Genomic DNA, 56,497 nt, shown 5'->3' on the forward strand with positions numbered 1-56,497 from the left:
CTGGTATAACCCGCGCAGGCGCCACTCCGCGCTCGACTACGAGTCACCCGCTGGTTACGAGAAGAAGCACCGCGCTGCCGCTTGAGGGCGAAAGCGCGGAACGCTCTGCGGAACCGGGGCAACTTCAAGATAGCCCTGCTTCGTCTTCTTCACGTCCAGCACGCGCACGGGCGTCTCGTCGGCCCACACCACGTCCGCGGACGCAATGCATTGCAAGAGGTGCTGGGACAGAGGCAGCAGGACGGAGGCGGCCTGGTGGAAGAGGTCCGTCAGCGTGCTGCGACTCATGGGCACGCCGCTTCGCTCCACGCGCTGCGCCAGCCGGTGCAGAGGCATGGCATCCGCGCACTTCGACGTCACCACGTGGGAGAGGAAGCCGGGGCCGTACTCGCCCCTATCCACCACCAGGGCGGCAGGCGGGGCCGTGACAACGCCCCGGCCACACGCGCACGCGAGGACTTCCTGCACGTGCACCTGCTTCTCGAAACGGGCGGGCACGTACTCGTACACCACCGAGGTTCGGCCGGGGCCCAGGGGCTTCAAGTCCTCGCTGCCGCACGCCGGGCCACTTGCCGCGCGGGCGTGCCCAGGCGGTGCAACCGCACCAACTCCTGCAGCCGGTCCATCTCCACTCTCCGGTTACTCACGCCACTTCCCTTTCCTTGGGAAGCCAGCGTGGCCTGTCGGCGGGACACCCGAGTGGACCGGTTTGGCCGAACCGGTGCGGACCGGTTTGGCCGAACTCACCCCGACCGGGTTCGCCGAACTCCGGAGGACCTGTTACGCCGAGCTACGACAGCCAGGGGCAGAAGTGGTCCTGGGGGAGCTCGCGGGGCACCCAGCCTCAACACGCCTGCGCCGCGCCGCGTCCCGGGCCGGGCGCGTCAGGTGCCCGTACGCCCGGGAGGCGTCCAGGCGGGCTGGCGCCTCACCTGGGCCACGTCGATGCCGTCCAGCAGCATGGCCAACTGGGTGGCGTCCAGCGTCACCGACTGCGCGCCCGCGTCCACCGGCGGCAGCCGGAAGCGTCCCGCCTCCAGCCGCTTGTAGAGGAGCACGAAGCCGCCCCGGCTCCACGTCAGCACCTTGATGCGGTCGCCCCGCCTGGAGACGAAGGCGAAGAGGTGCCCCGAGTAGACGTCCTCGCCCCACGCCGTGCGCACCAAGGCCATGAGGCCATCAATCGACTTGCGCATGTCCACCGGCTCCACCGCCAGCACCACGCGCACCGAAGCCGGAAGCGCGAACACCCTCTCACCGTCCCAGCGCCGCGACGAGCCGGGCCACGTACGCCACGTCGGTACCGACGGCGAATCGCACCCGCGCTCCGCCCGCGGCCACCACCTCCAGCAGGGACTCCGTCGCATCGGGGGACGTCGCCACCTGCACCGGCAAGAGTCTCACCGGCTCGACTCGCGACGGCGCACTCCTCCGATGCCGGTACACCCACGACTGCAGCGTGCTCAGCCGCACGCCCCGCGCCAACGCGAACTCACGCTGCGTCTGCCCGCTCGCTTCGAACGCTTCTGCAATCCGCGTCCACTCCGGCTTCTCCACCTGCTTCGCCATGCCCGGAAGCGTCCGCCCCGCACCGCTATCCCGGCAATCCCTCACGGCACGTCGTTGGCCGGACGGTTACGTTGGTCGCGTTGAGGAGGATCTTCGAAGGGACGGACCATTCCCAGGGGCAGAAGGAAGAGCCAGTCCGTGGTCAGCCACAGGTAGAGCCCCACCGCTCCGGCCATCATCGTGACGGCAATCACCGCGCTGACCGTGGAGCCCACTTCGTCGGAGTAGAGCTTCTCTCCTGGCTTTGTCGTCCCGGGCCACGCGGTTTTCCGCATCACCTCCCAGTGCAGGTACAGGAAGACCATTGCCAGGATGGCCAGCAGGCCTTGGGATTCAGCGGCCTCCCGGTGCGCTCCGCGTGCGCTACCCAGACGTAGAGGCCGTGGCCCACGTGGAGTTGGATGGCGACTCCAATCATCAGGAACATGCTGCGCTGGTACGCGACCCAGTGATTCTCCAGCCACCAGAGCAGCAGCGCGTGCACCATGATGCCCAGCAGGATGGCGGCCCTTACCCAGGACACCGCCAGGTTCGTCCCGAGCAACACGGCCGCGTTGAGCCCCAGCGCCACGTACAGGTCTCCGAAGCTGACGTCCCCTTTCGCCAGGCCCCGGTTGGGGTTGTGAATCAGGTCGTATTCGTAGTCGCGCAGCTCATCCACGATGCGCATGAAGTAGCCCACGCCGAAGATGCTCAGCGCGACGTGCAGCAGTTCCAGGGAGAACGACAGCCCCCTGCCCCCGTCGAGCACTCCGAACATCCCGTCCAGGCTCACGCACCAGAGGGAGATCACCAGCAGGTAGAACACCGGCGGGTAACGCTGCACGGAGAAGCGCAGCGTGGCCCGCGCCCGGTCCATGACGGCCCTGCTCATGCCGCCACCAGCGTGACCGGCCCCGTGGAACCATCCACGCGGACCCTCGCTCCGTCCGGGATGCGCGTGGTCGCGTTCGCCACGCCCACCACCGTGGGGATGCCGAACTTCCGGCCCGCGATGGCCGTGTGCGACGGCATGCTTCCGCGCTCCACCACGATGCCTCCCGATGCCAGCATCAGAACAGCCAGCCGGGGTCCGTCTCCTTCGCGATGAGGATGTCGTCCTTGCCCAGTGTGCCCACCGCGCCCGGGTCCAGCACGATGCGCGCGGTCCCCTCCACGATGCCCGCGCTCGAACCGATTCCCTTGAACAGCGAGGCGTTGTCGCTCGCGGCCTCCACGGCCCGCTTCCGCAGCGGATGCCCCTGGAGGAGCGTGGCCAGCTGCGCCTCCGCCTCGGTGCGCCTTGCCCTGTCCGACGTCCTCAACTCCTCATGCGTCACGGACGAGCGCGCGTAGAACGGGACGACTCGCACCAGGTCCCACAGCGTGCCCCGCGGGTTCGGGCGCTCCACGTTCAGCTCCTGCACGCCCCGGTCTCCGAACTCACTCAGCTGCTCACGGAAGGCGTGGGCGACTCCATGCTGCACGGCCCCCGCGTCGATGCTCCGCAAGAGCGCTCCCCCTTCGTCGAAGCGCTTCGCCAGCGCCGGGTCCGCGAGCGCCACCGCGGAGAGCAGCGCGTGGGTGCCCGCGTCCGGCTTCGCTCCCCACCTCAAGCCCACCAGCAACGCGCTGGAGCTTCCCCGGTCCACTTGAGCAACAGCCTGCGCGCCAGCCCGAAGCACGTGTTGATGTACGCGAGTGGTAGACGCGCCCGTCGCTGAACCCCAGCATGTTCTGGAACGCGGGCGTCGGGTCGTGCAGGGCCCTCGCGTCCGCGCCCTTCATGCGGCGCAGGGCAGCGGCCGGCGCTGAACACCTGAACCCGGTAGGACACCGGCGGTGCGCCACCTGTCGGACAGTCGGACAGGTCGTGGGTTGTAGCCCGGCGGGGGCGTGATGACGGTGCGCACCCAGCAGGACAGTGGGCAGGCGGGCGTGGAGGGGCGGGCATGGGGACGTTCAGCGGTCGTGCGTGGCTTTCGGCGTTGGCGTTGGTGGTGGGCGCGGCCCCGGCGTTCGCGCAGGGCGAGCCCGTCCAACTGGATCCCATGACGGTGCGCCGGCTGTCGGACCTCCCCGGCGAGGCCACCTTCCTTGGTCCCCCCCACCATCTGGGTTCGCGCAACTCCGGGGAGCTCAACGGGCGCCTGTACTTCCTCTCCGACGTCTACGATCCAAGCAGCTCGATCCGGGTCGGCGAGCTCTGGGTGACCGACGGCACGCCCCAGGGCACGCGTTCGCTGCAGGAATGGCTTCCGCCTTCCACGAGCATTGATCCGCTGTCGCTGCGCGCCACACCCCACCGCCTGTTCTTCACGGCGAGGACGCCGGGCACCGGGTTCCAGCTGTGGACGAGCGATGGCACGCGTGAGGGGACACACCTGACGCGCGAGCTCCCCCCTGGCCGGATCAGCGGCGTGGGTTACCAGTCGCCCATCATCCCCTTCGGGGACGGCGTGCTCTTCACCGTGCTGGGCACGGGCGGGGTGCCAGAAGAACTCTGGAAGTCGGATGGCAGCGAAGCGGGCACCGTGCGGGTCAAGGACCTCGCCGCGGACTCCGCCTACGTGACGTCCGGCGGCTTCGCGCGCCTGGGAGACACCGTCTTCTTCTCCGCCTCTGGCCCCGCGGGCGAAGAGCTGTGGCGCACGGATGGCACCGAGGCGGGCACCCTGATGGTGCGTGACCTCAATCCGGGCCCGGGGAGCGCGTTTCCCCGGGACCTCACCGCCGTGGGGGGCCTGCTCTACTTCGCGGCCCAGACCCGCCAGGAGGGGCACTCGCTCTGGAAGTCGGATGGGACGGCGGACGGCACCGTGCGCGTCGCGGACTTTCCGCGCGAGGGCGCGGGGAACCACATCTTCCAGCTCACCGCGCTGGGCGACACGGTGTTCTTCATCTCGTACGCACCGGAGGGCATCTCGCTGTGGCGCTCGGACGGCACCGAGGCGGGCACCCTGCCAGTGATGACGAAGCCCGCGTCGCTCCTCGGGGGAACGAGCCAGGGCCTCCTTCCCGTGGGCAACCGGCTCTACGTGGTGGGCCAGGACTCCGTCGCCGGGGGTTCGCTGTGGGTGACGGACGGCACCCCGGAGGGCACCACGCGCCTTCCGCGTCCCGCCCCGTTCGAGCGTGCGTTCATTGGCGGCGCCACCGCGTGGGAGGGCGGACTCGCGTTCACCGTGACGACGAACGAGGGCGCCAGCGAGCTGTGGCGCACGGACGGCACGGACGCGGGCACGTCCCGGCTGACGCGGCTGCCTTCGGGCCAGCCGTCCGCGACGGCCGCGGGGCTGGTGCCCTTCCAGGGCGCGCTCCTGACGACGGCCGGGGACGCGTGGACGACGCATGCCCTGTGGCGGATGGAACGGGATGACGCGGCGCCGACCTTCGTGTGCCCGGCCACCCGGGACGTGCCCTCCAACCGTCCGGATGGCACGGCGCAGCTCAACATCACGCCCCCGCTGCGGACCGGGCCGGACCGGGCGTGGATCCGCTCCTCCTTGCAGAGCGGCCAGGTGCTTCCGCTTCATCAGCCCGTCCCCGTCACCTACCAGGCCGGGGATGATCAGGGCCGCATCACGTACTGCACCACGGTGACGACGTCGCGGGACCTGACGGCGCCGGCCATCTCCAGTTGCCCGGAGTCGCTCACCGTGGGCGCGGAGTCGCTCCGGGGCATCACCTTCTACTATCCGAAGCTGGGCATCACGGATGAGACGAGCCAGGACGTGCTCGTCACCTACAGCCCGCAGAACGGCAGCACGCTGCCCCTGGGCACCACCCAGATGAACGTGACGGCGCGGGACGCGTCCGGCAACGAGAGCACCTGCTCCTTCCCCGTCACCGTGCGCGACGACCAGGCGCCCGGCCGGGCCTGCAAGGTGAACGAGGTCCGCGTGGAAGCGGAAGGCCCCGAGGGCGCGCACGCGTTCTGGCCGGACCTCACGCCCACCGACAGCCTCTCCAGCCAGGTCACCGTCACCAGCACGCACGCGTCCGGGGACCTGTTCCCGCTGGGCCTCACCCGCGTGGAGGTCGTCAGCACCGATGAGGCGGGCAACAGCACCACGTGCGACATCCAGGTCCGGGTGCGCGACTCGCGCCCGCCCCAGCTCACCTGTCCGGAGGACCAGACGCTCACCACCGCGGTGATGTCCGGCACCCGCGCGGAGTACCCGGCCGCCACCGCCGCGGACAGCGTCTCCGAAGCGGAACTCCTCTACAGCCCCGTCGTGGGCACGCCGCTCGCGCCGGGCCTGCACGCGGTGCAGGTCACCGCCATCGACAAGGCCGGCAACGCGGCGCTCTGCGACTTCCACGTGACCGTGCAGTACGACCCGACGAGCGACATGCGGACGAGCATGGGCTGCTCGGTGGGCAGCGGCCCGGAGTCGGCGATGGGCTGGGTCGCGCTCGTCGCCCTCGCCTGGACGCTCAGCCGCCGTCTGAAGGACGGGAAGCCGCGCGCGTGAGCCATGAGCCGTGGCGGCGCGGGGGACTTCCGCTACAGTCTCCAGCGCCCCATGGACCTCACCCTCTTCGTCGTCGGACTCATGAAGGTCGTCCTTGGCGGACTCGTGGCCGCGCTCGGCATCGGCTTGAGCATGCGCGGCCTGAGCCGCCTGCTGGACAGCCACCCCGTGGAGGAGCTGCGCCAGGGCAACGTCGCCTCCGGGCTGGTGCATGCGACGAGCCTCGTGTCGCTGGGCCTGCTGGTGCAGCACGCGCTGAAGGCCACGGGCGACGCGGTGGACCTGGCGGTGCAGAACCCGCCCGTGTCCGCCATCTCGGTGCTCCAGCTGCTGGGCCTGGCGCTGGTGCATGTGGCGCTGTCGCTGGCGGTGGGCGTGGCGGTGCTCGCCCTGGGCGTGCGCCTGTTCGACAAGATGACGCCGGGCATCGAGGAGCTGGCGGAGGTGCGCAAGGGCAACATCGCCGCCGCGCTCCTCCTGTGCGCCTTCCTGCTGGTCATCGCGCTGCTCACCGCGCCGGGCCTCCAGGCCGCGCTCAACGGACTCATCCCCTTCCCGCAGCTGCCCACCGGCGTGCTGCGCGCGCCCGCCTGAAGCCGCCATGCTCGCGCGCTCGTGGAAGACGCTGCTGTCGCTGGTGCTGATGGGCGCGCTCATGGCCTTCGCCAGTTGGGAGCTCGTGGTGGCCCGGAAGGCGGGCCGGCTTCCGGATCCCCCCCGGCCGCAGACGGAGGTTCCCCCGGCGGACCCACAGGAGGCGATGCGGGACCTGGGATTCGTGCTGGTGCCGGAGGACACGCCGCCGGAGCGGGCGAAGTCCTATGACTGGCGCGTGGACGGGATGGAGCCCGCCCGTCAGCAGCTGGCCTACGGACTGGGCGAAGTGATGGAGCGCGGGCTGGAGCAGGCGCACCGCGACTACAGCGTGCGGCTGCGCTACCGCGCCATGGGCCCGGAGCGCTTCACCTACGTGGCGCCGCCGGGCTGCGGCACGGACATGCGCTGCATCTACGCGGAGCTGATGCGCAGCAACGCGGAGCCGGTGCGCGTGCTGGGCGAGCGCTTCGCCACCTCCATCCGCGAGCGCGACCTGGACGCGGCGCAGGCCACCGAGCTCATCCTCGGCTTCGTGCGCCGCATCCGCTACGAGCTGCCCGGCGACGAGCCCTTTGGCATCGTCCCGCCGGGGCTGGTGCCCGCGCAGGACCGGGGCGACTGCGACTCCAAGGCGGTGCTCGCGCTGATGCTGCTGCGGCAGGTGGGCGTGGACGCGGTGATGCTCTATTCGGACGCGCTCGCGCACGCGGCCATCGGCGTGGGGCTGCCCGGCACCGGCACCCGCATCCCCTTCGCGGGGCGCGGGTACCAGTACGCGGAGCTCACGGCGGAGGGCTGGCCGCTGGGGATGATTCCGCCGCAGTACGACAAGCCGCAGCTGTGGCGCGTGCTGCCGCTGCCGGACGTGCAGGGCTGAGCGCCACTGGCGATTCGCCGCGAATACAGCTATTCCTGCTCTATCCGGGATGCTCGCCGCAGGGCGGGCCGTCCCTTACCCAAGCGGGGGCAGGCACATGGCGGATTCGCGGACGTGGATGACGGCGGGGCTGTTGGCGCTGGCCAGCGGCTGTGGCGCACAGGAGGACGCGGTGATGCCGGCCGCGATGGAGCAGGCGCTGGGCGCGTGCACGCACTCGGTGACGACGAACACGTACAACGGGCCGGACTACTGGGGCACGCTCGTCATCAAGAACACGGGGACGGTGGCCATCGCCAACCCGGTCATCGCGCTCGACGTGCCCTCGGGCGTGACGTGTGACGATGATCAGCCCGGCTGGACGCATACGCAGTCGGGCCGCACGTGCACCTTCACTCGCACGTCGTCGCTGACGGTTGCGGTGAACGCGTCCTACACGTTCAACTACTCCACCAACTCCAACACGTCCTTCACCGCGACCAACGTGAAGGTCCAGTCCGACAGCTGCGGCGGCACGTCCCCCGGAGGCACGGGCCTCACCGCGAACCAGAAGAAGGTGGCGGAAGGGCTGACGAGCATCTGGGAGAACGACACGCCCACGCTGGACTACGCCTATTCGGAGAACATCCAGGACGGGCGCGGCTACACCAGCGGGCGCGCGGGCTTCTGCACCGGCACGGGCGATGCCATCCAGGTGGTGCAGTGCTACCGGGCCCTGCGCACGGAGGCCAATGGCAACCGCATGGCGAAGTACTGGAACGCGCTCACCGTCATCAACAACCGCTTCCTGTCCACCGGCCAATCCCAGGCGTCCACGGCGGAGCTGGACGCGGTGGGCAACTGGACCTCGGACTGGGCGGCCAGCTTCAACACCGCCGCAACGAAGGCGGACTTCAAGCAGTGCCAGGACCAGGTGAACGACGCGCTCTATTACACGCCCACCATCACCGAAGCCGCGAAGTGGGGCCTCACCCAGGCGCTCACCAAGGCCGCGCTCTACGACGCGTCCATCAACCACGGCTTCGACGGCATGAAGGACCTCATCCGCAAGGCCAACACGGCCCTGGGCAACAGCGGACAGGTGGCGCCGGTGATTGGCTACAACGGCATCACGGAGACGGCCTGGCTCCAGAAGTTCCTGGAGAAGCGCCGCGACGTGCTGGCGGGGGACTCCACCTGGGTGGAGGCGGTGGACCGCGTGGCCGCGTACGAGAAGCAGCGCCGCGTGGGCAACTGGGACCTGGGCACCGCCCTGCGCAACGACGTGCGCGCCCGCGACTGCTGGGGGACCACCTACCCGGCGAGCGGCTACACCGTGCGCAACATCAACCCGGACGGCACCTGGAGCACGCCGTCCTCGTACACGTATTCCTGTCAGTAGGCAGGACAGTCCGGCACACGGGCCGTGACGGCGGGCGCCCCGGGATGGCATGACCCAGGGCCATGGCCCGTGACGTCTCGTTCTTCGACAAGCTCGCCTCGCTGCTCGCCCAGGAACGCGAGGCCGAGAAGGCCCGCACGACCGCGCTCGCCCAGGGGCTCTCCCTGCGCGAGCGTGAGGAGCAGGGCCTGTCGGTGCTGGACCTGGAGACCGTCGAGGAGGAGGTGGGCCTGGGCGGCCGCATCCTCCTCACGCTCGCCCGCGCGGACCGGGGGAAGCTGCCCACGCGCCTGTCCAACGGCGACTTCGTGGCGGTGCTGCCCCGCCGCGCGGAGGTGAAGGACCCGGCGAAGGCGCTCGTGTCACGCGCCACCTCCACCCGCATCCAGCTGGCCTTCGACCGCGAGCCGCCCGCCTACCTGTCCGAAGGCCTCCTGCGCCTGGACGTCGTCCCCAACGACGTCACCTACGAGCGCGTGCGCGCGGGCCTCCAGCGCGTGAAGGCGATGGACAAGGGCCAGGAGCGCCACAAGCGCGAGGTGCTGCTGGGCAACGAGCCCCCGCGCTTCGACAACACCAAGGACTTCACCCCCACCCGCCCGCTCAACCCGGAGCAGCAGGACGCCGCGAAGCGCGCGCTCGCCGCGGAGGACTTCTTCCTGGTCCACGGCCCGCCCGGCACCGGCAAGTCCACCGTGCTGGCCGAAGTGGCGGCCCAGGCCGTCGCGCGCGGCGAGCGCCTGCTGTGCACGGCGGCCAGCAACGCCGCGGTGGACCACCTGCTGGAGCTGTGCCTGGAGCAGGGCCTGCGCGCCATCCGCGTGGGCCACCCCGCGCGCGTCGCCGCCCGCTTGCAGGAGCACACGCTGGACATCGTGGTGGAGGAGCACCCGGACCGCGTCGTCAGCCGCGACCTGTTCGACGAGGCCTTCGACCTCTTCGGCTACGCGCGGCGCCAGCGCAACCAGGGCCGCAGCCGCGAGCGCTTCTCCAACGCGCGCTCGTCCACTGCCGAGGCCAAGGACCTGATGGACGAGGCGCGCAAACTGGAGAAGAAGGCCGTGAAGGCCGTGCTCGCCCGCGCGGACGTGGTGTGCGTGACGCTCGCGAGCCTGGGCTCCGGCGTGCTCGCGGGCGAGGAGTTCGACCGCGCCCTCCTGGATGAAGCCACCCAGGCCACCGAGCCCCTGGCCCTGCTGGGCTTCCTGCGCGCGCCCAAGGTGGTGCTCGCCGGAGACCCGCAGCAGCTGCCGCCCACCGTGCTGTCCCAGGAGGCCTCCAAGGCGGGCCTGGGCACGAGCCTCTTCGAGCGCCTGCTCAAGGACCACGGCGACGACGTGAAGCGCATGCTGCGCGAGCAGTACCGGATGAACGCCGCCATCATGGCCTTCCCCTCCCAGGAGATGTACGGCGGCGAGCTGCGCGCCCACCCGTCCGTGGCGGACCGCACGCTGACCGGGGTGCTCAACGCCGGCGCGGAGGTGGACGCACCGCCGGTGCTCTACCTGGACACCGCGGGAAAGGGCTTCGACGAAGAGGTGGAGCCCACCACGCACTCCCTCCTCAACCCGGGCGAGGCCACCTACGTCATCGCCCGCGTGCGCCAGCTCCTGTCACTGGGACTGGCTCCGCGCGAAGTCGCCGTCATCGCCCCATACAGCGCCCAGGCCCGCCACCTGCGCGAGGCCCTGGAGGCCGTGCATCCAGAGGTAGAGGTGGACACCGTGGACGCGTTCCAGGGGCGGGAGAAGGACGCCATCCTGGTGAGCATGACCCGCTCCAACAGCGAGGGGCAGCTGGGCTTCCTCAACGACCTGCGCCGCATGAACGTGGCCCTCACCCGCGCCCGCCGGCACCTGTTCGTCGTGGGCGACTCCGCCACCCTCAGCAGCCACCCCTTCTACGCGCGCTTCATCGAAGGAACCCAGACGGACGGCGGCTACCGCTCCGCCTGGGAGTGGCCAGACCCCGCTGAACAATGATTGTCATCCCAACGACTCAGGGCTGCCCCGGGGGACTACGCAAGGAGTGCGACCCGGGCGCCCGAAATTTGTCGCCTCGCTGAACGAATTTTGTCACCTGCTCGGCCGCCGGGCGTGGGAGACGGCCGGAAATCAGGCATTTGGCTCCGTCCGCGAGGTCGGCACGAAGGATGCTTTCCTTTCTGAACACGGAGGGAATGCATGTCTCAAGCGCCTGTGGTGACCAAGGAGAATGACGTCTGGGTGATTCGGATCGACCGGCCCAACGGCAAGACCCAGGAGTACCGCTGCGCCACGGAGAGCCAGGCCCGGCAGCTGGCCATGGTGCTCGGCAAGCCGGACACCGGCGGCCCACCGCGCCCGGCGGCGGCGTCGTCCAGCACCGTCGCGTAGGGTCGCCAGCACCCGGGGGGACGGAGTAAGGCGTAGAGGCACGAGGAGACACCCGTGCCCGCCGCCGCATTCGAATCCCTCACCGTCGACGCAGAAGGGCTGCCGCTGCACGTGCGGCAGCGTGGCCCCCAGGGCGCCCCCGCCGTGCTGATGCTTCACGGGTGGCTGGACCATTCCCACAGCTTTGATCCGCTCTGCGAGCACCTGCCCGAAGCCTGGCGCACGGTGCTGCTCGACTTTCGCGGCATGGGCGAGAGCGGCCACGCGGGCCCCGGCGCCGCGTACCACTTCAGCGACCACCTGCTGGACGTGGAGGCCACCCTGGACGGGCTGGCCCTGCCGCCGGTGCACCTGGTGGGGCACTCGCTGGGCGGCATCGTCGCGCTCGCGTACGCCGCCGCGCGCCCGGAGCGCGTCAAGAGCCTGACCCTCATCGAAAGCCTGGGGCCGTCCGGTGGCCCGCCCACGGGCGCCGTGCAGCGGCTGCGCGGCTTCCTGGACGACACGCGCCGGCCGCCCAACCGCAAGCGCTACCCCACCGTGGAGGCCGCCGCGGAGCGCCTGCGGCAGGCCAACCCCACCCTCTCCCCGGACGCGGCGCTGCTCTTCGCGCGCCATGGCACCCGGCGCACGCCGGAGGGCGACTTCGCCTTCACCTTCGATCCGCGCCACCGCCGCCGCTTCGGCCAGGGCTACGACGAGGCCCAGTGGCTGGCGCTGGAGTCCGCCGTCACCTGCCCCGTGCAGTTGCTGCGCGGCACCGAAGGCCTGTCCCCCGCCCCGGAGCTGCTGGAGGCGCGGCTGGCCGCCCTGCGCACGCTGGCCGCCCCGCCCCGCTTCTTCGAAGGCGGTCACCACGTGCACCTGGAGCAGCCCGCTGGCGTGGCCGCTGCGATCGCGGCCTTCGTCGCCGGAACCGCTGACGCCCCGGCGCCGGAAGCGTCGGGTTCATGACCTGAAAAGTTGGGGGTGCACCTTGGCAAAGGGTCGGGAAAAACCTTTCACCCTCCAGGGCACCCCTCTTCCCTCCAGCGCTCACTTGGTCGCCGCAGCATCCGCCAAGTCCTTGATTTTCGGTCACTGCTGAGAGGCCTTCACGCGCGGCACGGGTCTTGATTAGGGAGAGCCCGAGATGGATCACGTGTCCCGGGCATCCGTGTGCGTGTGGTGGGGAAGGGTGGGGAGCGGACAATGGTGATGGGGTGGAGGGGTCGGTTCGTCCTGCTGGCGTCTTTGGTGGCAGGGACGATGGCGTGTCACGAGGAGGACCAGACGCGCGGGGTGAAGGCCACGGCGGTGCTGGACGTGGACGCGCTCGACTTCGGCGAGGTGCCGGTGGGCGAGTGGCGTGAGAAGGAGGTCCGCATCCGCAACGTCGGCTACGTGCCCTTCTCCGCGCTGGAGGCGTTGGGGCTGGGCAACAACCCGTCCTACCAGGTGGAGCTGACGGACGGAGGAGGCCGCGTTCCGCCGGGCGAGTCGCACGTCGTCAAGGTGCGCTTCCACCCGCTGGCCGAAGGGCCGGTGGAGGAGACGCTGCGCGTGACGACGGACGCCAACGTGGGCGCCCTGCAGCAGCTGCCCGTGCAGGGCCTGGGCACGCCCACGCGCATCGGCGTCAACCCGCCGGTGCTGGACTACGAGACGCTGGAGGTGGACAGCGACCGCACGCTGGAGGTCACCGTCACCAACCCGGTGGACCTGCCGCTGACGCTGAAGGTGGCGGGCGAGAGCGCGGATCCGTTCACCGCGGACACCATCACCGTGCCGCCCAACAGCACGCAGGTGGTGAAGACGAAGTACCTGCCCCGCGCGCTGGGGCAGATGGGCGCGCGGCTGGAGGTCGTGTCCTGCGAGACGTGCACTCCGTCCGTGGTGGACCTGAAGGGCAACTCCGTGGCGAGCGCCTTCGTGTTCGACCCGGCGCCCGTGCCCTTCGACGAGATTCCGGTGCACGAGCGCACCGAGTCCTTCACCCGCGCGCGCAACATCACCTGGCGCCCGGTGACCATCTCCGCGCTGGCCACCAGTGACCGGGCCTTCTCGCCGCTGTCCAAGCCGGAGGGCGCCACGGTGCAGCCGGGCGAGGTGGTGGAGATGCGCATGGAGTTCGCCGCGCGCTTCTCCGGCCCCAACGTGGGCAACCTCACCGTGGCGTACGCGTCCGACAAGGCGCGTGAGTCGCGCGTGATGCTGGATGCGCGCGGTGGCCGGCCCACGCTGGCGGTGGCCCCGGTGGCGCTGGACTTCGGCGAGCTGCCGGTGGGCGGCAAGGTGGAGCAGGTCATCCGCATCACCAACGCGGGCAGCAATGGCCCCCTCACCTTCACCGGCGTGCGCGCGGACGGCGACGCGGTGCAGTTCAACGTGGCCACGCCCACGCGCGGCACGCAGAACTACCCCTGGAAGGGCGGCACCTGGCCCACGCTGGAGGCCAACGGCCTGCAGATCAACCCGGGCGACGACGCACTGGAGCTGAAGGTCTACTTCGAGCCCAGGAACGAGGGCACCTTCACCGCCACGCTCTACGTGCAGTCCAACGACCTCTTCACGCCCGAGCGAGCCATCACCCTGACGGGGCGCGCCCGCACGTCCGGCCCCTGCGTGTACGAGCTGTTGCCGCAGCCGTCGCTGGAGTTCGCCAACGTGGTGCCGGGCCGCGGCGCGGTGCTGGGCTTCTACTTCCGCAACCCGGGCCGGGCCGAGTGCGCCATCAAGAACGTGCACCTGTCCAATGACGGCGGCGGCGTATTCACCATGCCGGGCGGTCCCATCACGGGCGGCGTGGTGCTCTACGACACGGCCTTCAGCTCCATGATTGCCTTCCGCGCGCCCACCACGGGCGGCGAGTTCAACGGCGAGCTGATGCTCACCGTCAACAACCCGGCCCACCCCACGGTGACGCTGCCCATCCACGCGGTGTCCAACCCGTCGTGCCTGGTGGCCACGCCGTCCTTCGTGGACTTCGGGCCCATCCGCTACGACTGCCCGGCGAAGCCGCGCAAGACGTTCCTGTCCAACCGCTGCAGCGAGCCGCTCACCGTGGCGGACGCCATCATCGGCAACGGCACGTCCAAGCAGTTCTCCCTGCTCACGCCGGTGACGTCGCCCATCACGCTCCAGCCCGGCGAGGGCTTCGAGATGGAGGTGGACTACGCCCGCAACGTGCTGGGCCAGCACTACAGCCCGCTGTACTTCCAGACGGACACGGAGGCGAACCGCTTCCTCGTCCCGATGCTGGCGGAGACCAACCACGAAGGCATCCAGGTGGACCGCTTCACGCAGGGCACCGACAGCCAGCTGGACGTGCTCTTCGTCGTCTCCAACACCACCACCATGGAGACGTACCAGCAGCGCCTGCGCAACGCGATTCCCGGGTGGCTGACACGCGCCAGGGAGCTGAACGTGGACGTGCGCGTGGGTGTCACCAGCACGGGCCTGGTGCAGCGCCCGGGGCTGTGCGGCGGCGGCGCCAACGGCGGTGAGGCCGGCCGGCTCTTCCCGGTGGACGGCAGCCGCGCCCGCGTGGTGTCCGGCAACAGCGCCAACGCGGCGGCCACCATCCAGTCCAACCTCGACGTGGGCCTGTGCCACAACCTGGTGCAGGGCCTGGAGACGATGCGCCAGGGCCTGTCCGCCCCGCTGTCCGACCAGGCCGACGATGTCCGCACCCCGCAGCCCAACGACGGCAACCTGGGCTTCACCCGCGCCGCGGCCCGCATGGCGGTGGTGGTGCTGGCGGACGAGGACGACCACTCCGGCTTCGAACCGGACAGCTACATCCAGTTCCTCCAGACGCTGAAGGGCACGGGCATGTCCCAGCGCAGCAACCTGCACGCGCTCGTCCCCGCCGGGACGTCCTGCTCCACCGCCGGGTCCAGCGCGGATCGCTTCACCTCGGTGGCCCGGGGCACGGGCGGCTCCGTGGGCTCCATCTGCGAGGGTGACTACCGCGGGTTCCTGGACCCCATCATCCAGCAGGCCGGTGAGCCGCAGGCGGACTTCCACCTCACCGCGACGCCGGACGGCACCGCGGAGATGAGCGTGCGCGTGAATGGCCGCACGCTGGGTGCGGACCAGTGGACCTACGACGCGGGCCGCAACGCGGTCATCTTCGCGGCGGGCTCCGTGCCCACCCCGGGCCAGGCCGTGGAGATCCGCTACCGCAGCATCTGCGCCGCGACGCCGTAGCCGGAACAGGTTCGTGACGCAGCGCGGCCGGGCCGGTCCCAGAGGGGGTCGGCCCGGTTCGCGTTTTTGCGGAAGCCCGGGCTTTTGAGATCCGCGCTGACACGGCTATCGTCACGGCCGGAGTGGAAACGTTCGGCCGCTATGAATTGCTGCGCAAGCTGGCCACCGGCGGCATGGGGGCCGTCTATCTGGCCCGGCAGAAGGGGCCGGTCGGGTTCCAGAAGCTGCTGGTGGTGAAGCGGCTGTTGCCCCACCTGTCGGAGGACGACGAGTTCCTCCAGATGTTCCTGGACGAGGCGCGCATCGCGGCGCTGCTCAACCACCCCAACATCGCGCAGATCTACGAGATGGGGGACGTGGACGGGCAGTACTACATCGCGATGGAGTACGTGCACGGCGAGCCGCTGGGCTCGCTGGTGCCGCGCGCGTCGGCGCACCCGGGCGGGTTTCCCCTGGGCCTGCGGTGCCGGATCATCGCGGAGGCGGCGGCGGGCCTGGACGCGGCGCACAACGCGCGCAGTCCGTCCGGCCGGAAGCTGTCGCTCATCCACCGGGACGTGTCGCCGCAGAACGTGCTGGTGGGCTTCAACGGCGGCGTGAAGCTCATCGACTTCGGCGTGGCGAAGGCGCAGGGCAAGCTGTCGCAGACGGTGGTGGGCACCATCAAGGGCAAGCACGCGTACATGTCCCCGGAGCAGGCGCGGGGCGAGCCGCTGGATGCGCGCTCGGACGTGTTCGGCCTGGGGACGGTGTTCTACGAGCTCTTGACGGGCGGCCGCCTGTTCAAGCGCGAGACGGAGATGGCCACGCTGAAGGCCGTCGTGGGACACAAGATCGTCCCGCCGTCGGAGGCCGTGCCCGGGATTCCGAAGTCGTTGGATCCCATCGTCTTCAAGGCGCTGGCGCGCAAGCGCGACGACCGCTTCTCCACCGCGGGCGAGCTGCAGCTGGCGCTGGAGGAGTTCCTCCAGCAGGAGAAGCTGCCCGGCACCAGCGCGCACCTGGCGGCGTTCATGCGGGACGTGTACTCGGACGAGCTGGAGGAGGAGCGCTTCGCGGCCGAGCCGACGATGATCTACTTCGACCCGCGCCTGATGGCCCGGCCGGGAAGTGCCGCGCCCGCGAAGGCACCGGCCCCCGGGGCGACGCCGTCCGCGGGCAAGGCGCAGGCCCCGGCGAAGACGCCGCCGCGCGCGCCGGAGCCGTCGGTGAGCCAGTCGTCGACGAAGGCCGCCGCGCGCCCGGAGGACTCCGGCGTGGGAGCTGCCGCGGAGCGGACCTCGCGCACGAAGGAGAACTCCGGACTGAGCCGCCCGGAGGCCCGGCCCGTGAGGACGCGGGAGAACACGGGCGTGAGCCTGGCGGACACGCGCCCCCTGCACGACGAGGACGCGGGCCGTCCCACCGCGAAACACGAGGCCATGCGCGGCGAGGCTCGCGCCTCCACCGGGAAGTTCGATGCCGTGCGCGGCGAGGACGCGGGTCCGGCTCGCGCCTCCACCGCGAAGCATGAGGCCGTGCGCGGCGAGGACGCGGGTCCGGCTCGCGCATCCACCGCGAAGCATGAAGCCGTGCGCGCGGAGACCGGCCGCTCGTCCACCGCCCAGTTCGGCGCCGTGCGCGCGGAGGGCTCGAAGTCGTCCCGTCCGACCGAGGGCTCCACGGGAAGCCGCTCCGCGGCGAAGGCCGTGAAGGCCACCGGGGACGCGACGGGGAGCCGCTCCGCCGCGAAGGCCGTGCGTGCGTCGGAGGACTCCGTTGGGACCAAGGCGCCCGCGAAGACGGGACGCACCGAAGGCTCCGTGTCCTCCGCCCGGCGCCCCGTGCGCGGCAACGGGCCCGACTCCGACAAGTAGGCTCCAGCCGGAGCCGCGCGCCTACAGGCTCGCCAGGGCCACGCGGTACAGCGCGCGGTAGCCCATGCGCGGCGCCACTTCGAAGCGCTCCGCGTTGAAGATGTCGCGCAGCAGCGCCTGCCCGTCCGGCGTGGACTGCAGCCCCAGGAGCGCCGTCTCCAGCGCGGCCACCAGCGGCACGGGCAGCCCCATGGCCACCGGCACGCCGTCGTTGGGGGCCTCGTCCGTGTACGCCAGGAGCTCGAACTTCGCGCCCATGCCCCGCCCCAGCACGTCCTCCACGCCCGTGGTGAACGTGAGGCCCGTGGAGGACGGCGGACAGAAGACGCTCGTCACGTCCGCCCTGCCCTCCAGCACCGCCTCCAGCGCGCCCTGGTACGAGCCCGTGAACTGCTGCGACACGAACGCGCGCGACGGCTCCAGCCCCTGCGTCTTCAGGAACGCGCTGGGCAGGAGGTAGCCCGCCACCGAATCGCGGTCCACCCACGCCGCCTTGGCGCCCTTCAGCTTCTCCAGCGTCAGCCCGGAGCCCGCCCGCCCCACCAGCGCGGAGCGGTAGCTGGACATGCCCCGGCGCACCCCGCGCGTCAGCACCCGCACGCCCATGGCTTCCATGCGCGCGCAGACGAAGGGTGGCGCCCAGGCCGCGTCCGCTCGCCCGGACAAGAGGTCCTTGGCCAGCGTCTCGTAGCTGGTGGCGACGTTCACCTCCACCAGCTTGCCCAACGCGCGCTGCAGGAACGACGCGAGCCGTTCCGCACGCTCGCGCGCCGTCTCACTGCCCAAGGACGGAGGCAGACCGAAACGGAAGGAGTGCCGCGAACCGGAGGGGACGTGCGGGGTCATACAATTCCCTGCTTACCCCTGCTGGTCCAACCGCGCCACTTCATCGTCCGCCAGACCGAACGTTGCCTGGAGCAGATCCAGGATCCGCTGCTCCGCGGTGCTCGTCCGCCCGGACGCATGGGCGATCTTCGTGGCCAGCTGGTACGCCTTGACGCGCTGCGAGTGAGTGGCCAGCCCGTGCGCCAGGACATGAAGCCGCTGCGGCAGCCCGTCCGTGGCCAGCGCGGCCACGGACTCGCTCACGAAGCCCTGCGCCCGCTCCGGGCTCACGTTCTGGAAGAGCGGATCCGCCGCGAAGCTCTCCACCATCGCGCGCGCCTCCGCCTCCTTCAGCTGGCCGTCCGCCGCCAGCACCAGGACCATCACCTCCGCGAACAGCCGCTCCAGGGGCTCGCCCAGCGCCTCCGACAGGCTGCCCCCCTGCTCGATGACGTCGATGATCTGCGCGACCTCGTCCTCGGAGATGCCCAGCGCCGCCTGGAACGTCTTGAGCAGCCCCAGCTCGGAGCGGGTGGCCCGCTGGTCCGCCAGCGCCACCGCCGCCGCCAGGCCGAAGGCCAGCATCCGGTTCTTGTGGTCCGGCAGCCGCCGGCGCAGCGAGGAGAGGACATCCTCCAGGTTGCGCGCCTCCGCCAGCCGCACCGCGCTGGTCTCCACCAGCAGGTTCAACTCACCCGACTGCGTGCCCTCGAACTCCGGGCGCTCCAGCACTCGTGCCAGCAACGTCTGCATCTCGCGCTGGGACACGCTGCCGTCCGCCATCGCGGCCAGCAGCATGGCTTCCACCAGCGCCGCGTTGCGCTCCTTGCGCGCCTTTACTGCCTGCTCTCGAGCCATGGACTCGCGCTCCCTTGCGTCTCGTTGGTGGGGGGGGTGGCCACGGGCCCGTCTTCCGTCGCGTTCAGCGGGTCCGGGTTCAGCGTCTTGTCCAAGAGGTGCGTGGGCCGCACGTTCGACATCGCGTTGAGCAGGCTCTGGCGGACGTTGGGGATCTCCTTGCCCAGGTCCTCCACCAGCTTCTGCATCCGCTTGCGCTGCAGGTTCTCCTGCGACCCGCACAGGTCGCAGGGGATGATGGGGAACTGCTTCGCCTCCGCGAACTGGATGATCTCCTTCTCCGGCGCGTAACACAGCGGCCGGATGACCACGTTGCGGCCGTCGTCGCTCTTCAAGAGCGGCGGCATCGCCTTGAGGCTCCCGGCGAAGAACATGTTCAGGAGCATCGTGTGGATGAGGTCGTCGCGGTGGTGGCCCAGGGCAATCTTGTTGCAGCCCAGGTGCACGGCGGCGTTGTAGAGGATGCCCCGGCGCAGGCGCGAGCACACCGAGCACTGCGTCTTCCCGGGCGGGGTCTTCTCCAGGACGATGCTGTAGGTGTCCTCCTTCAGCATCTTGTAGGCGTAGCCCTCACGCTGGAAGTAGCCCTCCAGGATGTGGCCGGGGAAGCCGGGGTGGCCCTGGTCCAGGTTCACTGCCAGCAAGTCGAACTTCACGGGGGCTCGCCGCTGCAGCTCACGCAGCAGGTGGAGCATCGTGTAGGAGTCCTTGCCTCCCGACACGCCCACCATGATGCGGTCCCCGGCCTCGATGAGGCGGAAGTCCGCGATGGCCCGGCCCATGTGGCCAAGCAGGCTTTTTTCAAGACGTTGGGCGTCGTTCATCGGCGGGGCCATCCTAGCGGCGGTTCGGGAAAAAACACGTCAAAGGGGCGGGCCGGTCCGCTAGCCTGCTCCCCGCGATGCCGACCTTCCCTCAGGGTGCCTTGGATGTGGTGGACCGCGCGGGCGAGGAAGCCGCCACGCGGGTGCTGGAGGCCGCGCCGGAAGTGGCGGTGGACCTGGAGGCGGACGCCATGCACGCCTTCCGCGCCCGCCTGTGCTTCCTCCAACTGGGCACCGACACGGACATCTTCCTCTTCGACACGCTCCAGCCGGGCGTGGATCCGCGCCTGCTCTCCCCCATGATGGAGGACCCCGCGCGCACCAAGTACTTCCACGCCGCCCAGGGCGACCTGCAGTTCCTGGCGGAAGCGGGCGTGCGCGTGCGCGGCCTCTTCGACACGCACCGCGCGGTGACGCTGCTGGGGTGGCCCAAGGTGGGCCTGGCGGACCTGGCGCGCGAGCGGCTGGGTGTGGAGCTGCCGAAGGAGCACCAGCAGTCCGACTTCTCCCTGCGTCCCCTGCCGCCGGGCATGCGGGACTACATCGCCAACGACGTGCGCTACCTCTGTGAGCTGGGCCGCCAGGTGCGCGACGCGTGCCGCGAGGCGGACATCCTGGAAGAGGTGCTGCTGGACTGCGAGCGCATGTGCGCGGAGGCCGAGGCCCGGCCGGAGGTGGGCGCCGAGTACAAGCCCAAGCTGTCGCGCACGGGCCTCAGCACTGCCCAGTACGCGCTCGCACATGCCATCGCGCAGGGGCTGCACAAGCTGCGGCTGGAGTGGGCGGAGAAGGACAACGTGCCCATGGGCCGCATGCTGTCCAACATGGCCATCACCGACCTGGCCCTGAAGCAGCCGGACACGCACAAGGACCTGGCGCGCGCGGCCGGCGTGCGGGGCGCGGTGGTGCGCGCGCACGGCGACGACATCCTCGCCCTCATCCGCGACCTTCAGCAGAAGGCCACCCGGGGCGAGCTGGACCTGGACCGCGAACCCAAGGGTCCGCGCGACCCCCACCGGCGCAAGCGCGAGGACGCGCTCAAGGCGTTCCGCGTCGAGCAGGCCACCCTGCGCAAGGTGACGCCCAGCGTGGTGCTCACCAATCCGCTCATGGACGCGCTCGCGTCGAAGCCGCCCGCGGACGTTTCCGAGCTCTCCCAGCTGCCGTACCTCGGGGATAAACGGATCAAGCTGTACGGCGACAAGCTGGTGGCGTTGCTCAAGCCCTTTCCGGTGCTGGAAAGCTGACGTTCGCCCACGACGAAGAGGCAACTGCTGTACGATTCGGCCGAATCGTGCGCGGCGCTTCTGCATCCCTTGCCGGCTCGCTGTCCATGACCCCGGAACGCAGGTGTTGAGGCCCCATCTGCGCCTCCGGTGCTGGTTGCGAGAACGGCGTCCGTGCGTACCTTTGACGCCGCACAAAGGGAGGGCGTGGTCATGTTGGGAGCCAGGACAGGCGGGGCGCGGATAGAGGTCTCCCGGTGCATCGCCGCGAGCCTGAAGTGCCAGACGGCCTGCGAGGCCGGCATGGCACGCCTGAAGGCCCAGGGCGTCGCGGCGGACGACGACGCGGTGCGCCTGCTGCGCCAGTGCGCGGAGCTGTGCGAGCTCAACGTGCGCGCGCTCCAGAAGGAGAGCCGCCTGTCACGCCGCACCGCCAGCCTGTGCTTCGAGCTGGGCAACCAGGTGGCCCGCGCCGCGTGGCTGGAGGCGCAGGACCCGGACGCGCACGCGCTCGCGAGGGACGCGCTGCACCTGGCGCGCGCGTGCAGCCCGCTGGTGTTCGCGGCCTGAGGCTCTAAAGGGCGCTAGAGCTTGATGCCGTACAGCGCGCCGTACTTCGCGCGCAGGTACTGGAGGAAGTCCTTGTCCGTGAGCCCCTCGCCGGTGATGGCGCGCACGCGCTCCTCCGCGGGCAGCCGGAAGCCGTGCGAGTGCAGGTTCGCGCGCAGCCACCCCAGCAGTGACGACGTGTCGCCCCGCGACAGGTCCGACTCCAGCGACGGCAGCGCCCGGTTCGCGGCGGTGTACAGCGAGGCCGCGTACAGGTTGCCCAGCGAGTACGTGGGGAAGTAGCCCAGCTCGCCCCAGGCCCAGTGGATGTCCTGGAGCACGCCCTGCGTGTCGTCCGGGGGCGTGATGCCCAGGTAGCGCCGCATGCGCTCGTTCCACGCGGACGGCAGCTCCGACACGGGCAGCTCGTCGCGCAGCATCGCCAGCTCCAGCTCGTAGCGCAGGGCGATGTGCAGGTTGTACGTGACTTCATCCGCCTCCACGCGGATGAGCGACGGCACCACGTGGTTGATGCCCGCGTGGAAGCCATCCAGGTCCACGTCCGCCAGCGCCTCCGGGAAGGACTCCTTCAACGCGGGGAAGTGGCTCACCCAGAAGGCGCGGCCGCGGCCCACCAGGTTCTCCCACAGGCGGGACTGGGACTCGTGCAGGCCCATGGACGGCACGGACGCCAGCGGCGTGCGGTGGTGCTCCGGGGAGAAGCCCTGCTCGTACAGGCCGTGGCCCGCCTCGTGGAGCGTGCCGAAGAGGGCGGCCGGCGGCCACACCGGATCCAGGCGCGTGGTGAGGCGCACGTCCTGCGCGTGCACGCTGTTGGTGAAGGGGTGGATGCTCACGTCCTGGCGGCCCGCCTCCAGGTCGAAGCCCACGGCCTTGAGCAGCCGCATCGTGAACTGCCACTGCTGGCCGGTGTCGTAGGTGCGGCCGGAGAGGAACGCGGGGAAGGCCCGCTTCTGCTCACCCAGCGCGGCCACCATGGGGATGAGTGCCTCACGCAGCGCGGTGAGCACCGGCGTCAGGCGCTTCACGCGCATGCCGGGCTCGAAGCCTTCCAGCAGCGCGTCGTAGCGCTCGCCGTCGTGGCCCTGCGCGTCCGCCTGTTCGCGGCGCAAGGCCAGCAGCGCCTCCAGCGCGGGCTGGAAACGCTCGAAGCGCTTCGTCGTGCGCGCCTCGCGCCAGGCCTGGAGGCCCTCCCCCTGCGCCTCCGCCAGCGCGGTCACCAGCCGGGCGGGCAGGCGCACGGCGCGGTCCCGCTCCCGGGTGAGGACGCGCACCATGGCGCGCTCGTCGGGCGTGAGGGCCTCGAAGTCCTGGCCCCCTTCCCCGGCGCGGGCCAGGGCCTCTCCCAGGCGCGGGTCCACCAGCCGCTCGTGGTGGATGGCCTGGACGGTGGCCAGCTGCTGGGCGCGGGCGGAGGCCGCCTTGGAGGGCAGGTAGACTTCCCGGTCCCAGGAAGCCAGGTTGATGACGCTGTTCAGGTCGTTCAGCTCATGCATCCGTGCGCGCAGCCAGGAGTCCATGGCCTGTGTTTCTAGCGCGCTTCCAGGGTATGAGGACGCCCGCGATGGCCAACATCCTCCAATTCTTCATGGCACCCGACGACGAGGTCGCCTTCTTCCGTCACCTGGAGCGACACGTCCTGGAGGTCTACCCCCGGCGCGTGCCGCCGGACTGGGTGCCCTTCCGGGCCAACCCGGACAACATCTCGCGCCTGCCGGAGGAGGACCTCTACCTGGTGGCCAGCGAGATTGGCCCCGCCATGGTGGACAAGGTGAAGCGCGGCCCGGACAAGGGCTTCTGGCGCATCGACGAGGTGCGCTCGCCCGTCATCTTCATCGAGCGCTCGCGCCGCAACGAGGAGGGCGAGCTGCTCAGCGGGAAGATGTGGGTGGAGCTGGAGGTGACGTCCCAGACGGGCCGCCGCGACGCGGCCCCGGACAAGTTCCGCCGCCTCTACATGGAGGTGGAGGAGTTCGTGAAGAAGACCTTCCGCCGGGGTGACCCGAAGGACTTCTTCGTCGGCAACCGCGCCGCGCGCCTCTTCAAGGAGGGGCTGGTGCTGCGCGACTCCGCCTTCCGAGGCGGCACGGTGGTGCCGCACAAGTAGTCGCTTCCGGGCCGGGGGCTTCCCCCGGCCCTTCGCGTCCCTAGCTGCCGGTCGCGGCCGACGCGGACTGGCGCAGGAGCGGGGCCTCGGAGACGAACTTCAGCTCCGGGTGCTTCTCCTCGGCGTGCTGGAGCGCCCAGTCGTCGCGGAAGAGCACCAGGGGCAGCCCGTCGCGGTCCTGCACCGTCTGGCGGTTGCCTTCCCAGTCGAACGACTTCGGTTCGAAGTTCTGGCCCACCACCCACCGGGCGTGGCTGAAGGGCAGCCGGTCCAGGGCGATCTTCGCGCCGTACTCGTGCTCCAGGCGGTACTGGAGCACTTCGAACTGGAGCGCGCCCACCACGCCGACGATGGGGTCCTTCATGCCCATGGCCAGCTGCTGGAAGATCTGCACCGTGCCCTCTTCGGACAGCTGCTCCAGGCCCTTCTCCATCTGCTTGCGGCGCAGCGGATCCTTCGAGCGCACCACCGCGAAGAACTCCGGGCTGAAGCGCGGCACGCCTTCGAACAGCACGTCCTGCGAGCCCTCCGCCAGCGAGTCGCCGATGCGGTACTGGCCCGGGTCGAACAGGCCGATGACGTCCCCCGGCCACGCGTCTTCAATGGACGTGCGCTCGGCGGCGAGGAACTGGCTGGGCTTCGCGAGCCGCACCTCCTTGCCCAGGCGCGAGTGGAACGCGTTCATGCCCTTGACGTAGCGGCCGGACACCACTCGCATGAACGCGATGCGGTCGCGGTGCGCGGGGTCCATGTTCGCCTGAATCTTGAAGACGAAGCCCGCGAACTTCGGGTTCGTGGGCTCGCGAGGGCCCTGCGTGGTGGGCCGCGACGTGGGCGCGGGCGCCAGGTCCAGGAACGCGTCCAGGAAGGGCCGCACGCCGAAGTTGGTCATCGCGCTGCCGAAGAACATGGGCGACAGCTGCCCCACGTCCGACTTCTCACGAGTGAATTCATCCCCGCCGATGTCGAGGAGCTCGATGTCCTCCTGGAGCTTCGCCAGCTCCGTCTCGGTGAGCACCGACTTGATTTCCTCCGAGTCGATGGACACCGAGCGCTCCACCACTTCCGACTCGCCGTGCGAGCCCTCCGCGGAGAACACGTGCACCACGCGCGCCTGCCGGTCGTAGACGCCCCGGAACTCCGGCCCCATGCCGATGGGCCAGTTCATGGGGTAAGAGCGGATGCCGAGCACCTGCTCCAGCTCGTTCATCAGCTCCAGCGGTTCGCGGCCGTAGCGGTCCAGCTTGTTGACGAAGGTGAAGATGGGGATGCCGCGCATGCGGCACACCTTGAAGAGCTTCTTCGTCTGGGGCTCCACGCCCTTCGCCGCGTCGATGAGCATCACCGCCGCGTCGGCGGCGGACAGCGTGCGGTAGGTGTCCTCGGAGAAGTCCTGGTGGCCCGGGGTGTCCAGCAGGTTCACCGCGTGGTCGCGGTAGCTGAACTGGAGCACGGATGAGGTGACGGAGATGCCGCGCTCCTTCTCCAGCTCCATCCAGTCGCTGGTCGCGTGCCGCCGCGCCCGCTTGGCCTTCACACTGCCTGCCAGATGGATGGCGCCGCCGTACAGCAGCAGCTTCTCCGTCAGGGTTGTCTTTCCCGCGTCGGGGTGGGAGATGATGGCGAAGGTCCGTCGCCGGGCGACCTCCCTCTCGAGCTCATTGGCCATGATCCGAGGCCAACTATCACGGGCGGTCGTTCCTTGCAGCTGTGCAAGCAGCGCCTGGAGGTCCGGCCGGGCTCCGGCCCTCCGGGGCAGCCCTCCCTCAGGCCCACATCGGAGCACGCCATGCAGCGCATCCTCCATGCCACCGGCACCCCCTGGGAGCCCCGGGTGGGCTACTCGCGGGCGGTGCGCACGGGCCCCTTCGTGTCCGTCTCCGGCACCACCGCCACGGACGCGGACGGCCAGCTCGTGGGTGAAGGGGACGCATACCGGCAGGCGGCCCAGGCGCTCGCCAACATCCGCGCCGCGTTGGAGGCGGTGGGCGCCCGGCTGGAGGACGTGGTGCGCACGCGCATGTACGTCACCGACATCTCGCGCTGGGAGGAGATTGGCCGCGCCCACGGTGAGGTGTTCGCGGCCATCCGCCCCGCCACCTCCATGGTGGAGGTGAAGGCGCTCATCGACCCGCGGATGCTGGTGGAAATCGAAGCGGACGCGGTGGTGGCATCCGCCCTGCCCTGACGGCCCCTACGCCTCGGGGGGTGGACCCGAAAGCAACGGCATCACGTCCACGGCGTCGCACGGGAAGATCGCCATGTGCGGATGATTTTCGAACATCTTCGCCGCGGCTTCATGCGACGGCGCGCGCACGACGACGAAAACGGTCAGCTCGTTCACGACGTCCGCCACGCCCTCCAGCGACGTCCGCTTGGTTTTGCCGAGCGGGCCGCCCTCGTAGACGATGGCGTCCCGGTACTTCTCGTCCCAGGCCTTCAGGGCGGCGAAGCCTTCTTGGTCCTTCGCGCGCTTCTCGTCCTCGGACATCGCATACCAGGCCCGCCAGCGCGGGCTCGTCTTGTTGCTGAGGAAGACCGCGAGATAGGTGCCGTCCGTGCTCATGCGTGCGCCTCCCTTTGCGCTTGTGCGTGAGCCCCCCGGGCCACACGCGGGGAGACAATATCCCCATCCGGGCGCCTAGAAGTCGGGGGTGACGTCGGTGGGCACGTCGTCCGGCGCGCCGGGGTTGCCGGGCTCGGGCGTCACGGCTTCGCCGGTGCCTTCCGGAGGCGTCACGTCGCCGCGCAGCTCCACCTCGGGGCAGGCCTGGAAGGTGCCCACGCGGCTGCCGGCCACCTCCGTGCAGTTCTCCGGGCGGCCCGAGTCCGAGCACTGGAGGAGGACGCGGTAGACCTCCTTCTCCTGCTTGTCCCAGCAGGCGCTGCCCACGTAGTAGGTGTTCGCCGCGATGTCGCCGCCCCAGGCGCGCACGTCCACGCGTCCGCCGGAGCCGGGGATGTGGCGCACGGTGGAGAGCACCTTCTCCTTCGCGGAGGTCGCGGTGCCGGGCAGGTTGTACGGGCCGAGCACTCGCACGCGGGTGACGCCGGTGGCTTCAATCTTGTGGCCCACGAAGGCGCCGGTGACGGCGTCGTGCATGGCGGGGTTCGGGGTGAAGTTGGCCAGCCGGTACGCCAGCGACTTGCTGCCCTTGCCGAAGTGGGCGAACGACATCATCAGCTTGCCCTGGCCCGCGTAGGACGGCGCCACCGCCTTGAGGTTGTCCAGGGAGATGGCCAGCGTGCCCCGGCCGCGGTGCGCATCACCGCTGCGCTTGAGCGCGCCCGCCGCGATGAGCTTGTAGGGGACGTCGTCCGCGCTGTTCAGCGGACGGGCCTCCAGCTTCCACTGGTAGCGCCCACCCGCGCCCTTGCGGATGGCGAGCGTGAAGGTGGCGTTGGCGCGGTCGGTGGGGCCATACACCAGCACGTCGCCGGGCTGCTCGTTGGCGGCCTGCTTCGCCAGGTCCGCGATGGGCACCAGCGCCTGACGGAGCGTGTCGTTGAGCGCCTTCACCTCCAGGCGGGCGCCCTCCAGCATCGCGGCGCCCTGGCCGTCGAGCGAGGCCTCCACCTGCATCAGGTCCTGGGCCACGAGCGCGGCGCCGTCCTGCGCGAGCGCATCCGTGTTGATCTCCAGCGACGTGCCCGCGAAGTCCGGCAGGGACTCCAGAGCCTCTTGATCATCCACCCCGCCGCACGCCGTCGAAAGCACCAGGGCCGCACCCACCGCCAACGTCTTGTTCCAGCGCATCGTCATCCTCCAGGTCGAACAGGTTCGCATGACTGCCTGCTGTTCCTTCCAACCCGGCAGCCCCGGCGCGGTTGCGGGGCGGGGAATTTTTCCCGCGAAGGGCCGCCATGTGCGCGGGTGTCAGCCCGCGGGGTGGTCGCCCTCCCGGGGAGCCCCTACCTTTCAGGGACCATGGGCGTCGAATGGAAGAGCAACATCGACATCGCGGACGCGCTGGAGCGGGTGGCGGACCTGCTGGAGACGCAGGACGCGATGCCCTTCCGGGTGGGGGCCTATCGCAAGGCGGCGGCGACCATCGCGAACTGGCCGGACTCCGTGGCGCAGGTGCTGGCCGCGGAGGGCGAGGCGGGCCTGCGGGCGTTGCCCGGCGTGGGCAAGAGCATCGCGGGGACGGTCGCGGAGCTGGTGCGCACGGGACACGTGGGGCTGCTCGAACGGCTGGAAGGTGAGGCTTCCCCCGAGAGCCTGCTCGCCAGCGTTCCTGGTATCGGACCGGAGCTGGCCAGGCGCATCCACGAAGCGTTGGACATCTCCACGCTGGAGGCGCTGGAGCTGGCCGCGCACGATGGACGGCTGGAGCGGGTGGAGGGTTTCGGGCCCCGGCGCGCGGAGCAGGTGCGCGAGGTGCTGGCGGCGCGGCTGGGGCGCAACCGGCGCGAGCGCGAACGGGCGCGCTCTCACGGGGGCGAGGACGGGCCGCGTCCGTCGGTGGCGCTGCTGCTGCGAGTGGACGCGGACTACCGGCGCAGGGCGGAGGCCGGGGAGCTGCGTCGCATCGCGCCCAAGCGCTTCAACCCATCCGGCGAGGCCTGGCTGCCGGTGATGCGCGAACACGTGGACGACTGGAACTTCCGCGCGCTGTTCTCCAACACTGCGCTGGCGCACCAGCAGGACGCCACGGATGACTGGGTGGTCCTCTACTACGACCAGGACGACGTGGAAGGGCAGTACACCGTGGTGACCTCCCACGTCGGCCCGCTCCATGGCAGACGCGTGGTGCGCGGGCGCGAGGACGAATGCCTCGCGTACTACTCCCGCAGGGATGCGGCGCACGAAGCACCGCACGCGGGGGCGTAAACCACGTCCACGGCAAGACGAGTCGTATCGAGAGCACGGCGTCTCACGCGCCATGCCACTGGATGGGCACTCTGCCTAAATGCGACGGAATTCGGCACCCATCTCGCCCGTCTCATGGTCCGCAATACTCAGCTGACGATGCTCACACTGATTGGGCGACACTGACGGCACGCTATGACCCCAGTCAGGAAGGCTGCTTCGGCACGCACGAAGCCAGCGGACCACGCACGAGCGCTCAACGGCTACAATGGCATTCAGAGCAAGGTTGTGTTCGTGCCTGGGCCCTGTTTGCAAAGGCCGAAGCGTCTCTAGCCGCCTTGGGCCTGGCGGTGTAGCTGCCCCTGGATGGACATGTAGACGAGTCGGGAGAACACGCGGATGTTCTCGGAGCCTAGGGAGCCACCGAAGATCGGCGGCACCTGATACCCGTAGCACTCGTCAGGCTGCGGGCGGACCTCTTTGTTCCAGAGGAGCTCGGCCATCTGCGCCATCAGCAATTCCCGCCCCTGCTCCGACTTGAGCAGTGCCTCGAACTCTTTGAGGGAGGGCGCGACGGTTTTGAGGTTGCCCTCAAGTGCATCAAGTAGCTGGACCTCCCCACTCGGCCGGAGCAAGAAGGCGTCGCCGAAGAGAGTCGCGGCCAGCGGGTAGCAGGGGCCATCGACGAGCCACGCCCAGTCAGCCAGAAGTCTCTGCCACTCCTCCCGGGGGGGTTCCACGAACAGCGGAAAGGACATTCCGCCATTCTAGCTGGGCGCGAAGCCAGGCGGCGAGTCGCGGACCGGAAGTCACAGCCACAGCCGAATGACGGCGTGCACAACCATGGCGAGGTAGCACTGGCCGCGCTTCTCCTAGCGGGTGGCCAACCGGCGGCTTCTGTGGCGGCAGCAAGGGAGCAAGCCGCTCCCACTCGGCGTCAGTCAGGTCTTTGCGGCCCACGCCTCGGGAACAACCGGGCCGCCTCGACCTATCTGCAAACAGGACCTAGAAGATTCAAGGGCTGGCGCTCCGCGCGACACGGGGCAGGCGTTGCATGAGCCCGCCCCGTGCGCCGCCGACTCACGGCGCCGGTGAGTACACGTCCACGGCCGCGCGCGCGCCGCCGCTTCCACTGCCACCCGCGACGAGCACGCGGCCGGAGGGCAGCAGGGCCAGGCCGTGGTGCGTGTTGCGCGTGGACTGGACGCCCGCGAGCGTCCACGCGTTCATCGCGACGTCATACACCTCCGCCGAGTCGAGCACGCCCAACCCCGAGCCACCCTCCCCCGTCACCACCAGCACGCGGCCCGTGGACAGCGCTGTGGCGTGCGGCAGGTAGCGCGGCATGTTCATGGACGCCACGGTCCTCCAGGTGCCTTGTGCCACGTCGTACAGCTCCGCCGAGCGCAGCGGTCCATCCACGCCCCAGCCGCCCGCCACCAGCACCTGGCTGCCATTGGCCAGCGGCACCGCGATGTGGCCGTAGCGCGCCACCGCCATGGACGCCGTGGGCCGCCACGTGCCCGTGGACGGATTGAACAGCTCCGCGCTCGCGGTGATGGCGTCCGCCCCGGTGGAGCTGCCGCCCATCACCAGCACCTCGCCCGAAGGCAGCGGCACGGCCGCATGATACGTGCGCGCGTGTGCCATGGAGTTCGTGGGGCTCCAGGTGCCCGTGGCCGGGTTGAACAGCTCCGCGCTGGCGAGCGTGGAGGAGGTGCTCGCACCCGACGCACCACCCGTCACCAGCACCTGGCCGGAGCCCGGGAGCAGCGTCGCGGTGTGACGGGCCCGTCCCGTCCCCAGGTCTCCCATCTGCGTCCAGGTCCCCGTGGCCGGCGCGTACACCTCCGTGGCGGACAGCCAGGTGGAGGCGTCCCGCTGCCCGCCGCTCACCAGCACGCGGCCGTCATTCAGGGGCGTGGCCGAGTGCAGGAAGCGCGCGGTGCGCAGCGAGCCGGTGTCCTGCCAGCTGTTCGTCGCCTCGTCGTACAGCACGGCGCTCACGAGCGCCGCGCCCGAGGAGGACGCCCCGCCCACCACCAGCACGTCGCCCGTGTTCAAGCGGGTGGCGCTGAGCTGCGAGCGCGCGGAGCCCAGGCTCGCGGCCGTGCTCCACGGCAGGGCGGACGGGCGGTAGCGCTCCGCGGTCGCACTGAGCGAACCCACCTGGGGCACGCCGCCCAGCACGAGGACCTCTCCCGACGGGAGCAGCGCGGCGGCGTGGCTGATGCGGCGCGAGGACATCGTCGCCGTCGCCGTCCAGACACCGGTGGCCGGAGTGTAGAGCGCGGCGCTGTCCAGGTAGGGCTGGCCGCCCGTGGAACCGCCCGCCACCAGCACCTGCCCGGAGGTGAGCAGCGTCGCGGTGTGGAAGACGGACTGGGACGGCAGCAGGCCCTGGGGCGTCCAGGTGCCGGTGCCTGGGTCGAACAACTCGGACGTGTTCGTGGCGAGGCTGCCCGCGAAGCCGCCCGCCACCAGCACCTGCCCGGACAGCAGCAGCGTCGCCGTGTGCCCCGTGCGCTGCGTGACCATGCGGCCCACCGCCGTCCACTCACCCGTCGCGGGGTCATAGCGCTCCGCCGTCGCGAGCACGTTCCCGTTGGCGCTGTCCCGGCCGCCCGTCACCAGCACCTTCCCATCCGGCAGCAGCGTCGCCGCATGGCCCAGGCGGGCCGCGCTCATCCGGCCGGTGACGGACCAGGAGTGGGTCGCGGGGGAATAGATCATCACGCTGGACAGCGCGTTGCCAAAGCCGCTGTCGCCGCCCACCACCAGCACCCGGCCGTCGGGGAGCAGCGTCGCGGTGTGCTGGGAGCGGGGCAGGTCCAGTCCCGTCGCGGCGGACCAGCTGTTGGTGTCCGGGGCGAAGAGCTCCGCGCCGGCCGAGGCCAGCACGGAGGTGCCTCCGCCCACCACCAGCACCTTGCCGGAGGCCAGCAGCGTGGCGGTGTGGCGCTGGCGGCTCGTGGCCATGGCGCCCAGCGAGAACCAGCGGCCGGTGCGTGGATCATACAGCTCCGCGGCGGACGTGCCCCCGCCCGCGACGAGCACATAACCATTGCGCAGCAGGGTGGCCGTGGCATCCACGCGCACGGAGGCCATGGTGCCGGCGCTGCCCCACGAGGACGCGTCCAGGCGCGAGGTGGAGGTGGAGGTGGAGGGAGCGTCAATGAAAGACGGGGCTTCGGGGGCACAGGCTGTCGCGCACGCAAGCGCGAACGCGGCCAGCAGGCCGTGAAAACGGATACGGATCATCGAGGGGGACTTCCTTCACTTCATGGGGATGCGGCTCTCACCGCATGGGGGGGCGGCCCCTTAACCCAGACGAAGGGAAGACAACAGCGGAATTCCTATCAATCATCATCCGCGGGTATCATCGGGATTCATGAGAATGATTCTCGCCGCCGCGCTGGCCTCCCTCCTGTGTGGCTGTGGCGCGACCCAGCCCGTCGTCGAAACCCACTACCGCTCCCACTCCCTCCAGGAGCAGGGCGACCTCCGGGTCGGCGAATACATCTCCTCCCAGTGGTCACTCCAGACCGCGTCCTATTGGATTGAAGGTCCGGAGGGCCTGGTCCTCATCGACACGCAATTGCTGCCCTCCGCGCTGCGCAAGGAGCTGGCGTTCGCGAGGGACGTCACCGGCAAGGAGGCGAAGCTCGCCATCGTCCTCCACGCGAATCCAGAGAGCTTCAACGGCACGGCCCTGCTCAAGGAGTTGGGCGTTCCAGTCGTCACCTCCGGCCCGGTGCGCGAGCGCATCCCCGCGGTCCACGAGAAGTGGGCGCCCTCCCTCTTCAAGCAGTACTGGAACGGCCGCTATCCCCGGGAGCTCGTGCTCGCGGACAGCTTCGGTGACAGCACCCGGGAGCTGAGCGCGGCGGGTGTCACGCTGAAGGCCCACGTCCTGGGTGCGGGCTCCAGCGCGGCCCACGTCGTCGTGGAATGGGAGGGCCACCTCTTCACCGGAGACCTCGTCGCGCGGGACACGCACACCTGGTTTGAAGGCGGCGACACCACCGAGTGGCTCCAGCGCCTGGATGAGTTACGCGCCTTGAAGCCGAAGTGGATCCACCCGGGGCGTGGCCTGCCCGGCGGGCCGGAGCTGCTGGACGCGCAGATCGCCTACGTCCAGGCCGTGCGCGAGGAGGTGACCCGCGAGCGGCGCGCGGAGCACCCCAGCGCGGATCCGCTCGCCGCGGTGGAGGCGAAGCTGAAGGAGCGCTACCCCGGCTACGCCCACGCGAAGCTCCTGCCCCATGTAGTCCGCGCGGAGTGGGCCCGGCAGGCACCCCGGCCCCGGCCCTGAGGCTTCAGCTGCTCGCGGACGTGTAGTGGCGGATGGACATCAGCCACACCCACCGCGCCATCGCCGCGAACGCCACCGCGCCCACCACCGCGCCCACGAGCCACGTCCACGGCAGCCGGCCCAGCAGCGCGAGCGCGGGGAAGGTGGTCATCAGCGCCAGCGGGATGATGAAGGTGAACACCCACGCCAGCGAGCCCCGGAACACCGAGGACGGCCACCGGGCCGCGTCGAAGATGGACGTGAACAGGTACGTGAGGTTGTCCACCTTCACCACGAAGAAGGCCGCGCTCACCACGAGGATCCACATCGAGTAGAGGATGAGCATGCTCGTCCCGAGCAACACCAGCGACGCGAACACGCCCGGCAGCGACGGCCAGCGCCCCAGTGAGATGAACGCGTAGACGAACAGCCCCACGCCGGACAGCACGTTCACCGCGCGCCACGGCAGGAAGCGCTGCGTGGACACCAGGAACTGCGCGTCCGCGGGCTTGAGCAACACGAAGTCCAGCGTGCCCTTGCGGATGTGCTCCACCATGCCCGTGAGGCTGGGGCTGATGGCGCCCTCCAGCACGCCCTGGAGCAGCGTGAACCAGCCCACCACCAGCAGCGACTCCTGGAACGTCCACCCCTCGATGCTGGGCCGCGTGCCGAAGACGACGAACAGCGGCGCCAGCGCGGTGAACGTCCACGCGAGTGAAGTCAGCCCCTCCGCCAGGAAGTCCGCGCGGTACTGCAACGCCAGGAGCCCGGAGGCCTTCAGCTGCACGCCCAACAGGCGCAGGTAGCGCTTCGCGTTCACCACCGCCCTACCCTCCGAACGCCGCGAAGCGCGCCAGGCCCCGCCGCCAGACAGTCAAGGACACCACGCCCAGGCCCAGCACCCACGTCCACTGCGCCCCGAGCAGCGCCCACGCGTCCTTCGCGGAATGAGCCCCCGTCATCAGCTCCACCGGCAGCCCCATCTGGTAGCGGAACGGCAGCCACTCCATGACCGTGCGCACGCCGGGCGGGAAGAACTCCACCGGGAACATGTACCCGGAGCAGACGAAGAACAGCACCATGTAGACTTCCATCAGCTTCTGGCTGCTCTCCAGGAACAGGCTCAGCGTGCCCAGCAGCACGTTCAGATAGAACGTGATGAGCCACGCGCCCGTGATGCCCAGCGCGAACAGCCCCCAGCCGCCCAGCGACGTGGGCACGGCGTGCTCGGTGCCCGCCGCCCACAGGCTGATGCCCAGCACGGGCAGGACGATGGCGACGCGCAGCGGGATGCCCGCCAGCACCTCCGTCGCGTACGACAGCAGCGGGGAGATGGGCCGCAAGAGCCGCATCGCCAGCGTGCCCTGCTTCACCTCGTAGCTGACCAGCCACGCCACCCAGGAGCTGGTCATCTGCCGCACGCAGAAGGCCGCGAGGAAGTAGCCCGTGAACTCCGCCTGCCCGAAGCGGCCCACCGGCCCGCCTCGCGCCACCGCCGACCACAGGGCCAGCATGATGAGCGGCATGGTGGTGGCCAGCACCCAGATGATCATCTCCGCGCGGTAGGCCACCGCCTCGGAGAAGCCGATGCGCAGCATCGTGGGCAGCGCCTTGAGGGCCGTGCGCAGGCTCACGCCGTCACCGCCTCCCGGGCGGCCTCCGCCCGGCGGGCCTTGCCCTCCTGGAACAGCTCGCTCATCACCTCTTCCAGGGGCGCGTTCTCCACCGTCAGGTCCGTCACCGGCAACGTGGACAGCGCGCGGCCCACCGTGGCGTTCACCGCGTCCTGCTGCACCTGGAGCACCGCCGAGCCCGGCTCGTGCGACACCACCTTGCCCAGCGCCGTCAACAGGGCCGCGTCCACCGGCTGGCCCAGCCGAAGCACCACGCGCTTCTCCGGGCGCACGCGCTGCACCAGCGCGTCCAGGCTGCCGTCGTAGGACAGCTGCCCCTTGTCGATGACGATGACGCGCGGACAGAGCGCCGCCACGTCGTCCATGTAGTGGCTGGTCAGGATGAGCGTGGCGCCCGTCTGCTCGTTGTAGGCCTTGATGAACGCGCGCATCGTCACCTGCATGGACACGTCCAGGCCGATGGTGGGCTCGTCCAGGAAGAGCACCCGGGGGCGGTGGATGAGGGCCGCGGCCAGCTCGCACTTCATCCGCTCCCCCAGGCTGAGCTGCCGCGTGGGCTTGCCGATGAGGTCCCCCAGCTCCAGGAGCGACACCAGCTCATCCAGCGTCTGCTTGTACTGGAGGCGGGGCACGTCGTAGATGGCGCGGTTGAGTTCGAACGTCTCCGACGGCGGCAAATCCCACAGGAGCTGCTGCTTCTGCCCCATCACCAGCATGATCTTCTTGAGGAACGCCTCTTCGCGCAGCCGGGGCACGCGGCCATCCACGGTGACTTCACCCTCGGACGGGTGGAGCAGGCCGGCGAGCACCTTGAGCGTCGTCGTCTTGCCCGCGCCGTTGGGGCCCAGGAAGCCCACGCGCTCCCCGGGCTTGATGTCGAAGGAGATACCGTCCACGGCCTTGACGGTCGTGTAGCTACGGTGGACGAGCGAGCGCAGGGCCGCCTTCAGGCCAGGCGGGCGCTTGTGGACCTGATAGTGCTTGCGCAGTCCGCGGACGGAAATCATGGCGGGATGGGTTTAACGCGGTCGCCTCCGGGTGGCGACCCCTGATGTGAAGGCAACGATGAGCAACGCATACAGCAAGGACCTGGAGCGATGGCTGCCCCGGCTCATCTCCGTGTGGCGCGCGTCCCGGGGGCGGGAGGACGGGCCGGAAGGCCGCCTCACGCCGCAGGAGGTCAAGGAGGTGGGCGCGGGCGTGAAGCAGCTGTCCCACGGCCTCACCCGCGAGCGCCAGCTGGCCGGCGCCCGGTACATGGACGACCCGCGCCTCCTGGGCGCCTACCTCCTCTTCTACTGGCCGGTGTCCTACGCCCAGGCGCGCCAGGTGCTGGGCGAGCTGCCGAACCGCCCCCGGCAGGTGCTGGACCTGGGCAGCGGCCCGGGCCCCGTGGCCTTCGCGGCCATGGACGCGGGCGCCAGTGAAGTGACCGCGGCGGACCGCAGCAAGCCGGCGCTGAACCTGGCACGCGAGCTGGCCACCGAGGCCGGTGAGGCCATGGCCACGCGCGAGTGGGATCCGATGAAGAAGAACGCCACGCTGCCGGAGGGCCAGTACGACCTCATCACGATGGGGCACGTCGTGAATGAGCTGTACGGCGCGACGGACGAAGCGCTGAAGCCGCGCGCGGCGCTGCTGGAGTCGGTGCTCGCGAAGGTGAAGAAGGGCGGCAGCCTGCTGGTGATGGAGCCCGCGCTGCGCGAGACGAGCCGCAACCTGCTCAAGGTGCGCGACCTGATGGTGGAGCGCGGCTACGCCATCCGCGCGCCGTGCATGTATCGCGGCGCGTGCCCCGCGCTGGTGAAGGAGACGGACTGGTGCCACGCCGAGCGCGCGTGGCCCATGCCCCGCGTGGTGGAGGAGCTGGCGCGCGTGGCGGGCTTCCACAAGGAATCGCTCAAGATGAGCTACCTGCTGCTGGCGCCCAAGGGCGAGCCGTGGCCGGAGCCGCCGCCGGGCCGGCTGTTCCGCATCGTCAGCGAGTCGCTGGAGGGCAAGGGCCGCCAGCGCTACATCGGCTGCGGGCCGGAGGGGCGCGTGGGCCTGGCGATGCAGGAGCGCCACCGCTCGGAGAAGAACGAGAAGTTCTTCCACCTCCAGCGCGGAGACGTCATCGAAGCGACGGACCTGGAGACGAAGGGCGACGGCTTCGCGCTCGGGGAGAACGCCGAGGTGCGCATGGTGGCCCAGGCCGGACGCGGCGTGCCTCCCGCGCCCAAGCCGCCGGAACCTCCGAAGCCCTGAGCGGAGACGACCAGGGCACGGCGGCCACTCCGTAGAGGGATTGCAGTCCTTCCCCCCGGAGGCCCCGTGCCCCGCAGTCGCTTCACGCTGCTCGTCCCCTCTCCTCCGGCGCGGCCCACGCGGACGACAAGGCCTGGCCGCTCCGGCGTGAAATTTTCCAGGAGCGTGATGGCGGCACGCATCAGCGCGGCACCACCGTCGAAGGAGGACCGTGGCGACTCGTTCTCGGGCTGACGTGGTATTTCTGAACGGCTCGCCCCGGGGGCGCCGTCTGTTGTTAGGTTGCGCGGCACCTCATTCCCAAGGAAGGAACCCCGTGCCCGCACCCACGCCGCTGCGCACGCTCTATCCCCCCATCGAGCCCTACCGCACCGGCCAGCTGAAGGTCACCGGGGGCCACTCGCTGTACTTCGAGGAGAGCGGCAACCCGAAGGGCAAGCCCGCGGTGTTCGTGCACGGTGGCCCGGGCGGCGGCACCGACCCGAAGCAGCGCCGCTTCTTCGACCCCAGCGTGTACCGCATCATCCTCTTTGATCAGCGCGGCTGTGGCCGCAGCACGCCGCACGCCAGCCTGGAGCAGAACACCACCTGGGACCTGGTGGCGGACATGGAGCGGCTGCGCGAGCACCTGGACCTGGAGCGCTGGATGCTCTTCGGCGGCTCGTGGGGCAGCACCCTGTCGCTCGCGTACGCGGAGGCCCACCCGGAGCGCGTCACGGAGCTGGTGCTGCGCGGCATCTTCCTGTTGCGCAAGCAGGAGATCGACTGGTTCTACCAGCGCGGCGCGGGCGCGATGTTCCCGGACGCGTGGGAGCAATTCCTCGCGCCCATCCCCGAGGACGAGCGCGGCGACCTGCTCCAGGCCTACGCGAAGCGGCTGATGGGCGACGACAAGCATTCGCAGCAGGAGGCCGCGAAGGCGTGGAGCGTGTGGGAGGGCCGCACCAGCTGCCTGTACCCCAACGCGGAGCTCATCGCGCGCAACGCGGGCGACGACTTCGCCATCGCCTTCGCGCGCATCGAGTGCCACTACTTCCTCAACCGGGGCTTCCTGCGCACGGACACCCAGCTGCTGGACGACGTGCACCGCATCCGCCACATCCCCGCCGTCATCGTGCAGGGCCGCTATGACGTCGTGTGCCCGCCGGAGAGCGCGTGGGCCCTGCACCGCGCGTGGCCGGAGGCCCAGTTCGTGATGGTGCCGGACGCGGGCCACTCCGCCAACGAGCCCGGCAACACCTCCGCCCTCATCGAGGCCACGGACCGCTTCCGCGGCCTGTAGCGCACGTGGCCACGGGCCCTCCAGGCTCGTGGCCACGTCCTCGCGGCACGACGCCACTCCCGCTCAGCCGCGAGGGCTCAGCGACTTCGCCAGCTCCTCATAGAGGTGGATGGCGGAGCGGATGGCCTTCTCCCAGTCGCCCAGGTGCAGGCTCTCGTTCTCCGAGTGGGCGTACGTGTACGGATCCTCCACGCCGATGAGCAGCGCGGGCACGCCGCCCAGCTCCTTCGCGAACGGCTCCACGAACGGAATGGATCCACCGCACCCGATGGTGACCGGCTTCTTCGCGTAGCCCTTCTCCAGCGCGCGGAACGCCGCCTGGAACGCCGGGTGCGACGAATCCGTGTACCACCAGCCGGACGCCTGGTCCTCGCGGATCTCCAGCTCCAGGCCCCACGGACACACCTTCTTCAGGTGCGCCACCAGCCGGCGCTGCACGTCCTCCGGATCCATGTCCGGCACCACGCGGATGCCCACGCGCGCCCACGCGGACTCCACGACGATGTTGCGCGCGTCCTTGCGGCTGCTGGCCTGGATGGCGTTGATGGCCAGGCTCGGCTGGCGCCAGTTCGTCTCCCAGGGGTGCCGCCCACCGCCCAACATCTGCACGCCCTCGCGCAGGCCCACCTGCTCGCGGAAGGTCGCGTCGTCACCGGGCAGCGCCTGGATGCTCTGGCGCTCCGCGTCCGTCAGCGGCTTCACCTGCTCCATCACGCCCTCAATCGCGATGGAGCCATCCGCGTGCGTCAGCGACGCCAGCATCCGGCACAGCGCCATCGCCGGATCCGGAATGGGCCCGCCCCACATGCCGGAGTGCACCGCCTGATGCAGCCCCCGCACCTCCACGTCCACCGTCACCAGCCCGCGCAGCGCCGTGGTGATGGACGGCAGGCCCGTGTCGAAGTTCGTCGTGTCCGTCAACACGATGGCGTCCGCCGCCACCAGCTTCGCGTGCTTCTGGAGAAATGCACCCAGGTGGTCACTGCCCGCCTCCTCCTCGCCCTCGATGATGACCTTCACATTGAGTGGGAGTTGGCCGGTGCTCTTGAGCCATGCGTCCACGGCGGAGGTGTGCACGACGATGCCCGCCTTGTCGTCCGCCGCGCCGCGTCCGTACAGGCGGCCGTCGCGCTCCTCGGGCTCGAAGGGCGGGCTCTTCCAGGCCGCTTCGTCTCCCGCGGGCTGCACGTCGTGGTGCGCGTAGAGGAGGAGCGTGGGGCGGCCCGGCGCCTTGAGCACCTCGCCATAGACATACGGGTGCGCGCCCTCGATTTCGAGCAGCTGAACGTTTTCAAATCCACGGTCCTTCAACAGGGCCGCGGTGGCCTCCGCGCTCTTGCGCACGAGGCCCGCGTCGAACCCGGGAAAGGACACACTGGGAATGCGTACGAGGGCCTTGAGGTCCTCCAGGTACGCGGCCTTGTGGGATTCGAAATGGGACAGCGCGGGATTGGTGGACATGCCCACCCCTTAACCCAAAAGGCGAGCAGGCACGTGGGATGCGCGCGCCCAAACGTCGCGCGTCTTATGTATCCTGCCACCCATGCCTGGACTACCTACCCTGCTGTTGGTGGATGACGACAGCTTCGTGCGCCGCATCCTCAAGGACGTCATCGCGGACACGGGGATCGACCTGCGGCTGCTGGAGGCCGCGGACGGGGAGGAAGGGCTGGCGCTGGCGGAGAAGGAGCAGCCGGCGGTGATGTTCCTGGACCTCTTCATGCCGAAGAAGAGCGGGCTGGAGGTGCTGGGCGCCATCAAGAGTGTTTCGCCGGAGACGCGCGTCCTGGTCATCAGCAGCATGGACGCGGAGCCGGTGGTGGAGCAGGCCATCGCCGCGGGGGCGATGGGCTTCGTGGGCAAGCCCTTCCATCCCCTGGAGATCGCCGCCGCCGTACGCCAGGCGCTCGCGTCCTGATTCCACCGAGGTCCCCGTGTCGTCATCCGTTGTCGGTTACTGGGTGGGAGATTCGCTCGGCCGCGTGCTGGGCCCCCTCCAGCTGCAAGCCTTCCGCGACCTCATCTCCTCGGGTCGCCTGAAGACGGCCGTGCGCGCGTCGCGCGACGGCACGAACTGGGTCGCGCTCCAGGAGCTCCCGGAGGTGCGCGACCTGTTCACCACCGCGGCGCCCACGTCCTCCCTCGAAAACCAGCAGGCCGAGCGCCTGCGCAATCAGCTGCGCGGCCTGCTGCACCTGCCGCCGCACGAGGTGTTCGGGCTCAAGCCGCAGGCGTCGCTCGATGAGTTCCGGCTCGCCTTCTTCCGCATGGCGAAGCGCTTCTCACCGGAGCACCTGTCGCCGGATCTTCATCCGGAGCTGCGCAAGGTCTCCGTTGAGATCTTCGACTTCCTCTCGCGGCGGATCCGCGAGGCGGAGACGCTCTTCCTCCAGGGCGCGATGCATCCGCCCGCGCCCCCGCCGCCCCGGGTGGACATGAGCGGCACGATGCCGTCCGCGCCGCTGCCGCTGAGCGGAACCGCGGTGCCCGCGCGTCCGCCACCGGTGATGACGCCGCAGGCCGCCGCGATTCCGCCGACGCCTGTTCCGGGTTCCCTCACGCGTCCGGTGGCCGCCGCGATTCCACCGACGCCCGCGCCGGGCAGCATGACGCGTCCGGTGGCCGCCGCGATTCCACCGACGCCGGTGCCGGGCAGCATGACGCGTCCGGTGGCCGCCTCCATTCCGCCCACGCCCGCGCCGGGCAGCATGACGCGTCCGGTGGCCGCCTCCATTCCGCCCACGCCCGCGCCGGGCAGCATGACGCGTCCGGTGGCCGCCTCCATTCCGCCCACGCCCGCGCCGGGCAGCATGACGCGTCCGGTGGTTCCGCCCGCGCCGCCCCGGCCGCCTCCGGTGATGACGCCCACGACGCGTCCGGTGACGCCGCCGCCGCCCACGCCGGCTCCCGCGCCGCCGCCGCCCGCGCCCGTCCGGCGCCCCATGGCCGCCCCCGCGCCCTCGTATTCGAGCGCCGAGTTCGTGGGCCTGGAGCGCCGGTCGGATGACCGGCTCCACGCGGACGTGAAGGTGTCGATGAAGAACACGGGCATCTTCACCGACCACCGCATCATCAACCTGTCGTCGGGCGGCCTGTTCATCGGCACGGACCGACCGCTGCGGCTGGGGACGCAGGTGGAGCTGACCCTGCGCTTCGATGATCCGGAGCGCGTGATGACCCTGCGCAGCTCCGTCATCTGGGAGAACTCCCTGGACGACGGCAAGAACCCCCGCGGCTACGGATTGCGCCTGAGCTCGCTGCGCGCGGAAGAGCGGGACTTCATCCAGCAGTACGTCCGCCGCCCCAAGAAGCCCTGACAGGTTCCCGGGCGGGTGGCTTTCGCTCGGGGATCAGAACAACTGGCCCAGGAAGACCGCGCTCATCGCCACGAAGGCGACCCACACGACCATGACGGACTTCAACTCCAGGTCCCGGCGGTCCAACTCGTTCGCGAAGTTCATGGTGTTTCCTCCAGTGCTCAACGCCTTCATCCCTTCCTACGGCGCACCCGCGCGGCGATTGCCTCCGGGCCGCCGTTCCCCTGGAACGAAAGGGCGGCGATGAGCGTCTCCGGCCCGCCCGGCACGCTGGATGGCCTGCTGCCCGCGCTGCCGGTGCCGCTGTTCGTGATTCGCGGCGACCGGCTGGTGTTCACCAACACCGCGCTGCGCACGCTGCTGGGCCTGCGAGAGGACGAACTGCCGTCGCTGCTGGAGCTCGCCGCGCACTTCGGGCCGGAGGAGCGCTCCTGGGTGGAGCCCCTGTGCGAAGCGCTGATGCGCGGCGAGCAGCCCACCCCGGTGCGGCCCGCCTGGGTGCGCGTGCGCGGCGCGGACGGAAGCCAGCACGTGCTGTCGCCTGTCACCGCGCCGGGCCGCGTGCCGGAGGAGCAGCTCGTGCTGCTGCTGGACGCGGAGGGCGGGGACGCGGTGCGCACGCTGTCCACCATGCTGGTGGCCACCGCGGCGGAGCTCCTGCGCTGCCGCGATGAGGGCGCGGTGCTGGAGCTGGCGGTGGACTCCCTGCACCGCCAGGGCTTCTACGTCTCCGTGATGCTGCTGGAGGGGGACTTCCTGCGCCACGGGCCCATGCGCCAGGAGGCGGAGAGCCTGGCCGCGGCGTCGCGGCTGTACGGGCAGGACGTGCACGCGGTGCGCTTCCCTCGCTCGGGGATGCCGCACCTGGAAGAGGTGCTCACGAGCCGCAGGGCGGTGTTCCATCCGGACGCGTTCAGCATGGCGCGGCGGCTGCACTCACCGGAGGTGGCGGACACCATCCAGCGCATCTACCCGCCGGGCTCACGCGCATTGGACGCGCCCATCTTCGTGGGGGACGAGCCCTTTGGCGTGCTGGCGGTGCAGTCCACCACGCTGACGCCCGCGAACGCGGGAGCGCTGGAGCTGTTCGCGCAGTTGATTGGCGGCGCGCTGGAGAACGTGCGGCACCACCGCGCGGCGGAGGCGCGGCTCGCGGAGGTGTCCCGCCTGCAGAACGAGCTCATCGCCAGCGAGCGGCTGACGGCGCTGGGCGAGGCGGCGGGCGTCGTGGCCCATGAGGTCCGCAACCCCCTGGGCGCCATCCTCAACACGGTGGCGGTGCTCAAGCGCGAACCCCGCCTGGGGCCCGCGGGCGCCTCCGCGGTGGAGATGCTGGAGGAGGAGGCCATCCGGCTGGAGGACATCGTGCGCGACCTGCTGGACGCGGTGCGCCCGCTGGAGCCCCGGCCGCGCCCCGTGTCGCTGGGCGAGCTGGTGCACCGCGCGCTCGCGCAGCTGCTCCACGGCCGGGAGGAGCTGCCCAAGCCGCGCGTGGCGTTCGACGAGGCGCCGGACGTGCCGGAGCTGTCCGGAGACGAGACGCTGTTGCAGCTGGCCGTCACGCACCTGATGCGCAACGCCATCCAGGCCTCGCCGCGCGGAGGCACGGTGCGCGTGGAGGTGCGCCGCGTGCCGGAGGGTGTCTCGCTGAGCGCGGAGGACGAGGGCCCGGGCATCGCCGGGTTGGATCCGCAGCGCGTCTTCGAGCCCTTCTTCCTCACCCGCGCCAACGGCCGCGGCCTGGGCCTGGCCATCGTGCGGCGCGTGGTGCTCGCGCACGGAGGCAAGGTGCGCGCGGGCGCGCGTCCCGAGGGCGGCGCGCGCTTCGAGCTGGTGCTGCCGCTCTAGCTCAAGCGCCCGATAGCACCAGCAGACAGCGCAGGCCGCCGTTCTTCACCGGGAGCTGCCGCGCGCCCTTCAGCCCCAGCGTCGCCACCAGCTTCGGATCCTCGGGGACGATGAGCGCCTTGCGCCAGTCGCGGAACGCGCCGTTCAACGTCGCGCCCAGCGCGCGGTAGAGGTCCGGCAGGTCCTCCGTTTCGCCCACGCGCTTGCCGTAGGGCGGGTTGGCCACCACGAGCCCGGGGGCGTCCGGCGGGGCCTTCAGCGAGCGCAGGTCATGCCGCTCCAGCGTGAGCGTCACGCCCGCGCGTCTGGCATTGCGCCGCGCCGTGCCCAGCGCCCCCGCGTTGAGGTCGTATCCGCGCATGGGCGCGCGAGGCTCCGCCAGCCCCTCGGCTTCCGCTTCCGCGCGGCGGTGCGCCCAGGCGGCCTTGTCGAAGGACGGGAAGGACTGGAACGCGAACGTGCGCAGCAGGCCCGGCGCGCGGCGCTGGGACAGCCAGGCGCCCTCCACCAGGAACGTGCCCGAGCCGCACATCGGATCCACCAGCGGCACGTCCCCCGCGTAGCCCGCGAGCCGGAGGATGCCCGCGGCCAGCGTCTCGCGCAGGGGCGCGCGCCCCACCTCCTGCCGGTAGCCGCGCTGGTACAGGGGAGAACCGGACGTGTCCACGCTCACCGTCCAGCGCTCTCCTTCGCCGCGCACCAGCAGCGTGAGCCCCGGCCCCCCACCCTCCTCGTCCAGGTGTCCCGCGACCGTCACCTCGCACGGGTCCCAGGCCACGGCCGCGGACTCCAGCACCACGGCCGGCCCCGGGGCCACGGAGCGGTGCAGCGTCACCGACAGCCGCAGCGGCACCTTGCCGTCCCAGACGTCCGCCATGGGCAGCGCTTGCAGCCCCTGCACCAGCGCGTCCGCGGTGGGCGCCGTGAAGGTGCCCAGGCGCAGGAGCACGCGGCTCGCGGTGCGCAGGTGCAGGTTCGCCGTCTGGTGCAGGCCCACCGGGCCCTCGCACTCGATGCCGCCCTCCGCGCGCCGGAAGGACAGCCCCCGCTCGCGCGCCTCTGATTCCAGCGCGGGCTCCAGGCCCGGCAGCGTGGACACGTAGATGGTTTCGCCCGTCCGGGCCCGAGCGTCCGTCACGCCGACCGCGTCCGTGCGGAGGAACCCGCGTCCATGGCGGCCTGCTCCAGCGCGCGCTCCATCTGGTTCAGGTCATACGGCTTGGGCAGCAGCACCACACGCTCCAGCGCCTGACCGTCCTCCGCCGCCACCGCGCGCGAGTCTCCGGAGGCAATGATGATTCGCAGGGCTGGATACAGCCGCACGGCCTCGCGCGCCAGCACCACGCCGGACTTGCCCGGCAGCGTCACGTCCGTGAAGAGCAGGTCGAAGGCCTCCTTCGCCAGCGCCTCGCTCGCCGCCTCCGCGCTCTCCACCGCGAGCACGGTGTGCCCCAGGTCCGTCATCAGCTCGGACGCGGACTCGCGGATGTCCGCGTCGTCCTCCACCAGGAGGATGCGCAGCGCGCCCTTCGACGGCGCCTCGGCGGGCGCGGGCGTGGGCGCGCGGTACGGCTTCGCCGCCAGCCGCTGTTCGCGTCCGCGCAGGAGCGCGCGGATCTTCCGCGCCAGGTCCTCGCGCCGGTACGGCTTGGACAAGAGGCTCACGCCGGGGTCCAACCGGCCGCCGTGCACGATGGCGTTCTCCGTGTAACCGGACGTGAAGAGCACCTCGAGGTCCGGCAGGTGCGCCTTCGCCTGCCGCGCCAGCTCCGGGCTGCGCACCGGCCCCGGCATCACCACGTCCGTGAAGAGCAGGTCCACCGGCAGGCCGCTCTGGATGACCGCGAGCGCGCTCTGGCCGTCGTGCGCCTTGAGCACGCGATAGCCCAGCTCCGTGAGCACCTCCACCACCGTGGCGCGCACCGCGGCGTCGTCCTCCACCACGAGGATGGTCTCCGTGCCGCCCTCCACCTGCCCCGGTCCAGGCTCCGCCGGCTGCACCGCCGCCTGGAAGGTGCGCGGCAGGTAGATCTTGATGGACGTGCCGTGGCCCAGCTCGCTGTAGATTTTGACGTGGCCGCCGGACTGCTTCACGAAGCCATACACCATGCTCAGCCCCAGGCCCGTGCCGCGCCCTTCCGGCTTCGTGGTGAAGAACGGCTCGAACGCGCGCTCCATCACCTCCTGCGTCATGCCGGAGCCCGTGTCGGAGATGGCCAGCAGCACGTACTGCCCCGCCGTCACCTCCGGGTGCAGCATCGCGTAGTGGTCATCCAGCATCGCGTTGCCCGCTTCGATGGTCAGCCTGCCCCGGCCGTCCATGGCGTCGCGCGCGTTGATGGCCAGGTTGAGGATGACGTTCTCCAACTGGTTGCGGTCCACGGACGTGTTCCACAGCCCGCCCGCGATGACCGTCTCCACCTCCACGTCCTCGCCCAGGGCGCGGCGCAACAGGTCGTCCATGTCGCGCACCAGCCGGCCCAGGTTGAGCGCCGTGGGCGCCAGGGGCTGCCTGCGCGCGAACGCGAGCAGCTGCGACGCCAGCCGCGCCCCGCGCTCCACCGCGCCCAGCGCCGTCTCCAGGCGCCGCTGCGCGCGCGAGTCACCCACCGTGTCGCGCTGGAGCAGCTGGAGATTCCCGCTCACCACCTGGAGCAGGTTGTTGAAGTCATGCGCCACGCCACCGGTGAGCTTGCCCACCGCCTCCATCTTCTGCGCCTGGAGCAGCGCGGCCTCAGCCTGCCGGCGCTCCGCCTCGCTCTCCTCCAGCGCCCGCGTGCGCTCGCGCACCAGTACCTCCAGATGGTCGCGGTGGCGCGCGAGCTCGTCCTCCGCCCGCTTCTGCGCCGTCATGTCGTGGCCCTGGACGAAGATGCCGGAGACGCTGCCGTCCGCCTCGATGACGGGCTGGTAGACGAAGTCCAGGAAGGCCTCCACCAGCGGCCCCCCGGGCTCGCGCTGCAGGTGCAGCCCCATGTTGTGCCCGACGAAGGGCTCGCCCGTCGTGAACACCCGGTCCAAGAGCTCGAAGAAGCCCTGCCCTGCCACCTCCGGCAGGGCCTCCCGCACCGTCTTGCCCAGCAGGTCCCGGTGTCCCACGAGCTGGAGGTAGGAGCGGTTGGCCAGCTCGAACACGTGCTCGGGCCCCTTCAGCGAACACATGAAGCCCGGCGCCTGTTCGAACAGGCGCCGCAGGTGCCGGCGCTCGTCGTCCAGCACCCGGTTGGCCTCCTGCACCGCCTGCGCGCGCGCGAGCACCCCGCCCATCAACTGCGTCCGGGGCCCTCCGTCCTGTGACACCTCCGCGTCACGCACGGCCTGCTTGAGCTGATGAAGCTCCGTCACGTCCATCGTGTGCTGGAGGATGAAGGCCACCTCGCCCCGCCCGTCCAGGAGGGGCGTGTGCGTGGCGCTCCAGTAGCGCTCCTCCACCACGACGCCCGCGTCCGTCTGGCGGGGCACCCGGTAGGGAATGATGGCCAGCGTGTCCGGCACCCGCTCCGTCAGCACGCGGAAGAACGAGTCGCGCAGCATCCGTGAGCTGGCGTTGTTCGGGTCGTCCGGGTCGTGCGGGAACGCCTCGAAGAGGGTGCGTCCGACCAGGTTCTCCAGCCGGCTGGCGGTCACCCGCAGGTAGGCCGTGTTCGCCGTGACGTACCGGAGCTCCCGGTCCACCAGCATGTAGGGATTGGGCGACAGCTCGAAGAGCTTCTGGAAGTCGAAGGGTGCCTGCATCCATTCAAGGGGAGGTCCAGCAACCTCCCCGCCTTTCCTGGGGCCGCCGCGAATGCGGAAAGGGGTTCCCGTCCAGTGTACGGACATCCCCCTCCATCGCACCCGCCAAAAGGCCTGGGGCCCCCGTCTTCACGAACGCCAGGCCTCCCCGGGGGCAGCCTTCTGGGCACCACTCAACACAAGCCGCTCCCAGCCACCCATTGGACCCGCCACATCCGTCCTGGCTGTAAGATTGAGCGGGTCTTTCAGACCTCATAATTACCATGGTATGAGACTATTACCGCCAAGGCGGTGTAGTCCCACATGAACCGGGGTGTGCGGCAGGGGGTCGCCTTGGACGGGGGAGGAAACGACCTCCCGGCCTTCCGCCAGAGCGCTCGCACCCGGCAGGAGGTCTGTCCCCAGATGCTTGCCGTTCCAGAACCGTTGTCGCTGGATGACTCGGAAGCGGTCACCTCCCGTGCGTTTGACCGTCGTGCCTTGACGGCGTCGGTGAGGGAGCTGTCGTTGGTGACCAACGCGCGCGGCCTGTGGGCGGTGGCGCGCCAATGGCTCATCATCGCGCTGTCGGTAGCGTTCGTGGTGCAGGTGGACCGGTGGTGGGCGTGGGTGCTGGCCGCGGTGGTCATCTCCTCGCGGCAGCACGCGCTCCTGAGCCTGGTGCACGAAGCCTCGCACTACCACCTGCTCACGAACCGCAAGACCAATGACGTGCTGGCGGACCTGCTGTGCGCGTTCCCCATGAACATCACCACGGAGGGCTACCGCAAGGAGCACGCGGAGCATCACCGCTACGTCAACACGGAGAAGGACCCGTACTGGCGCACGGCGCAGCGCGACCACGCGTGGATGTTCCCTCGCACGCGCTGGGGCACTGCGCTGGTGCTGTTGGGGGACATGGTGGGCATCTTCACCCTGTCCCATTTGCGCATCATGATTCCCTGGTCCTATACGGGCCGCGCGCTGGGCAAGGGCGGCTCGCCGCCGTCCCGCGCGGAGCACCTCCGCTACGCGCTGTGGCTGACCGGCTTCATCACCTTCCTCACGCTCACGGGCGGCTGGCTCCACTACCTGCTCCTGTGGTCCATCCCGTCGCTGACGCTGATGATGATGGCCTTCCGCATCCGCGCGGTGGTGGAGCACCCCTTCACCCCCGCCACCCCGGATGAGACGCACGAGACGCGGGACGTGGAGGCGGCCACCTGGTTCGAGCGCTTCTTCATCGCGCCCTTCAACGCCAGCTACCACCTGTCCCATCACCTCTTCCCGTCCGTGCCCTACTACCACCTGCCCGCGCTGCACGAGCGGCTCAAGCAGACGGACCTGTACCGCCCCGGGGAGAACCACTTCCAGACGTACCTGGGCGGGGAGAAGAGCGCGTGGAACTTCCTTACGTCGCTGGGCCGGAAGAATGGACGTGATACATTGCCTGTGAATGATTGAAGCTGGATGCATCACGGCCTGACTGGCTTTCCCCTGGAGGCGCCCCCGTGGCGCCTCCAGGCGTGGGAAGCGCCCGCACGTCCCAGCCGTCACCAGGCGCATTTCGCTCTGAAGCCAGACGCTCGCCACCCCGCTGATACAGCGGCCTGGCGTCCTCGCGACGTGCCGAAATAGCCCACCCCGAGGCTTGAACACAGACGAAGTTTCGCGGTGTTTCTTTGCCTGCGATTCGCCAGGTCCCCCCTCCCCCGCCCGCCAATTCCGGCGCGGCGACAGGGCGACCGGGGGCCCCCTGCCACGCGCCGCGAGCAGGGGGATGCGGTTCCCCCGGCCCCGCCCTTTTCACCTGGCCGCAGGAGAGAACTTGAGAAGGCAGCTCATTGGGTTCCTCGTGGCGTTGGGCGCCATGCACACCGGCTGCGGTGGCGCGCCGGACTTCACGTCCACCGCGGGTGACGACGACTCGCTGGGGATGTCCGGGGACGCGCTCGCGAGCGCGACCACGATGTTCGACGACGCGCTCGGCTCGGGCTGGCAGGACTGGTCCTGGGCGACGCACAGCCTCAGCGCGACCCGGCCCGTGTACGCGGGCACCCGCTCCATCTCCGCGACGTTCGGCCCCTGGACGGGCCTGTACTTCCACCACGCGGGTGTGCCCACCACGGGCCAAGGCTTCGTGGAGTTGCAGGTGAACCCCGGCGCGACGGCCAACCCCGCCATCGCGCTCTACGCGAGCGTGGGCGGCGTGGCGAAGCCGCCCGTGGCGCTCAACCCCACCTGTGCGGGCGGCACCATCAAGGCCAACGCGTGGACGCTGTGCCGCATGCCGCTGTCCACGCTGGGCGCGGCGAACACCACCCTGGATGGCCTGGTGGTGATGGAGAACGCGGGCCGCAAGCTGGCCACGATGTACTTCGACAACGTGCGCCTGGCGGCGAGCACCACCGCCCCTTCCGCGCCCACGGCCCTGAAGGCCACGGGCTCCACCACGGACGTGGCCCTCACCTGGGGCACGGTGACGGGCGCCACGGGCTACCACGCGTATCGCTCCACGTCGCAGACGGGCACGTACACGCGGCTCACCTCCACGGCGCTCACCGCGGCGTCCTACAAGGACACCAGTGCCGTCGCGGGCACGACGTACTGGTACGCCGTCACCGCGCTGAACGCGGCCGGTGAGAGCGCGAAGTCCACGGCGGTGTCCGGCAAGCGGACCTCCCCCACGGGCGTGAGCGTCAGCGTCACCCCCACCACCGCGACGCTGTCCCTGGGCGGCGTGCAGACCTTCACCGCGACGGTGACGGGCAGCACCAACACGGCCGTGACGTGGAGCGTCCTGGAAGGCTCCACGGGCGGCACCGTCACCTCCAGCGGCACGTACACCGCGCCCCGGACGGCGGGCACGTACCACGTCGTGGCCACGAGCAACGCGGACACGACGAAGAAGGCCACGGCGGACGTGGTGGTGACGGGCCCGGTGGGCACCACCAACAAGTGGGTGTCCGGCTACTACACGGGCTGGAACGCGGATGACTACCCGCCGGAGAAGGTGGACTTCAGCGCGCTCACGCACATCATGGTGGGCCGCGTGACGCCGAACACGGACGGCACGGTGGACGCCATCTTCGACAACTCGAATGGCTCCGCCATCGCGAAGACGCTCTCCACCCGCGCGCACGCGGCGGGGCGCAAGGCCATCATCATGGTGGGCGGCGCGGGCGAGCACGCCAACTGGGTGGGCGCGGCCTCTTCCGCCAACCGGGAGAAGTTCGTCCAGAACCTGCTCAAGACGATGGACGACCACGGCTACGACGGGCTCGACATCGACTGGGAGCCGGTGGAGGAGGTGGACAAGCCGAACCTGCTCGCGCTGGTGCAGCGGCTGCGTCAGGCGCGCCCCAACATGCTGCTGACGTTCCCCATCGGCTGGATCAACAACAACTTCGCCTCGGACGCGTCGCTCAAGTGGTACCCGCAGCTGGCCCAGTACCTGGACCAGGTGAACGTCATGTCCTACGAGATGATTGGCGTCTGGGGCGGTTGGGATTCGTGGTTCACGTCCGCGCTCAAGGGCGAGTCCGGCACCCACCCGACCTCCGTGGAGTCCAGCCTCAAGGCCTGGGTGGCCGCGGGCATCCCCAAGGAGAAGCTGGGCATGGGCATCCCGTTCTACGGCCTCGCGTGGCGGCACATCACCGGCCCGCGCCAGCCCTTCACGGACTGGTCCGACTACGTGGGCGGCGACAACTCCTTCACGTACAAGAAGATCCTCGCGCTCTCCAAGACGGGCAAGCTCCAGTGGGACGCGGCGGCGCAGGCCAACTACGTCACGTTCGACACGCCGGTGGAGGACGGGACGGTGCGCTGGATTACGTACGACGGTCCGGAGGCCATCCAGGCCAAGGGCCAGTACGCCAAGGCCAACGGCTACGGCGGCACCATCATCTGGACCATCAACCAGGGCTGCATCGACCGCGCGACGGGCGACAACCCGCTGCTCACCGAGGTCAAGAAGGCGTTCCTCCAGTAAGCGGGACGGCTTGAAGCCAGACGGCCGCGTGGGCACCCGCCCGCGCGGCCGTTTTTGTTCGCGGCGCTCAGGCGGAGGGCGGCACGGCGGAGGGCGGCGCAGTGGGAGCCACCGGATCCGGGCCGCCGGAATAGACGCCCTGGTATGCGGGCGGCAGCAGCGCGGCCACCCGGCGCATCATCGCGTCCACCAGCGCCTGGCGCGCGTCGGAGGAACCGGACACCTCCGGCTCCAGGTCCTCCATGCGGAAGGCGGGCCCGAAGGTCACGGTGACGTCGGCGTGGAAGAGCCGCTCGCCGCCCATGTCGGAGTCGTTGATGGGCATCAGCTTCTCCGTGCCCGTGAGCGCCACCGGGACAATGGGCACGCCCGCGCGCTTGGCGATGAGCCCCACGCCCTTCTTCGCCTGGAGCAGGCCGCCGGAGCGGCTGCGGCCCCCTTCCGGGAAGATGAGGACGGACTGGCCGCCCTTGAGCAGCTCCACGCAGCGGCGCAGCGCTTCGATATCCGGCGAGTTGGGCGTGATGTCGATGGTGTCCATCGTCTCCGCCGCCAGCCGGGTCATCACGGTGCCGTGCAGCTTCACGCCCGCCAGGAAGACGACGCGCCGGGGACGCAGCGCCCGGTAGAGCGTGAAGCCGTCCGCGTTGGACAGGTGGTTGCAGAGGAAGAGGCAGGGGCCGTCCGGCAGGTCCTTCAGGCCGTACACCTTCGCGTGGGACAGCCGGCCCCACACGCCATGCATCAGGCCGCGCACGACATGGCGGCGCAGTCCGTAGGGGAGCAGCGACATCAGGGCGAAGAGAAGTCGAAGCACGGGCCGGCCCACGTCCTTTCCGGATGCCCCTGGTCACCAGGGGGAGTGATGGCTGGACGTCCTTCTGGAAGATGTAGTCCTGCCCGGTGGGGTGGGTCAGCGGTCCTCCGGGAGCGCTGGCCCACTCGCCTGCCCTTTCGTCTTCCAGCCAACGAAGGGCCCCCCCCGTGGTCCGGGTGCGGAAGGGCGCGCCGCCCGCGAGCACGTCCGCGCGGCCCCGCACCCCGCGTGTTATGGGGAGCCGCATGAGCGCCGAAGCCACGCCCTCCCGAGCGAAGCGGCCCGTCGAGTACGAGGCCACCATCACCGACCTCCGGATGGAGACCCACGACACGGCGACGCTGTCGCTGGAGCTGGACACGAGCGCGGGGCCGCTCGACTACAAGGCAGGCCAGTTCATCAACATCGACCCGCACCAGTTCCGGTCGCTCGCGCAGCAGTGCGCGTACCTGCAGGAGCAGAAGGGGCGCAAGGAGCCGCCGCGCTCGTACTCGCTCGCCTCCGCGCCGCACGAGCGGCACGTGGCCATCACGGTGAAGGACGAGGAGTTCATCCCCGGCGTCACCCGCTACCCGCCGCTCCTGTCGCCCCTGCTGGTGCACGGGCGGCTGGTGGGCGCGAAGCTGAAGGTGACGGGCTTCATGGGGCCGTACGTGCTGCCGGACGACGTGACGGAGCGGGCGGACCACGTGCTGCATGTGGTGGCGGGCTCCGGCGCGGTGCCGAACTTCGCCATCGTGAAGGACGCGCTGCACCGCGGGCTGAAGCTGCGGCACACGTTCCTCGCGTCCAACAAGACGTGGGGGGACATCCTCTACCGCGAGGAGCTGGCCGCGCTGGAGCAGGCGGCGCCGGACCGGGTGCGGGTGGTGCACACGCTCACGCGTGAGACGGATGAGGCGAAGTACGGCCCCCAGGTGCGCAAGGGCCGCGTCGCGGAGGCACTCCTGCGCGAGCTGATTCCCGCGCCCGACACCTGCCTCGTGTACGTGTGTGGGCCCGCCATCACCCCGTGGGACCGGCGCAAGGCGCTGGAGACGCGCACGCCCGCCACGCCGCGCTTCATGGAGGCGGTGCTGGGCCACCTGCACGAGCTGGGCATCCCGGACAAGCGCATCAAGCGCGAGGCCTACGGCTGACGCATCAGTGCGTCGTGACGTCCACGGGAGGCAGCTGGTCGAGGAACGACAGCACGTGCTCGGCCGTCTCACGGGGCTTCTCCATCGGGAACAGGTGCGAGGCGAGCGGCAGCGTGTCCACCCGCGTGCGCTTCATCTCACGCTCCGCCCGCGCCAGCGCGTCGGGAAGCAGCGTGTCGGAGCGCTCGCCGCGCAGCACCAGCGTGGGCGCCATGTTGGCGCGGATGAGCTTCCACGGATCCGAGGGGAAGGTCTCGAAGATGCGGGCCTCCCACTCGCGCGGGAAGCGCAAGCGGAAGTCGCCCGCCTCCGTGGGCAGCAGCCCGTGCGTGATGTAGTCGCTGAAGCAGTCCGCGTCCCAGTCCTTGAACAGCTTGCGCTGGCGGTACGCGGTGGCCGCCTCCTCACGCGTCGCCCAGCGATCCCTCCGCCGCAGCGCGCCCTGTACGATGGCGGTTCGGTCCATGCGGCCCAGCAGCTTCATCAGGCGCAGCCCCCACAGCCGGGACCCGGTGATGAGCACGGGGTCCAACGCCACCACCGCGCGGAACAGCCCCGGGTTCGCGGCGGCGGCCATCAGCGTGCTCGTGCCGCCCACGCTGTGCCCCACGCCCAGCACGCCAGAGCGCCCCCGCGCCTTCAGCTCGCGCGCCAGGTCCTCGCCCAGCTCCTTCCAGGTCGTGAGCGCCTTCGGGTCCTGGCCCGGCACCAGCGGACGCATGCGCAGCGACACCACGTGGTAGCGGGTCGCGAGCCGCGTGAAGAGCTTCCGGTACGTCTCCGGAGGAAAACCGTTCGCGCAGGCGAAGTGCAGGAGCGGCCCGCTCCCACCCCAGTCATCCAGCTCCAAGGCCATGCCCCTTCCCATCAACACCCTCCACCGCGTCGCGGCGGAGGGACTTCACGGCTCGCCCCACTCGTATCCGGTGCCCTGACAGCCACCGGCCGGCCCCATCCCGGGACGAGACTCCGCACCCCGACATTCAGACACCGCGAACGCCGCCCTGGGTCCTGCCGCCGAGCCCGACCTCCGGCATTGACGTCATCCTGACCGGGACCCCTGACGTGCCCACGTCCTCCGACATCCTCCCGGAGGCTTCCTCAAGGAACCCGGCCCCCTGGAATGTCTTCCCGTGCGCATCGCCCGGGCGGAGGGCATGTAACGCCTGCCCGGCCGCCGCGCACGGCCGGGGGGCGTCCTTCCCGGTGGGGGGGAACACGCTTCCCCCTCCCGTGAGGTCGCCTGCCCCGCCCTACGGTCCAGGTGGGGTCCGCTTGCGTTCAGGATTCGGACGGCGCCGCGGGCGCTGCGTCCGGCGTGGGCTCCGCGTCCGGCGTGGGCTCTGGAGCCAGCTCCAACGCCGTCGTGGACGACTCCTCCGCACCACCACCGGCCGCGCCCGCGGGCGTGATGCCCAACAGCCGCGTCAGCCGGGGCTGTACGCCCGTCTCCGCCAGCAGCGCCTGGAGCTGCAGCCGCGCGCGCCGGTTGTCCCGGTGGACGCGCCGCCCGAGGATGAGCTCGTTCTTCAACGAGTGCTCCCACCCGGTCAGCTCCGTCACCGTCACCTGGTAGCCGTACGCCTCCAGCGTCAGCGCGCGGATGACGTTCGTCAGGTGAGAGCCGAACTCGCGCCGGTGCCACGGGTGCTGGAAGAGCAGCGACATGGAGCCGGCCGGCTTCGCCTTCTTCTCCTTCAGCTGCGCGGCCACCTCCGCCTGGCAGCACGGCACCACCGCCACGTGGTCCGCGCCGTGCTTGATGGCCGCCACCAGCGCGTCGTCCGTGGCGGTGTCGCACGCGTGCAGCGCCATCAGCACGTGGATGCGCTCCGGGTACTCCGCCGCGTCGATGTGCGCCGTCTGGAAGCGCATCCGGTCGAAGTGCAGCCGCTCGGCGCGGCCCTTCGCGCGCTCCGTCAGGTCCGGCCGCCCTTCGATGGACAAGAGCTCACCGCCCGCCGCGTCCTTCAAGAACAGCTCGTAGACGACGAAGCCCAGGTACGCGTTGCCGCTGCCCGCGTCCACCACCAGCGGGTTCGTGTGGCGCGTCTGCACGTCCTCCATGGCGGGGCGAAGCAGGCCCACCAGGTGGTTGACCTGCTTGAGCTTGCGCAGCGCATCCGCGTTGAGGTTCCCCTCGCGCGTGAGCAGGTGCAGCTCACGCAGGAGCGCTTGGGACTGGTCCGGAAGCAGCTCCTTGCGGACCTGCGGCGCCTTGACGTTGCGTCTCAGACGGACACCACTTCGGTGACCTCCGGGATCATCTCCCGGAGCCGGCCCTCGATGCCCATCTTCAGCGTCGCCGTGGACGACGGGCAGCCCGCGCACGAACCCTTCATGTGCAGGTACACGATGCCGTCCTCGAAGCGGTCCAGCGTGATGTCACCGCCGTCCTGCGCCACGGCCGGGCGGATCTCCTCGTCCAGGATGAACTGGATGCGCTGCTCCACCGTGCCGTCCGCGGACACCGTCTGGCGCGCCGCCGCGACGGCCGCCTCGTCCACCACCGGCAGGCCTTCCGACAGGTGCGTGTCCAGCGTGGACATCACGGAGTCGTTGAGCTCGTCCCACTCGCCGGACTCGCCCTTCGTCACCGTGACGAAGTTCGTGCCCAGCATCACCGCCGTCACGCCCTGGATGTCCATGAGCCGCAGCGCCAGGGGCGACTTCGCCTGCGCTTCGTCCCGGTTGGTGAAGTTCACGGCGCCACCCCCCAGCAGCTTGCGGTCCACCACGTACTTCAGCGTGCTGGGGTTGGGGGTCCACTCGAGCTGGATGTTCACTGACATGCTGTTCTCCCTACGAAAGTCCGCTTCCTCTAAAGGGCGCCGGGCCCCATAGCAACCTGTCCGGCTGTCAGGCAAACGCCCCGCGCTGGCCATTCACTCCGGATGGAGCCCGACCCGTCACCGATGTAAGACATGGCCCCATGCCCTACCCGCCCCGCCTCGCCCACCTCGCCACCAAGGCCGTGGTGGTGGCCAAGCTGAGCCCCACCTACGCGGACGCCCACCGCGTGGACGCCGAAGAGGCCTCCCAGCGCCTCTCCACCGCCCTCTCCGGGCGCCTGCTGACCTCCCTTTTGGAGGCCACCTGGACGCAGATGCTCGGGGGCACGAAACGTCTCAAGGAAGAAGGCCTCCTGGAGAAGGTGGCCGCCACCCTGAGCGACCGGCCCCAGCGGCCGGGCAAGGTCGCCACCGTGACGGCCGGGTGGAGCGCCTTCCTCATCCTGGTGGACCTGGAGGTGGGCACCGCCAGCGACGCCGCCCGCCGGGTCATGGAGTCGGACGAGGGCCGCAAGCGCGCCGCCGCGGGGCTCATGGAGGTCGCCGGCTTCCTCGCCCAGGAGCTCACGCGCGGCAAATAGGGCGGCCCGCCGGTCGTGGCGGCAGCCGCCACCCGCCGTTATAGGCTGGCGCTCGCCACGTCCATGTCCGCCCCGCTCCCCACCACGCTGCGCCTGCTCACCTCCATCACCGACGTTCCCGCGTCGGCCTGGGACGCGCTCGTGGACCCGGGGTCGGTGCCGTTCCTGGAGTGGGGCTTCCTCGCCGCCCTGGAGGAGAGCGGCAGCGTGGTGCCCGAGCGCGGCTGGCACCCGCGCCACCTCACCCTCTGGCGGGGCTCACGCCTGGTCGCCGCCGCGCCCGCGTACTTGAAGAACGACAGCCACGGCGAG

General features: G+C 70.4%; 51 protein-coding genes (1 of these 51 cut by a window edge). 25 read left to right on the forward strand and 26 right to left on the reverse strand.

Annotated elements, in window-relative coordinates; genetic code table 11:
• Positions 1-54: 54 nt before the first annotated feature.
• From D7X30_RS35285 to D7X30_RS43250, 7 genes are all read right to left on the reverse strand, one after another.
• Positions 55-543, reverse strand: coding sequence for a transposase (locus D7X30_RS35285; RefSeq protein WP_120567371.1), 489 nt, complete (start codon positions 541-543; stop codon positions 55-57).
• 341 nt (positions 544-884) lie between these two features.
• Positions 885-1,250 carry an IS66 family insertion sequence element accessory protein TnpB gene (gene tnpB, locus D7X30_RS35290; RefSeq protein ID WP_158619444.1) on the reverse strand — a complete coding sequence of 122 codons (366 nt, stop codon included), beginning with the start codon at positions 1,248-1,250 and terminating at the stop codon, positions 885-887.
• Positions 1,251-1,254: 4 nt separating this feature from the next.
• Positions 1,255-1,569, reverse strand: coding sequence for a hypothetical protein (locus D7X30_RS35295; RefSeq protein ID WP_120567373.1), 315 nt, complete (start codon positions 1,567-1,569; stop codon positions 1,255-1,257).
• A 41-nt stretch (positions 1,570-1,610) separates the two neighbouring features.
• A complete protein-coding gene (locus tag D7X30_RS43240; RefSeq protein ID WP_233591987.1) occupies positions 1,611-1,844 on the reverse strand; it encodes a hypothetical protein in 234 nt (77 codons plus the stop codon).
• Positions 1,844-2,443 (reverse strand): hypothetical protein, encoded by a 600-nt coding sequence (locus D7X30_RS35300; RefSeq protein ID WP_233591988.1) that lies wholly within the window; start codon positions 2,441-2,443, stop codon positions 1,844-1,846. Before D7X30_RS35300 ends, D7X30_RS43240 begins: the two co-directional genes overlap by 1 nt.
• Complete coding sequence (locus tag D7X30_RS43245; RefSeq protein WP_233591989.1) at positions 2,440-2,622, reverse strand: PEP-utilizing enzyme; 183 nt, start codon at positions 2,620-2,622, stop codon at positions 2,440-2,442. Before D7X30_RS43245 ends, D7X30_RS35300 begins: the two co-directional genes overlap by 4 nt.
• Complete coding sequence (locus tag D7X30_RS43250) at positions 2,622-3,200, reverse strand: hypothetical protein (protein ID WP_233591991.1); 579 nt, start codon at positions 3,198-3,200, stop codon at positions 2,622-2,624. Before D7X30_RS43250 ends, D7X30_RS43245 begins: the two co-directional genes overlap by 1 nt.
• Positions 3,201-3,500: 300 nt before the next feature.
• Between D7X30_RS43250 and D7X30_RS35310 the strand changes: the two genes are divergently transcribed.
• The 9 genes from D7X30_RS35310 (at position 3,501) to D7X30_RS43730 (ending at position 17,303) form a co-directional block, all read left to right on the forward strand.
• Positions 3,501-6,026, forward strand: coding sequence for an HYR domain-containing protein (locus D7X30_RS35310; RefSeq protein ID WP_233591993.1), 2,526 nt, complete (start codon positions 3,501-3,503; stop codon positions 6,024-6,026).
• A gap of 3 nt (positions 6,027-6,029) precedes the next feature.
• Positions 6,030-6,620 (forward strand): DUF350 domain-containing protein, encoded by a 591-nt coding sequence (locus tag D7X30_RS35315; RefSeq protein WP_233591995.1) that lies wholly within the window; start codon positions 6,030-6,032, stop codon positions 6,618-6,620.
• 7 nt (positions 6,621-6,627) lie between these two features.
• Positions 6,628-7,500: a hypothetical protein gene (locus D7X30_RS35320; protein WP_120567375.1), complete on the forward strand. Its 873-nt coding sequence runs from the start codon at positions 6,628-6,630 to the stop codon at positions 7,498-7,500.
• Between the two features lie 97 nt (positions 7,501-7,597).
• The gene (locus D7X30_RS35325; RefSeq protein WP_120567376.1) at positions 7,598-8,881 is read left to right on the forward strand and encodes a chitosanase; all 1,284 of its coding nucleotides are present in this window, start codon (positions 7,598-7,600) and stop codon (positions 8,879-8,881) included.
• A 62-nt stretch (positions 8,882-8,943) separates the two neighbouring features.
• A complete protein-coding gene (locus D7X30_RS35330; protein WP_120567377.1) occupies positions 8,944-10,863 on the forward strand; it encodes an AAA domain-containing protein in 1,920 nt (639 codons plus the stop codon).
• Positions 10,864-11,064: 201 nt separating this feature from the next.
• Positions 11,065-11,256 carry a hypothetical protein gene (locus tag D7X30_RS35335; protein ID WP_120567378.1) on the forward strand — a complete coding sequence of 64 codons (192 nt, stop codon included), beginning with the start codon at positions 11,065-11,067 and terminating at the stop codon, positions 11,254-11,256.
• Between the two features lie 54 nt (positions 11,257-11,310).
• Positions 11,311-12,210, forward strand: a complete 900-nt coding sequence (locus D7X30_RS35340) for an alpha/beta fold hydrolase (protein WP_120567379.1) — start codon at positions 11,311-11,313, stop codon at positions 12,208-12,210.
• A gap of 237 nt (positions 12,211-12,447) precedes the next feature.
• A complete protein-coding gene (locus D7X30_RS35345; RefSeq protein WP_120567380.1) occupies positions 12,448-15,447 on the forward strand; it encodes a choice-of-anchor D domain-containing protein in 3,000 nt (999 codons plus the stop codon).
• A gap of 122 nt (positions 15,448-15,569) precedes the next feature.
• Positions 15,570-17,303 (forward strand): serine/threonine protein kinase, encoded by a 1,734-nt coding sequence (locus tag D7X30_RS43730; RefSeq protein WP_304984746.1) that lies wholly within the window; start codon positions 15,570-15,572, stop codon positions 17,301-17,303.
• A gap of 21 nt (positions 17,304-17,324) precedes the next feature.
• On the opposite strand, the gene D7X30_RS35355 is transcribed toward D7X30_RS43730, so the two are convergent.
• The 3 genes from D7X30_RS35355 to ttcA are packed head-to-tail and all read right to left on the reverse strand — an operon-like array spanning position 17,325 to position 19,822.
• Positions 17,325-18,149, reverse strand: a complete 825-nt coding sequence (locus D7X30_RS35355) for a phosphate/phosphite/phosphonate ABC transporter substrate-binding protein (RefSeq protein ID WP_120567381.1) — start codon at positions 18,147-18,149, stop codon at positions 17,325-17,327.
• Between the two features lie 12 nt (positions 18,150-18,161).
• The gene (locus D7X30_RS35360; protein ID WP_120567382.1) at positions 18,162-18,986 is read right to left on the reverse strand and encodes a tellurite resistance TerB family protein; all 825 of its coding nucleotides are present in this window, start codon (positions 18,984-18,986) and stop codon (positions 18,162-18,164) included.
• Positions 18,965-19,822 carry a tRNA 2-thiocytidine(32) synthetase TtcA gene (ttcA, locus tag D7X30_RS35365; RefSeq protein ID WP_120567383.1) on the reverse strand — a complete coding sequence of 286 codons (858 nt, stop codon included), beginning with the start codon at positions 19,820-19,822 and terminating at the stop codon, positions 18,965-18,967. Before ttcA ends, D7X30_RS35360 begins: the two co-directional genes overlap by 22 nt.
• Positions 19,823-19,887: 65 nt before the next feature.
• Between ttcA and D7X30_RS35370 the strand changes: the two genes are divergently transcribed.
• Together D7X30_RS35370 and D7X30_RS35375 are read left to right on the forward strand one after the other, a co-directional pair.
• The gene (locus tag D7X30_RS35370) at positions 19,888-21,057 is read left to right on the forward strand and encodes a ribonuclease D (protein WP_120567384.1); all 1,170 of its coding nucleotides are present in this window, start codon (positions 19,888-19,890) and stop codon (positions 21,055-21,057) included.
• Positions 21,058-21,339: 282 nt separating this feature from the next.
• Positions 21,340-21,606, forward strand: coding sequence for a hypothetical protein (locus D7X30_RS35375; protein ID WP_233591996.1), 267 nt, complete (start codon positions 21,340-21,342; stop codon positions 21,604-21,606).
• Between the two features lie 14 nt (positions 21,607-21,620).
• Here D7X30_RS35375 and D7X30_RS35380 read toward each other — a convergent pair whose 3' ends face one another.
• Positions 21,621-23,126, reverse strand: a complete 1,506-nt coding sequence (locus D7X30_RS35380) for a carboxypeptidase M32 (RefSeq protein ID WP_120567386.1) — start codon at positions 23,124-23,126, stop codon at positions 21,621-21,623.
• Positions 23,127-23,170: 44 nt separating this feature from the next.
• On the opposite strand from D7X30_RS35380, the gene D7X30_RS35385 reads away from it, so the two are divergent.
• The gene (locus D7X30_RS35385) at positions 23,171-23,713 is read left to right on the forward strand and encodes a hypothetical protein (protein WP_120567387.1); all 543 of its coding nucleotides are present in this window, start codon (positions 23,171-23,173) and stop codon (positions 23,711-23,713) included.
• 40 nt (positions 23,714-23,753) lie between these two features.
• On the opposite strand, the gene D7X30_RS35390 is transcribed toward D7X30_RS35385, so the two are convergent.
• The gene (locus tag D7X30_RS35390; RefSeq protein ID WP_120567388.1) at positions 23,754-25,382 is read right to left on the reverse strand and encodes a peptide chain release factor 3; all 1,629 of its coding nucleotides are present in this window, start codon (positions 25,380-25,382) and stop codon (positions 23,754-23,756) included.
• Between the two features lie 120 nt (positions 25,383-25,502).
• Here D7X30_RS35390 and D7X30_RS35395 point away from each other — a divergent pair, with 120 nt between their 5' ends.
• On the forward strand, positions 25,503-25,901 hold the full coding sequence (locus D7X30_RS35395; RefSeq protein WP_120567468.1) for a RidA family protein: 399 nt from the start codon (positions 25,503-25,505) through the stop codon (positions 25,899-25,901).
• Between the two features lie 6 nt (positions 25,902-25,907).
• Here D7X30_RS35395 and D7X30_RS35400 read toward each other — a convergent pair whose 3' ends face one another.
• Positions 25,908-26,279 (reverse strand): hypothetical protein, encoded by a 372-nt coding sequence (locus D7X30_RS35400; protein WP_120567389.1) that lies wholly within the window; start codon positions 26,277-26,279, stop codon positions 25,908-25,910.
• Between the two features lie 75 nt (positions 26,280-26,354).
• On the reverse strand, positions 26,355-27,470 hold the full coding sequence (locus tag D7X30_RS35405; RefSeq protein ID WP_120567390.1) for a hypothetical protein: 1,116 nt from the start codon (positions 27,468-27,470) through the stop codon (positions 26,355-26,357).
• A 171-nt stretch (positions 27,471-27,641) separates the two neighbouring features.
• On the opposite strand from D7X30_RS35405, the gene D7X30_RS35410 reads away from it, so the two are divergent.
• The gene (locus D7X30_RS35410; protein WP_120567391.1) at positions 27,642-28,547 is read left to right on the forward strand and encodes a helix-hairpin-helix domain-containing protein; all 906 of its coding nucleotides are present in this window, start codon (positions 27,642-27,644) and stop codon (positions 28,545-28,547) included.
• Positions 28,548-28,855: 308 nt separating this feature from the next.
• On the opposite strand, the gene D7X30_RS35415 is transcribed toward D7X30_RS35410, so the two are convergent.
• Together D7X30_RS35415 and D7X30_RS35420 are read right to left on the reverse strand one after the other, a co-directional pair.
• The gene (locus tag D7X30_RS35415; RefSeq protein WP_120567392.1) at positions 28,856-29,284 is read right to left on the reverse strand and encodes a T6SS immunity protein Tdi1 domain-containing protein; all 429 of its coding nucleotides are present in this window, start codon (positions 29,282-29,284) and stop codon (positions 28,856-28,858) included.
• A 322-nt stretch (positions 29,285-29,606) separates the two neighbouring features.
• Entirely contained in the window at positions 29,607-31,787 is a 2,181-nt protein-coding gene (locus D7X30_RS35420) for a kelch repeat-containing protein (RefSeq protein ID WP_233591997.1), read from the reverse strand.
• Between the two features lie 130 nt (positions 31,788-31,917).
• Between D7X30_RS35420 and D7X30_RS35425 the strand changes: the two genes are divergently transcribed.
• Complete coding sequence (locus tag D7X30_RS35425; protein WP_233591998.1) at positions 31,918-32,841, forward strand: MBL fold metallo-hydrolase; 924 nt, start codon at positions 31,918-31,920, stop codon at positions 32,839-32,841.
• A gap of 4 nt (positions 32,842-32,845) precedes the next feature.
• On the opposite strand, the gene D7X30_RS35430 is transcribed toward D7X30_RS35425, so the two are convergent.
• From D7X30_RS35430 to D7X30_RS35440, 3 genes are read right to left on the reverse strand one after another with little or no spacing between them, the layout of a single operon-like run.
• Positions 32,846-33,640 carry an ABC transporter permease gene (locus D7X30_RS35430; protein WP_120567470.1) on the reverse strand — a complete coding sequence of 265 codons (795 nt, stop codon included), beginning with the start codon at positions 33,638-33,640 and terminating at the stop codon, positions 32,846-32,848.
• A gap of 7 nt (positions 33,641-33,647) precedes the next feature.
• Entirely contained in the window at positions 33,648-34,454 is an 807-nt protein-coding gene (locus D7X30_RS35435; RefSeq protein ID WP_120567394.1) for an ABC-2 family transporter protein, read from the reverse strand.
• Positions 34,451-35,461 (reverse strand): ATP-binding cassette domain-containing protein, encoded by a 1,011-nt coding sequence (locus D7X30_RS35440; RefSeq protein ID WP_120567395.1) that lies wholly within the window; start codon positions 35,459-35,461, stop codon positions 34,451-34,453. The genes D7X30_RS35435 and D7X30_RS35440 overlap by 4 nt, the downstream gene beginning before the upstream one ends.
• Before the next feature lie 58 nt (positions 35,462-35,519).
• On the opposite strand from D7X30_RS35440, the gene D7X30_RS35445 reads away from it, so the two are divergent.
• Together D7X30_RS35445 and pip are read left to right on the forward strand one after the other, a co-directional pair.
• Entirely contained in the window at positions 35,520-36,701 is a 1,182-nt protein-coding gene (locus D7X30_RS35445) for a small ribosomal subunit Rsm22 family protein (RefSeq protein ID WP_120567396.1), read from the forward strand.
• Between the two features lie 316 nt (positions 36,702-37,017).
• On the forward strand, positions 37,018-37,983 hold the full coding sequence (gene pip, locus D7X30_RS35450; protein ID WP_120567397.1) for a prolyl aminopeptidase: 966 nt from the start codon (positions 37,018-37,020) through the stop codon (positions 37,981-37,983).
• Positions 37,984-38,046: 63 nt separating this feature from the next.
• Here pip and D7X30_RS35455 read toward each other — a convergent pair whose 3' ends face one another.
• Entirely contained in the window at positions 38,047-39,444 is a 1,398-nt protein-coding gene (locus D7X30_RS35455) for a M20/M25/M40 family metallo-hydrolase (protein ID WP_199724638.1), read from the reverse strand.
• Positions 39,445-39,526: 82 nt separating this feature from the next.
• Here D7X30_RS35455 and D7X30_RS35460 point away from each other — a divergent pair, with 82 nt between their 5' ends.
• The 3 genes from D7X30_RS35460 to D7X30_RS35470 all read left to right on the forward strand — a co-directional run bounded on the left by D7X30_RS35460 (position 39,527) and on the right by D7X30_RS35470 (position 43,148).
• Entirely contained in the window at positions 39,527-39,901 is a 375-nt protein-coding gene (locus D7X30_RS35460) for a response regulator (protein WP_014399331.1), read from the forward strand.
• A gap of 16 nt (positions 39,902-39,917) precedes the next feature.
• Positions 39,918-41,300, forward strand: a complete 1,383-nt coding sequence (locus tag D7X30_RS35465; RefSeq protein WP_120567399.1) for a TIGR02266 family protein — start codon at positions 39,918-39,920, stop codon at positions 41,298-41,300.
• 243 nt (positions 41,301-41,543) lie between these two features.
• On the forward strand, positions 41,544-43,148 hold the full coding sequence (locus D7X30_RS35470) for an ATP-binding protein (protein WP_120567400.1): 1,605 nt from the start codon (positions 41,544-41,546) through the stop codon (positions 43,146-43,148).
• Position 43,149: 1 nt separating this feature from the next.
• Here the strand turns inward: D7X30_RS35470 and D7X30_RS35475 are convergent, their stop codons facing one another.
• Positions 43,150-44,286, reverse strand: coding sequence for a class I SAM-dependent RNA methyltransferase (locus D7X30_RS35475; protein WP_120567401.1), 1,137 nt, complete (start codon positions 44,284-44,286; stop codon positions 43,150-43,152).
• On the reverse strand, positions 44,283-46,883 hold the full coding sequence (locus D7X30_RS35480; protein WP_120567402.1) for a response regulator: 2,601 nt from the start codon (positions 46,881-46,883) through the stop codon (positions 44,283-44,285). Before D7X30_RS35480 ends, D7X30_RS35475 begins: the two co-directional genes overlap by 4 nt.
• Positions 46,884-47,288: 405 nt before the next feature.
• Here D7X30_RS35480 and D7X30_RS35485 point away from each other — a divergent pair, with 405 nt between their 5' ends.
• Positions 47,289-48,326, forward strand: coding sequence for a fatty acid desaturase family protein (locus tag D7X30_RS35485; RefSeq protein ID WP_233591999.1), 1,038 nt, complete (start codon positions 47,289-47,291; stop codon positions 48,324-48,326).
• Between the two features lie 364 nt (positions 48,327-48,690).
• A complete protein-coding gene (locus D7X30_RS35490) occupies positions 48,691-50,856 on the forward strand; it encodes a glycosyl hydrolase family 18 protein (protein ID WP_120567403.1) in 2,166 nt (721 codons plus the stop codon).
• Between the two features lie 67 nt (positions 50,857-50,923).
• On the opposite strand, the gene D7X30_RS35495 is transcribed toward D7X30_RS35490, so the two are convergent.
• A complete protein-coding gene (locus tag D7X30_RS35495; protein ID WP_120567472.1) occupies positions 50,924-51,673 on the reverse strand; it encodes a 1-acyl-sn-glycerol-3-phosphate acyltransferase in 750 nt (249 codons plus the stop codon).
• A 245-nt stretch (positions 51,674-51,918) separates the two neighbouring features.
• Here D7X30_RS35495 and D7X30_RS35500 point away from each other — a divergent pair, with 245 nt between their 5' ends.
• Positions 51,919-52,812, forward strand: a complete 894-nt coding sequence (locus D7X30_RS35500; protein WP_120567404.1) for an oxidoreductase — start codon at positions 51,919-51,921, stop codon at positions 52,810-52,812.
• A gap of 4 nt (positions 52,813-52,816) precedes the next feature.
• Here D7X30_RS35500 and D7X30_RS35505 read toward each other — a convergent pair whose 3' ends face one another.
• The 3 genes from D7X30_RS35505 to D7X30_RS35520 form a co-directional block, all read right to left on the reverse strand.
• The gene (locus tag D7X30_RS35505) at positions 52,817-53,668 is read right to left on the reverse strand and encodes an alpha/beta fold hydrolase (RefSeq protein WP_233592000.1); all 852 of its coding nucleotides are present in this window, start codon (positions 53,666-53,668) and stop codon (positions 52,817-52,819) included.
• A 425-nt stretch (positions 53,669-54,093) separates the two neighbouring features.
• Positions 54,094-54,879, reverse strand: a complete 786-nt coding sequence (locus tag D7X30_RS35515) for an SAM-dependent methyltransferase (protein ID WP_370051977.1) — start codon at positions 54,877-54,879, stop codon at positions 54,094-54,096.
• Positions 54,880-55,043: 164 nt separating this feature from the next.
• Positions 55,044-55,604 (reverse strand): NifU family protein, encoded by a 561-nt coding sequence (locus tag D7X30_RS35520; protein ID WP_120567408.1) that lies wholly within the window; start codon positions 55,602-55,604, stop codon positions 55,044-55,046.
• A gap of 140 nt (positions 55,605-55,744) precedes the next feature.
• Between D7X30_RS35520 and D7X30_RS35525 the strand changes: the two genes are divergently transcribed.
• Positions 55,745-56,185: a hypothetical protein gene (locus tag D7X30_RS35525; RefSeq protein ID WP_120567409.1), complete on the forward strand. Its 441-nt coding sequence runs from the start codon at positions 55,745-55,747 to the stop codon at positions 56,183-56,185.
• 63 nt (positions 56,186-56,248) lie between these two features.
• On the forward strand, positions 56,249-56,497 hold the start of the coding sequence (locus D7X30_RS35530) for a GNAT family N-acetyltransferase (protein ID WP_120567473.1). The gene runs 912 nt beyond the window's last position; the window shows 249 of its 1,161 coding nt (coding positions 1-249); the start codon lies at positions 56,249-56,251; its stop codon lies beyond the right edge, outside the window.

Origin of the sequence: Corallococcus sp. AB011P (assembly GCF_003611605.1) — a bacterium.
In the GTDB taxonomy this organism is placed as follows: domain Bacteria; phylum Myxococcota; class Myxococcia; order Myxococcales; family Myxococcaceae; genus Corallococcus; species Corallococcus coralloides.

Excerpts from the sequence above, each read along its gene's own strand:
- D7X30_RS35295 (WP_120567373.1), bottom strand. The coding sequence starts at position 1,569 with ATGGCGAAGCAGGTGGAGAAGCCGGAGTGGACGCGGATTGCAGAAGCG.
- D7X30_RS43240 (WP_233591987.1), bottom strand. The coding sequence starts at position 1,844 with ATGCGGAAAACCGCGTGGCCCGGGACGACAAAGCCAGGAGAGAAGCTC.
- D7X30_RS35300 (WP_233591988.1), bottom strand. The coding sequence starts at position 2,443 with ATGAGCAGGGCCGTCATGGACCGGGCGCGGGCCACGCTGCGCTTCTCC.
- D7X30_RS43245 (WP_233591989.1), bottom strand. The coding sequence starts at position 2,622 with ATGCTGGCATCGGGAGGCATCGTGGTGGAGCGCGGAAGCATGCCGTCG.
- D7X30_RS35310 (WP_233591993.1), top strand. The coding sequence starts at position 3,501 with ATGGGGACGTTCAGCGGTCGTGCGTGGCTTTCGGCGTTGGCGTTGGTG.
- D7X30_RS35315 (WP_233591995.1), top strand. The coding sequence starts at position 6,030 with ATGAGCCGTGGCGGCGCGGGGGACTTCCGCTACAGTCTCCAGCGCCCC.
- D7X30_RS35320 (WP_120567375.1), top strand. The coding sequence starts at position 6,628 with ATGCTCGCGCGCTCGTGGAAGACGCTGCTGTCGCTGGTGCTGATGGGC.
- D7X30_RS35325 (WP_120567376.1), top strand. The coding sequence starts at position 7,598 with ATGGCGGATTCGCGGACGTGGATGACGGCGGGGCTGTTGGCGCTGGCC.
- D7X30_RS35330 (WP_120567377.1), top strand. The coding sequence starts at position 8,944 with ATGGCCCGTGACGTCTCGTTCTTCGACAAGCTCGCCTCGCTGCTCGCC.
- D7X30_RS35335 (WP_120567378.1), top strand. The coding sequence starts at position 11,065 with ATGTCTCAAGCGCCTGTGGTGACCAAGGAGAATGACGTCTGGGTGATT.
- D7X30_RS35345 (WP_120567380.1), top strand. The coding sequence starts at position 12,448 with ATGGTGATGGGGTGGAGGGGTCGGTTCGTCCTGCTGGCGTCTTTGGTG.
- D7X30_RS35355 (WP_120567381.1), bottom strand. The coding sequence starts at position 18,149 with ATGACCCCGCACGTCCCCTCCGGTTCGCGGCACTCCTTCCGTTTCGGT.
- D7X30_RS35360 (WP_120567382.1), bottom strand. The coding sequence starts at position 18,986 with ATGGCTCGAGAGCAGGCAGTAAAGGCGCGCAAGGAGCGCAACGCGGCG.
- ttcA (WP_120567383.1), bottom strand. The coding sequence starts at position 19,822 with ATGGCCCCGCCGATGAACGACGCCCAACGTCTTGAAAAAAGCCTGCTT.
- D7X30_RS35370 (WP_120567384.1), top strand. The coding sequence starts at position 19,888 with ATGCCGACCTTCCCTCAGGGTGCCTTGGATGTGGTGGACCGCGCGGGC.
- D7X30_RS35375 (WP_233591996.1), top strand. The coding sequence starts at position 21,340 with ATGGCACGCCTGAAGGCCCAGGGCGTCGCGGCGGACGACGACGCGGTG.
- D7X30_RS35380 (WP_120567386.1), bottom strand. The coding sequence starts at position 23,126 with ATGGACTCCTGGCTGCGCGCACGGATGCATGAGCTGAACGACCTGAAC.
- D7X30_RS35385 (WP_120567387.1), top strand. The coding sequence starts at position 23,171 with ATGGCCAACATCCTCCAATTCTTCATGGCACCCGACGACGAGGTCGCC.
- D7X30_RS35390 (WP_120567388.1), bottom strand. The coding sequence starts at position 25,382 with ATGGCCAATGAGCTCGAGAGGGAGGTCGCCCGGCGACGGACCTTCGCC.
- D7X30_RS35395 (WP_120567468.1), top strand. The coding sequence starts at position 25,503 with ATGCAGCGCATCCTCCATGCCACCGGCACCCCCTGGGAGCCCCGGGTG.
- D7X30_RS35400 (WP_120567389.1), bottom strand. The coding sequence starts at position 26,279 with ATGAGCACGGACGGCACCTATCTCGCGGTCTTCCTCAGCAACAAGACG.
- D7X30_RS35405 (WP_120567390.1), bottom strand. The coding sequence starts at position 27,470 with ATGCGCTGGAACAAGACGTTGGCGGTGGGTGCGGCCCTGGTGCTTTCG.
- D7X30_RS35410 (WP_120567391.1), top strand. The coding sequence starts at position 27,642 with ATGGGCGTCGAATGGAAGAGCAACATCGACATCGCGGACGCGCTGGAG.
- D7X30_RS35415 (WP_120567392.1), bottom strand. The coding sequence starts at position 29,284 with ATGTCCTTTCCGCTGTTCGTGGAACCCCCCCGGGAGGAGTGGCAGAGA.
- D7X30_RS35420 (WP_233591997.1), bottom strand. The coding sequence starts at position 31,787 with ATGATCCGTATCCGTTTTCACGGCCTGCTGGCCGCGTTCGCGCTTGCG.
- D7X30_RS35425 (WP_233591998.1), top strand. The coding sequence starts at position 31,918 with ATGAGAATGATTCTCGCCGCCGCGCTGGCCTCCCTCCTGTGTGGCTGT.
- D7X30_RS35440 (WP_120567395.1), bottom strand. The coding sequence starts at position 35,461 with ATGATTTCCGTCCGCGGACTGCGCAAGCACTATCAGGTCCACAAGCGC.
- D7X30_RS35445 (WP_120567396.1), top strand. The coding sequence starts at position 35,520 with ATGAGCAACGCATACAGCAAGGACCTGGAGCGATGGCTGCCCCGGCTC.
- D7X30_RS35455 (WP_199724638.1), bottom strand. The coding sequence starts at position 39,444 with ATGTCCACCAATCCCGCGCTGTCCCATTTCGAATCCCACAAGGCCGCG.
- D7X30_RS35460 (WP_014399331.1), top strand. The coding sequence starts at position 39,527 with ATGCCTGGACTACCTACCCTGCTGTTGGTGGATGACGACAGCTTCGTG.
- D7X30_RS35470 (WP_120567400.1), top strand. The coding sequence starts at position 41,544 with ATGAGCGTCTCCGGCCCGCCCGGCACGCTGGATGGCCTGCTGCCCGCG.
- D7X30_RS35480 (WP_120567402.1), bottom strand. The coding sequence starts at position 46,883 with ATGCAGGCACCCTTCGACTTCCAGAAGCTCTTCGAGCTGTCGCCCAAT.
- D7X30_RS35485 (WP_233591999.1), top strand. The coding sequence starts at position 47,289 with ATGCTTGCCGTTCCAGAACCGTTGTCGCTGGATGACTCGGAAGCGGTC.
- D7X30_RS35500 (WP_120567404.1), top strand. The coding sequence starts at position 51,919 with ATGAGCGCCGAAGCCACGCCCTCCCGAGCGAAGCGGCCCGTCGAGTAC.
- D7X30_RS35505 (WP_233592000.1), bottom strand. The coding sequence starts at position 53,668 with ATGGCCTTGGAGCTGGATGACTGGGGTGGGAGCGGGCCGCTCCTGCAC.
- D7X30_RS35515 (WP_370051977.1), bottom strand. The coding sequence starts at position 54,879 with ATGGAGGACGTGCAGACGCGCCACACGAACCCGCTGGTGGTGGACGCG.
- D7X30_RS35520 (WP_120567408.1), bottom strand. The coding sequence starts at position 55,604 with ATGTCAGTGAACATCCAGCTCGAGTGGACCCCCAACCCCAGCACGCTG.
- D7X30_RS35525 (WP_120567409.1), top strand. The coding sequence starts at position 55,745 with ATGCCCTACCCGCCCCGCCTCGCCCACCTCGCCACCAAGGCCGTGGTG.